Annotated in this window: 46 protein-coding genes, 2 tRNA genes, 3 rRNA genes and 1 riboswitch (2 of these 52 running past the window's edge); of the genes, 49 read left to right on the top strand and 2 right to left on the bottom strand. The window is 45.2% G+C overall.

Going from position 1 to position 57,671, the window contains the following annotated elements; translation table 11 throughout:
* From ACAW68_06565 to ACAW68_06500, 14 genes are all read left to right on the top strand, one after another.
* On the top strand, positions 1-2,657 hold the 3' portion of the coding sequence (locus tag ACAW68_06565; GenBank protein XGA15142.1) for a MucBP domain-containing protein. It extends 406 nt beyond the left edge of the window; only the last 2,657 of its 3,063 coding nucleotides appear in the window; its start codon lies off the left edge, out of view; its stop codon occupies positions 2,655-2,657.
* Positions 2,658-3,027: 370 nt separating this feature from the next.
* On the top strand, positions 3,028-4,815 hold the full coding sequence (locus ACAW68_06560; GenBank protein ID XGA15141.1) for a KxYKxGKxW signal peptide domain-containing protein: 1,788 nt from the start codon (positions 3,028-3,030) through the stop codon (positions 4,813-4,815).
* A gap of 260 nt (positions 4,816-5,075) precedes the next feature.
* Positions 5,076-6,620, top strand: coding sequence for a helix-turn-helix domain-containing protein (locus ACAW68_06555; GenBank protein XGA15140.1), 1,545 nt, complete (start codon positions 5,076-5,078; stop codon positions 6,618-6,620).
* Positions 6,621-6,773: 153 nt separating this feature from the next.
* Complete coding sequence (locus ACAW68_06550) at positions 6,774-6,932, top strand: hypothetical protein (GenBank protein XGA15139.1); 159 nt, start codon at positions 6,774-6,776, stop codon at positions 6,930-6,932.
* A gap of 20 nt (positions 6,933-6,952) precedes the next feature.
* Positions 6,953-8,260, top strand: coding sequence for a helix-turn-helix domain-containing protein (locus tag ACAW68_06545; GenBank protein XGA15138.1), 1,308 nt, complete (start codon positions 6,953-6,955; stop codon positions 8,258-8,260).
* Between the two features lie 391 nt (positions 8,261-8,651).
* Entirely contained in the window at positions 8,652-9,611 is a 960-nt protein-coding gene (locus ACAW68_06540; protein XGA15137.1) for a TerC family protein, read from the top strand.
* 98 nt (positions 9,612-9,709) lie between these two features.
* Positions 9,710-10,096, top strand: a complete 387-nt coding sequence (locus ACAW68_06535; protein ID XGA15136.1) for a RidA family protein — start codon at positions 9,710-9,712, stop codon at positions 10,094-10,096.
* Positions 10,097-10,193: 97 nt separating this feature from the next.
* Positions 10,194-11,219, top strand: coding sequence for a lactonase family protein (locus ACAW68_06530; protein XGA15135.1), 1,026 nt, complete (start codon positions 10,194-10,196; stop codon positions 11,217-11,219).
* Between the two features lie 64 nt (positions 11,220-11,283).
* On the top strand, positions 11,284-12,429 hold the full coding sequence (locus ACAW68_06525; protein ID XGA15134.1) for an AI-2E family transporter: 1,146 nt from the start codon (positions 11,284-11,286) through the stop codon (positions 12,427-12,429).
* Between the two features lie 118 nt (positions 12,430-12,547).
* Positions 12,548-13,063: a tRNA (cytidine(34)-2'-O)-methyltransferase gene (locus ACAW68_06520; GenBank protein XGA15133.1), complete on the top strand. Its 516-nt coding sequence runs from the start codon at positions 12,548-12,550 to the stop codon at positions 13,061-13,063.
* Between the two features lie 40 nt (positions 13,064-13,103).
* Entirely contained in the window at positions 13,104-15,878 is a 2,775-nt protein-coding gene (locus ACAW68_06515) for a DNA translocase FtsK (GenBank protein XGA15132.1), read from the top strand.
* A gap of 32 nt (positions 15,879-15,910) precedes the next feature.
* A complete protein-coding gene (locus tag ACAW68_06510; GenBank protein ID XGA15131.1) occupies positions 15,911-16,195 on the top strand; it encodes a hypothetical protein in 285 nt (94 codons plus the stop codon).
* 158 nt (positions 16,196-16,353) lie between these two features.
* Positions 16,354-17,256, top strand: coding sequence for an ABC transporter ATP-binding protein (locus tag ACAW68_06505; GenBank protein XGA15130.1), 903 nt, complete (start codon positions 16,354-16,356; stop codon positions 17,254-17,256).
* Entirely contained in the window at positions 17,249-18,493 is a 1,245-nt protein-coding gene (locus ACAW68_06500; GenBank protein ID XGA15129.1) for an ABC transporter permease, read from the top strand. Before ACAW68_06505 ends, ACAW68_06500 begins: the two co-directional genes overlap by 8 nt.
* A gap of 46 nt (positions 18,494-18,539) precedes the next feature.
* Here the strand turns inward: ACAW68_06500 and ACAW68_06495 are convergent, their stop codons facing one another.
* On the bottom strand, positions 18,540-18,671 hold the full coding sequence (locus ACAW68_06495) for a hypothetical protein (protein ID XGA15128.1): 132 nt from the start codon (positions 18,669-18,671) through the stop codon (positions 18,540-18,542).
* 150 nt (positions 18,672-18,821) lie between these two features.
* Here ACAW68_06495 and ACAW68_06490 point away from each other — a divergent pair, with 150 nt between their 5' ends.
* The 6 genes from ACAW68_06490 to ACAW68_06465 all read left to right on the top strand — a co-directional run bounded on the left by ACAW68_06490 (position 18,822) and on the right by ACAW68_06465 (position 25,802).
* Positions 18,822-20,747, top strand: coding sequence for a right-handed parallel beta-helix repeat-containing protein (locus ACAW68_06490; GenBank protein XGA15127.1), 1,926 nt, complete (start codon positions 18,822-18,824; stop codon positions 20,745-20,747).
* 93 nt (positions 20,748-20,840) lie between these two features.
* The gene (locus tag ACAW68_06485; GenBank protein ID XGA15126.1) at positions 20,841-21,032 is read left to right on the top strand and encodes a hypothetical protein; all 192 of its coding nucleotides are present in this window, start codon (positions 20,841-20,843) and stop codon (positions 21,030-21,032) included.
* 132 nt (positions 21,033-21,164) lie between these two features.
* Positions 21,165-22,958, top strand: coding sequence for an excinuclease ABC subunit UvrC (uvrC, locus tag ACAW68_06480; GenBank protein XGA15125.1), 1,794 nt, complete (start codon positions 21,165-21,167; stop codon positions 22,956-22,958).
* Between the two features lie 94 nt (positions 22,959-23,052).
* A complete protein-coding gene (obgE, locus tag ACAW68_06475; GenBank protein ID XGA15124.1) occupies positions 23,053-24,363 on the top strand; it encodes a GTPase ObgE in 1,311 nt (436 codons plus the stop codon).
* A 52-nt stretch (positions 24,364-24,415) separates the two neighbouring features.
* Entirely contained in the window at positions 24,416-25,117 is a 702-nt protein-coding gene (locus tag ACAW68_06470) for a YigZ family protein (protein ID XGA15123.1), read from the top strand.
* Positions 25,118-25,238: 121 nt separating this feature from the next.
* The gene (locus ACAW68_06465; protein ID XGA15122.1) at positions 25,239-25,802 is read left to right on the top strand and encodes a DUF1361 domain-containing protein; all 564 of its coding nucleotides are present in this window, start codon (positions 25,239-25,241) and stop codon (positions 25,800-25,802) included.
* Positions 25,803-25,853: 51 nt separating this feature from the next.
* Here ACAW68_06465 and ACAW68_06460 read toward each other — a convergent pair whose 3' ends face one another.
* Positions 25,854-27,083 carry a multidrug efflux MFS transporter gene (locus ACAW68_06460; protein XGA15121.1) on the bottom strand — a complete coding sequence of 410 codons (1,230 nt, stop codon included), beginning with the start codon at positions 27,081-27,083 and terminating at the stop codon, positions 25,854-25,856.
* Positions 27,084-27,274: 191 nt separating this feature from the next.
* A riboswitch (purine riboswitch) is annotated at positions 27,275-27,373 on the top strand.
* A gap of 77 nt (positions 27,374-27,450) precedes the next feature.
* Here ACAW68_06460 and ACAW68_06455 point away from each other — a divergent pair.
* The 29 genes from ACAW68_06455 to ACAW68_06315 all read left to right on the top strand — a co-directional run.
* Positions 27,451-28,596: an IMP dehydrogenase gene (locus ACAW68_06455; GenBank protein XGA15120.1), complete on the top strand. Its 1,146-nt coding sequence runs from the start codon at positions 27,451-27,453 to the stop codon at positions 28,594-28,596.
* 15 nt (positions 28,597-28,611) lie between these two features.
* Positions 28,612-29,478, top strand: coding sequence for an IMP dehydrogenase (locus ACAW68_06450; protein XGA15119.1), 867 nt, complete (start codon positions 28,612-28,614; stop codon positions 29,476-29,478).
* Between the two features lie 59 nt (positions 29,479-29,537).
* Positions 29,538-31,202, top strand: coding sequence for an adenine deaminase (gene ade / locus ACAW68_06445; protein XGA15118.1), 1,665 nt, complete (start codon positions 29,538-29,540; stop codon positions 31,200-31,202).
* Between the two features lie 378 nt (positions 31,203-31,580).
* Positions 31,581-32,183, top strand: coding sequence for a Holliday junction branch migration protein RuvA (gene ruvA, locus ACAW68_06440; GenBank protein XGA15117.1), 603 nt, complete (start codon positions 31,581-31,583; stop codon positions 32,181-32,183).
* Between the two features lie 22 nt (positions 32,184-32,205).
* Complete coding sequence (ruvB, locus tag ACAW68_06435; GenBank protein ID XGA15116.1) at positions 32,206-33,216, top strand: Holliday junction branch migration DNA helicase RuvB; 1,011 nt, start codon at positions 32,206-32,208, stop codon at positions 33,214-33,216.
* A 5-nt stretch (positions 33,217-33,221) separates the two neighbouring features.
* Positions 33,222-34,268, top strand: coding sequence for a tRNA preQ1(34) S-adenosylmethionine ribosyltransferase-isomerase QueA (queA, locus tag ACAW68_06430; GenBank protein ID XGA15115.1), 1,047 nt, complete (start codon positions 33,222-33,224; stop codon positions 34,266-34,268).
* Between the two features lie 108 nt (positions 34,269-34,376).
* Positions 34,377-34,448: transfer RNA gene (locus ACAW68_06425), tRNA-Gly, on the top strand.
* 153 nt (positions 34,449-34,601) lie between these two features.
* A 16S ribosomal RNA gene (locus tag ACAW68_06420) occupies positions 34,602-36,178 on the top strand.
* 246 nt (positions 36,179-36,424) lie between these two features.
* Positions 36,425-39,339 (top strand): 23S ribosomal RNA (locus tag ACAW68_06415).
* Between the two features lie 91 nt (positions 39,340-39,430).
* Positions 39,431-39,547 (top strand): 5S ribosomal RNA (gene rrf, locus ACAW68_06410).
* Together the 16S, 23S and 5S rRNA genes with 2 tRNA genes alongside form the textbook arrangement of a ribosomal RNA operon.
* Before the next feature lie 4 nt (positions 39,548-39,551).
* Positions 39,552-39,624 (top strand) — tRNA-Val (locus ACAW68_06405).
* 207 nt (positions 39,625-39,831) lie between these two features.
* Positions 39,832-40,977 carry a tRNA guanosine(34) transglycosylase Tgt gene (gene tgt, locus ACAW68_06400; protein XGA15114.1) on the top strand — a complete coding sequence of 382 codons (1,146 nt, stop codon included), beginning with the start codon at positions 39,832-39,834 and terminating at the stop codon, positions 40,975-40,977.
* Positions 40,978-41,011: 34 nt separating this feature from the next.
* Positions 41,012-41,350 carry a preprotein translocase subunit YajC gene (gene yajC, locus ACAW68_06395; GenBank protein XGA15113.1) on the top strand — a complete coding sequence of 113 codons (339 nt, stop codon included), beginning with the start codon at positions 41,012-41,014 and terminating at the stop codon, positions 41,348-41,350.
* Between the two features lie 69 nt (positions 41,351-41,419).
* Positions 41,420-42,538, top strand: a complete 1,119-nt coding sequence (dinB, locus tag ACAW68_06390) for a DNA polymerase IV (protein ID XGA15112.1) — start codon at positions 41,420-41,422, stop codon at positions 42,536-42,538.
* Positions 42,539-42,618: 80 nt separating this feature from the next.
* Positions 42,619-43,569, top strand: a complete 951-nt coding sequence (locus ACAW68_06385) for a bifunctional oligoribonuclease/PAP phosphatase NrnA (GenBank protein XGA15111.1) — start codon at positions 42,619-42,621, stop codon at positions 43,567-43,569.
* The gene (locus ACAW68_06380; GenBank protein ID XGA15110.1) at positions 43,569-44,927 is read left to right on the top strand and encodes a DEAD/DEAH box helicase; all 1,359 of its coding nucleotides are present in this window, start codon (positions 43,569-43,571) and stop codon (positions 44,925-44,927) included. Before ACAW68_06385 ends, ACAW68_06380 begins: the two co-directional genes overlap by 1 nt.
* Positions 44,928-45,092: 165 nt before the next feature.
* A complete protein-coding gene (locus tag ACAW68_06375) occupies positions 45,093-46,229 on the top strand; it encodes a glycerate kinase (GenBank protein XGA15109.1) in 1,137 nt (378 codons plus the stop codon).
* A gap of 317 nt (positions 46,230-46,546) precedes the next feature.
* Positions 46,547-49,195, top strand: a complete 2,649-nt coding sequence (gene alaS, locus ACAW68_06370; GenBank protein XGA15108.1) for an alanine--tRNA ligase — start codon at positions 46,547-46,549, stop codon at positions 49,193-49,195.
* Positions 49,196-49,234: 39 nt separating this feature from the next.
* Positions 49,235-49,486, top strand: a complete 252-nt coding sequence (locus ACAW68_06365) for an IreB family regulatory phosphoprotein (protein ID XGA15107.1) — start codon at positions 49,235-49,237, stop codon at positions 49,484-49,486.
* A gap of 30 nt (positions 49,487-49,516) precedes the next feature.
* On the top strand, positions 49,517-49,951 hold the full coding sequence (ruvX, locus tag ACAW68_06360; protein ID XGA15106.1) for a Holliday junction resolvase RuvX: 435 nt from the start codon (positions 49,517-49,519) through the stop codon (positions 49,949-49,951).
* 13 nt (positions 49,952-49,964) lie between these two features.
* Positions 49,965-50,249: a DUF1292 domain-containing protein gene (locus ACAW68_06355; protein XGA15105.1), complete on the top strand. Its 285-nt coding sequence runs from the start codon at positions 49,965-49,967 to the stop codon at positions 50,247-50,249.
* Positions 50,250-50,314: 65 nt separating this feature from the next.
* On the top strand, positions 50,315-50,599 hold the full coding sequence (locus ACAW68_06350; GenBank protein ID XGA15104.1) for a DUF1292 domain-containing protein: 285 nt from the start codon (positions 50,315-50,317) through the stop codon (positions 50,597-50,599).
* 88 nt (positions 50,600-50,687) lie between these two features.
* Positions 50,688-51,317 carry a ComEA family DNA-binding protein gene (locus ACAW68_06345; GenBank protein ID XGA15103.1) on the top strand — a complete coding sequence of 210 codons (630 nt, stop codon included), beginning with the start codon at positions 50,688-50,690 and terminating at the stop codon, positions 51,315-51,317.
* A 19-nt stretch (positions 51,318-51,336) separates the two neighbouring features.
* Positions 51,337-53,571, top strand: coding sequence for a ComEC/Rec2 family competence protein (locus tag ACAW68_06340; protein XGA15102.1), 2,235 nt, complete (start codon positions 51,337-51,339; stop codon positions 53,569-53,571).
* Positions 53,572-53,634: 63 nt separating this feature from the next.
* Positions 53,635-54,657: a DNA polymerase III subunit delta gene (holA, locus tag ACAW68_06335; GenBank protein XGA15101.1), complete on the top strand. Its 1,023-nt coding sequence runs from the start codon at positions 53,635-53,637 to the stop codon at positions 54,655-54,657.
* 140 nt (positions 54,658-54,797) lie between these two features.
* Positions 54,798-55,067: a 30S ribosomal protein S15 gene (rpsO, locus tag ACAW68_06330; GenBank protein ID XGA15100.1), complete on the top strand. Its 270-nt coding sequence runs from the start codon at positions 54,798-54,800 to the stop codon at positions 55,065-55,067.
* Positions 55,068-55,121: 54 nt separating this feature from the next.
* Positions 55,122-55,376: a 30S ribosomal protein S20 gene (gene rpsT / locus ACAW68_06325; GenBank protein XGA15099.1), complete on the top strand. Its 255-nt coding sequence runs from the start codon at positions 55,122-55,124 to the stop codon at positions 55,374-55,376.
* A gap of 123 nt (positions 55,377-55,499) precedes the next feature.
* Complete coding sequence (locus tag ACAW68_06320; protein XGA15098.1) at positions 55,500-55,856, top strand: hypothetical protein; 357 nt, start codon at positions 55,500-55,502, stop codon at positions 55,854-55,856.
* A gap of 105 nt (positions 55,857-55,961) precedes the next feature.
* On the top strand, positions 55,962-57,671 hold the 5' portion of the coding sequence (locus ACAW68_06315) for a ribonuclease J (protein ID XGA15097.1). 234 nt of this gene lie beyond the right edge of the window; the window shows 1,710 of its 1,944 coding nt (coding positions 1-1,710); it begins with the start codon at positions 55,962-55,964; its stop codon lies beyond the right edge, outside the window.

The raw sequence follows: 57,671 nt of genomic DNA, 5'->3' as shown, positions 1-57,671 counted from the left end.
CAACACCTAATGCAACACAGGAAAGTGCACAACCAGTTGCGAACAACACGACTGTCGCCCACACTTGGGATTACGCAACTGATACTAATGTTCAAGCAACCGTTGGTACTACGATTAACGGAGTTGAAAATAGTAAAGGTGATGTCGTTGCTAACGGGGGCGATTTCACACAATCAAATTCTGCACGTGTTATGAATGGTTATTCTGTCACTGTGTCTATTGATAATACTAAGGAAATGTATCACAACGGAGATACCATTCAAATTCCAATTTATGGAAAAATGGTATCAGCAAATACATCAGTTGATACACAAAACTTTGATGTTGTGTCAGCAAAGGGAATGTTGATGAACAGTGGTAAGACAATCGGTACATACGTTGTTGCTGATGGGCATTTGGCAATTACGTTGACGGATGAATTGCTAGGTGTATCCGAGAGCACGCTGAACATCACAGGTACAGATGCTTCACCGGTTGCAAGCACAGCTATTTGGTTCAATGAAAAAGCAAACGCAACGGTTTACTTTGGAAATTCACAAGTTAGTGGATCATTGGCGTTTGTTGCTGGTAACACAAAGGGATACGACAAAGCTAATACGACTCAATGGGGTTACTCAAAGAGTGATAATATCGGTGTCGAAAGTTTCTTCCAGGACAACGATTATCTAAATGCAATCTACAACGGCGATGCCAAGACGGCTGCTTCAGAAGAAAATGGTAAGTACGGTACGGATGACCTTGTTCAGATTCAACGAATTACCGTTAATTCAGGTACTGTAAAGGCGGTAACGTCAAATCGAACGTATGCAAATTACTGGGTTCCAAGAGTATCTGGTGATTCATTTATTGCGACATCAGTGACGGCGGCAGCTATTAAGTTAAGTACAATTGAGCAAGAAGTAAAGTCTAACTTTAAAACTGATGGCATGGATATTGCTACTTTGGAAGGCGAAGTTGCAAAGTCATTAAAGTCAGCTGGAATTGGCGCTTATACCATCATCAAGATTGATGATAACAATTACTTGGTTGCCTATAACATTGGTAACCCATACACAGATTATTCAACTGAGGGGTTGTCAAAAGACCCAGCCAATGATTTTACTAATTTCTTGGTAAATGGTAAGAATCAAGGTAATTTGACGGCTTCACAACTAGCAAAATTGCAAGACAATATCGATCATGCAACTGCTGGTAAAAAGTCGGTCGGTGCGGGATCTGTTGTTCATATTTTTGACGTGGCGTTTGCGGACAATGGTACAAAGAATTCTGTTACTTCAACGCTTGATACTTACAATGTGAACGGTGAGAAGTTAGGGTCTACTGGAAAGCAGACCATCACGACCACGCCGGATTCACAAAACTTTAACGGGCAAGCGCAACTTAAGGTTTTGTATGTTGATGGTCAAGGAAACACGTTGGCACCTGCAGTTACGAAGCTTGCTAAGCCAGGAACTACGTATAACGAATCAGCGCCAGAAATTCCAGGCTTTACGTTTAGCCACACAAATGGAAATGCACAAGGTAAATTTGGAGCCGCTAATACATCAAATTCAGTCGTGTTTGTGTATGACGCCGACGAACAAACGGCGATGGTACCGAACGACCCAATCGTAGCTGAGATGGTACCGAATGACCCAATCGTAACTGAGATGGTGCCAAACGATCCAATCGTGACTGAGATGGTACCAAATGATCCAATCGTTACAGGCATGGTACCGAACGACCCAATCGTAACGGGGATGGTGCCAAACGATCCGATTGTGACTGAGATGGTACCGAACGACCCAATTGTGACGGGCATGGTACCGAACGACCCAATCGTAACTGAGATGGTACCGAATGACCCAATCGTAACTGAGATGGTACCGAACGACCCAATCGTAACGGGGATGGTGCCAAACGATCCGATCGTAACTGAGATGGTGCCAAATGATCCAATCGTTACAGGTATGGTACCGAACGACCCAATCGTAACGGGAATGGTACCGAACGATCCGATTGTGACGGGGATGGTACCAAACGACCCAATCGTAACTGAGATGGTACCAAATGATCCAATCGTTACAGGCATGGTACCAAATGATCCGATTGTAACTGAGATGGTACCGAACGACCCAATCGTAACAGGCATGGTGCCAAATGATCCGATTATAACTGGCATGGTACCAAACGACCCAATCGTGACTGAGATGGTACCGAACGACCCAATCGTAACAGGCATGGTGCCAAATGATCCGATTATAACTGGCATGGTACCAAACGACCCAATCGTGACTGAGATGGTACCAAATGATCCGATTGTAACTGAGATGGTACCGAACGACCCAATCGTAACGGGAATGGTGCCAAACGATCCAATCGTGACTGAGATGGTACCAAATAATCCGATTGTGACGGCGATGGTACCGAATGCCCCAATTATGAGTTTGGGAAACAATGATACAAATCATTCGCAAAATGGTGCGAATGGTGAAGAAGGTACACACCAAAACGTTGACAACGCTAACGCTGTGAATCGAGCCAAAGTGGCTAATTCAACTGTTGTGTCGCTTCCAGAGACAGATGCTAAGAGTAATCAAGATAAGAATTCTCTGCTGGTAGTTCTTGCAGTTTTGACGAATTTGGTAATTTTTGCGACCGTGCTAAAGCGTAAGTAATACAGAGAATTTCGACTCAATAAATTATTAATAAGCCAAAAACCGACCATAAACACGATATGGTCGGTTTTTTGTATGTAATGAAATTGGATACGTTGGATTATGTTGAGCAATTTCGTACTGATTTAGCGGACTAGGCACCTAAATCTGTTTTGTATAACTGTCATAAATATTGGAAACCTTGATACACCGGCATTTGCGACGTTTTATTTTACATTAGACATAAAAAACAAATTCTTTCATATGCTTAAAACATTATGAGTGAAACTTAATAATCAAAAATACAATGACTTTACACGTTGATTAATCAGGCTACCTGTTAGGGGTGATCTCGATTAAAAGTTTCTAAGAGTGGAAGGGTTATTGAGTTATGATGAAGAAGAATGTCCAAAGCAAGGGTCATTTTAAGATGTATAAGGCTGGTAAGAAGTGGGTTAGTTACGGATTGTCAGTAATGGGTGTTGCATTGGTTGTTGGAACGCCAGTTATGTCAGCAGCAATCCAATTGACAACGCCAGAAACTGTATCTGCAGCTTCTGTTCAAAACACTGATTTTAGCAAGGTGCCAGACAGTGTTTTGACGGCAGCAAGCACAGAAGCTGACGTTGATCTGTCAAACAACGGTGAGTTTTCAGCTTGGTTAGCAGATGTCGTTAAGAACTGGGACAACTGGTCAGATCAAACAGCAGCCCGTAACGCACTGGCTGAGTTGGGCCGTGCTTTTGCGCAAAACAAGAATTTGAAGTCAGTTAATTTGAGTGGAACGTTTGCTGCTGCCAATGCGGCTGATAAGCACAACGGTCACGACGCAGCGCAGTTGTTCTGGGAAATGCAACTTTCTGACGTCAAGACGGCATCTTTTGAAACGCTTGACTTGTCAAACAACAACTTCACGCCTGAGCTAACAAACACGGTGTATGCAGCAAATGGTATTAACACGACAGTAAAGCACTTGTTGTTTGGAAACAGCAGTGCTGAATTGATTGCAACCATTCATGCAAATGGAAACAATAACTATGCAGCCGATGGTCACCACGGATTCGGTGGTAAGTTTATTCAAGCTGATGTGTCAGATACAGAGATGGTTCCAAATGAGCCACAATACATGACATCAGAAGCAGTAGTGCCAAATGAGCCACAATACTTGACGTCATCAGCGGTAGTGCCAAACGACCCACAATACTTGACGTCATCAGCAGTGGTGCCAAACGACCCACAATATTTGACGTCATCAGCAGTGGTACCAAATGATCCACAATACTTGACGTCATCAGCGGTAGTGCCAAATGATCCACAATATTTGACGTCATCAGCAGTGGTGCCAAATGACCCACAATACTTGACGTCAGAGGCAGTAGTGCCAAATGACCCACAATATTTGACGTCATCAGCAGTGGTACCAAATGACCCACAATATTTGACGTCATCAGCAGTGGTGCCAAATGACCCACAATACTTGACGTCATCAGCAGTAGTGCCAAATGACCCAATTTTGACGTCATCAGCAGTAGTGCCAAACGACCCAATCTTGACGTCATCAGCGGTAGTGCCAAACGACCCAATCTTGACGTCATCAGCGGTAGTGCCAAATGATCCAATTTACAGTTCATCAGCGGTAGTACCAAACGATCCAATCTTGACGTCATCAGCAGTGGTACCAAATGATCCAATTTACAGTTCATCAGCGGTAGTACCAAACAATCCAATCTTGACGTCATCAGCGGTAGTGCCAAACGACACAATCTTGACGTCATCAGCGGTAGTGCCAAACGACCCAATCTTGACGTCATCAGCGGTAGTGCCAAATGATCCAATCTTGACGTCATCAGCAGTGGTACCAAACGACCCAATTGAAGCACCAGCCAATGGTGTTACGGATGATGATAAGAATCAAGCTAAGGATGCTATGACAGATGAAGCTGCTAAGCAAAATGTTGCCGAGGATGCCACGGTTGTTTCAAGCATTGATGATATTGCACACGCAGAGACGCCAGCAGCTTTGCAACAAGCTGTTGATCGCGCTGCGGTAGCTATTTCAAATGCGGTGTCATTGCCAGAAACGGCTGCTAAGGGTGCCCAAGACAAGAGTGCCTTATTGGTAGCTATGACGGTTATGGCTAGCCTTGTAACTTTTGCATTTGTACAAAAGCGCAAGTAATCTGTTAGTTTTCAAAGTTTAGTTTTCGAGAATAATGAACAGATTACCCAAGTTTGTCCATTGAATGAATACGAAAATAAGACGAATAAAATAATATAGACATAAAAACCGTAATTGTTCAGTATGATTATTCGAATTGTGGTGTACAATGTTAAAAGAGGACTTATTTATATAGGTCCTCTTTGTTTTTTGTGGGATGCAACACAGGCCTCCGATATGTGGGATTGAAGAGGTTGCTTGTTAGGGTGAGAGAAATGTTAATGGGTTACGAAGTCGATTGGTTACTCGACAAAGCAGACAATGATGAAATTGCGTTAGCATCATTTATTGTCAAAAATAATAGTGACAAAATATTTGTGACAGAGTTAGAAACTGAATTCGATTGGTCAGGATATAAAGTTCGCCGAACTGTCGAGTTGTTGGCACAACACTTGCTTAAGTTGTACGGTGTTGATGAAGCGGGCGAGAATGCAATTCAACTGACAGATCATAATCGCGTGGTGGTTATCTCTAAGTATCGACATATCAATTTAGATGACTTGAAGTACGAGTTGCTATCACAGTCATTAAAATGGCAGATGCTGGTGGATATGTTTAATGAGCGAATGATTAACTATGAACGTTACGCAGCAGAAAAGTCTGTCTCTGTGGGGACGGTAGGTAATCATAAGAAAGAGTTGGAGCATCTACTCTTGAAATATGGTGTGTACATCACGCCGCAAAACACCCTTGAAGGGGATACCGAATTGTCAGTTCGGCTGATATTCATTCAAATTTATGCCCATTTCTATGGTGGACGTAAAATGCGATTCAATCATGCGTTGAGTATTACAGTTCAGGATTGCTACGCGCTATTGAATAAGTTGATTCTTGAAGATGATGGAAAGCTTTCTTCATCAGAGTGGCACTTTTTGAAAGTTTATTTGTTGGTATCGCTTACCAGAGAACGTCACGGACACCGTGGTGGTGAAACCTTAACCAACTATATTTTGCGACCTTGGCAAGAACTTTCACAACGTACGCAACTAATCTTGACGCAGTTAGTCCAGAAGTTCAAAGAAATTAATCTTTTGGACGAAGAAGCGGATGTCTGGGCACAGGTTCAAGGGTTCTATCTCGCGATGTACGTGGTCGGCCTAGGCGGACGGCTAGATTGGCAAACCGATTTAGCAGAACCAATCGTCCAAAATGTTAAGGATTTGTGGCAGGTGATGGTGCGGGTGTTTGATTCGCATATACAATCAACTATGCCGGAAGGGACAAAAGAGGCGCTGCCCCGAGATGTTTTGGCACCGTTGATTCTTGTCGAAGTATACAAGGAACACAACGAGTTATTGCTCGGTAATCCGGTAAGAATTGATAATGCAATTTTAATGGCGCCAACGACGGCACAAATTACGGACGAAATCATTTCTGAATGGCAACAATCGATGGCAATTGATTTAGAAATGATGAAAAATCTTTTCTATGGGCCAATCTTCATGTTGTTATTTTCAAATGTTAGTTTGACGTTATTTTGGCCGCCGGTTAATGTCTTAATTGATATTCGTACGCGACCTAATCTTGAATTGATGTTGCGACGTCTAATTTCAGGATTCTTAAAGATTAACGTGCAATTTGTAGATGATTTAAAGATCGCCGACATTGTCATTTCGGATGTCATTGGGCCAACTGCTAATATGAACAATCGATTCAATTGGCAAGATTTGCCAAGCACAAAACAAATTACACAGTTACAACGAAGTCTGATTGAGGTGCAAAGATCAAAAATGGTGGATAAAACCGAAAAAACAGACTTATTCTAAGATGATGTATGCAATAGTGGTACGGCCTATGTGGTTGTACCACTATTTTGGTTTCGTGACAAAAATAACGGCAAAATTATTTTGTTTTTGAAAAAACCTTAAATTCTAAATAATAAATTTTCAATTACTATTATCCAGTGGAGGATAAGGGGTATGGTTGTTGATTTATGGATGTTAGATAAAAAAGAGCAAGAGAAGGTGACGCTGTTAACCGAACTTGCGAATTCTGATGAACTGATTTTGCCGGTTTCAGAATTGATGGAGCCTTGGACTGGTCAAAGTACAAGGCGCTCGAAAATGCACGATCATTGAATTCGGACATTCAAGTCGTGATGTCAACGACAGATGACACGTTGCTTGTTTCAGATGATTCAAAAACAATTTATTTGGATGATCGTTATTTGGGTAATGTAGATGGCATTATTAGCTACTACATTAAAAATTCAGTGTATTGGCAATTTACACTTGATGTCTTAAACGAAACGATGAAGTCATACGAGCACTTTGCGTTGCAACACGCGATTTCTGCCGGGACGGTAAGTAATATCAAGCAAACTTTGAATGAACGTTTAGCCAAGTATAATTTGACGATTACGCCAAATTATCATTTCGAAGGGAACGAAATGTATTTGCGCTCAATGTTGTTCCATATCATGATGCGTTGGGATGTGGTGGCCCAAACGGACAAGGTTCGTGACATCGTGACACGTGAACCTATTTTTAAAGATTTGCGTATTAACTCAGCTGCGTTAACAAATGCTCGTTCATTGGTCATTCAGCAATTTTTGGCGATTTCATTAGTTCGTGCCCGACTCGGTCACTTTATTAACAGTGCGCCAGTGCGCGAAACGCTCGTTAATTATGATGAACTTGATGATCGTGCACAGTGGCTGATTACGGAATGGCAAGCAATGCTTGAACGCCAAGGCATTAGCGTGACGAACGCTAAGGAAGAAAGTGTTCAGTTGCTCTATATTTTGTATTTGAACAACATTCGCATCGACACGGATTGGATGATGAATGTCACGAAGCGTGTGAAGAAGCGTTTGAATGACTTTATTTTCAAAGTGGAGAGCTTGTATTTTGAGTGCTTCAATACCGAACTAGAGGAAGAAGAATTAGCAAATTTACGTCGTCATTTATTTGCGACGATTATTCGTTCATTTGGTGACAGTGACGATTTGTTTATTCCGGAACGCTTTAGTTCGATTGATGTCGCAACGTTGTATCCGGTTGTACATGAATTTACAAACGCGGCTATGAAGATTTTCCGCGAAGATATGGGTGTAAAAACTCTTTCAGATAATTTCTTGTATGACAAATTGGTTGTGACGTTCTTGAACGATTTGGCGTTTGATAAGATGTTCAAGCCGATCGTGGTGAACGTTAACATGCAACAATATCCTAGCGCTAACCGCGTGTTACAGGAAATGATTAAGTCAGTTTCGCGTTATGAAATTGTCTTTACGGAAAATACGACTAAAAATGCTGACTTGGTTATTTCAAACTTCCAAGCCAACGTGGAACCGCAAAATAAGTTCGAGTGGACGGCGCTACCAACGAGTCGCCAATGGCACCAGTACGAACAACGCCTAGGTGAAATTAGTGTATCAAAACTAAATAAGACGTCGATTTTGTAAGTTTCAAAAAGTTTTACGATTTTGAAAAAAGAGTGTGCTAGTGATTGCTATCGCTATGACATAATAATTATGCAACGCAATGTTGTGATGCTTTAGCAGCGTCGGGCTAGATTCTCAACTGCTAGCAATGAGAACATGAACACTAGCCAAAACACAAACTAAAGTTATCTACTTCTCTCTTTATAAAAAAGTCTGAAAGACCCACTTTCTTTCTTTTATAAAACATCCGCCTTTACCCTAGGGCGGATGTTTTTGTTTACCGGCGTGAAATGAACCTAATAAAAGTTAGTAATAGTATTACGATTAATATTCGGTTAGAATAGGGTTATAGTCATCGCGGACCAAATTGGTGGCCCGAGACGTATCTATTTATAAGAAAGTTGAGAAATACATGGAAGTTGGTATAGGTTATTGGATTGGTTTCTTCGCCTTTGTTTTGGTGATGTTGGCACTTGATTTGGGTGTCTTCCACAAAAACAATGAGGCACCAACCATGAAAGAATCATTGTTATGGAGTGGCTTTTGGATTGGGCTTGCCTTCATTTTTGCGGGTGGCCTTTGGTTCTTCACTGGCGGTGATCATGCGCTTGATTTCGTGACGGCATATTTGCTTGAAAAGTCATTGAGTATTGATAACTTGTTTATCTTCATTTTGGTATTTGGTTTCTTCGGTATTGAATTGAAGTATCAACACCGTTTGCTGTTCTGGGGTGTCTTTGGTGCTCTAGTCATGCGTGTGATTTTCATTTTTGGTGGCGCAGCCTTGCTACACCATTTTGCGTGGTTGATGTACATCTTCGGCACATTCTTGATTGTCACTGGTGTGAAGATGCTCTTCGAAAAGGAAGAAGCACAAGATTTGAATGATAGTTTCATCATCAAGAGTTTGCGTAAGATTTTGCCATTGAAGGAAGATGTGGCAGAACCCCATTTCCTGGTTAAGGAAAATGGTAAGCGTTACGCAACGCAATTCTTGTTGGCATTGTTGTTCATTGAAGCATCAGATTTGCTATTTGCCGTTGACTCAATTCCAGCTGTTTTGGCCGTTACGCAAGATACATTTATCGTCGTGACGTCAAACATCTTTGCGATTATGGGATTGCGTTCATTGTACTTTGCTTTGTCTGGTATTTTGCCAATGTTCCGCTACATCAAGTACGCATTGGCGGTCATCTTGGCCTTTATTGGGGTGAAGATGGTCTTGAATGAATCAGCGAAGGCGTTCGATTGGCACTTCCACATCTCAAATGTGGTGTCATTGACCGTTATCGTTGGATTGTTAACACTATCAATTATTGCCTCAGTTATCGTCTCTCGTGTACAAGAGCGTCGTAAGTTTAAGGCTGAATAACAGTTGGAGGATCTACCTTTTCGGGTAGGTCCTTTTTTAATTCCACTGTCGATTTTTGCGCGTATACTGACGATATTAAATTTGTAGGGGATAGAAAAATGACAAAGCAAATTATCGCAACAACTGATGCACCAGGTGCTATCGGACCATACTCACAAGCTGTTTTGACGAATGGGACGTTGTACGCTTCAGGACAAATTGGTTTGATTCCTAGCACAGGGGAATTTGCAGGGGAGACGACCTTGGAACAAGCAACGCAAGTCTTTAAGAACATTGATGGCTTGCTTGCTGCAGCTGACATGACGCGAGCAGATATTGTTAAAGTGAGTGTTTACCTTGCTGATATGGCTGATTTTGCACCTGTAAATGAGTTGTATGCCGATTACTTTAGTGAGGTTGACGCATTCCCAGCTCGTTCAGCTGTAGCGGTGGCAACGTTGCCAAAGAACGCCCGCATTGAAATTGAAGTAATTGCGAATAAATAGGTAACGAAAGCGTATGTGTCTGTTGATGCATACGCTTTTATGTTATAATGTAAGCGTTTACTGAAAAGATATTTAATGAATGAAAGCGAGATCAACCATGGCATTGGAAAAGATTTTATTTGGTACTTATACGCGACGTGTTTCAAAGGGAATTTACGAAGCAGCATTGAACACGGAGACTGGTGAGTTGCAAGATGCCAAGTTGGTTGCTGAAGTTGGTTCACCAACATACCTTGCTTTGAGCAAGGCTAACAAGTTGTACGCGGTTGACAAGAACGGCGACCAAGGTGGTGTTGGTGTGTTCGACTTTGCCAATGACGAAGCAACGTTGACACAAGAAGTTTTGGCAGAAGGTGCTTCACCAGCGTACGTGTCTGTTGATGAAGCCCGTCAATTGTTGTACTCAGGTAACTACCACAAGGGTACGTTGGAAGTCTTCGCGATTGCAGCTGATGGTTCATTGACGCTGACTGATTCATTCCAATCAGAAGGATCAGGGCCACGTCCAGAACAAGGCTCATCACACGTTCACTGGAACAACTTGACGCCAGACAACCGTGTGGCAGTCGTTGATTTGGGTGCCGACAAGGTGTTGACGTTTGATGTGTCTGACGAAGGTAAGTTGACGTTGGTTGCAACGTTTGAAACAGAAGCTGGCTTCGGTCCACGTCACTTGCGCTTTAGCCCAGACGGTCAATACGCATACTTGTTGGGTGAATTGTCATCAAAGTTGTCAGTTTTGAAGTACAACGCTGACGGATCATTCACGTTGTTGCAAACTGTTTCAATGATTCCTGCAGATTGGACTGAGCACAACGGTGGTGCAGCTATCTACTTGTCAAACGACGGTAAGTTTGTGTACACGTCAAACCGTGGTCACAACTCAATCGCGGTCTTTGCGGTTAAGGACGGCGGTGCATCAGTTGAACACATCCAATGGATTTCAACTGAGGGTGACTTCCCACGTGATTTCGCTTTGAACCCAAGCAACGAGTTCTTGGTTGCGGCTAACCAAAACACAGATAACGTGACGGTTTACCGTCGCGATGCTGAGACTGGTGAATTGACGTTGTCACAAAAGGACTACGAAATTCCTGAATCAGTGCGTGTATTGTTCATCTAAGCTTGATACAATAAAGTCAGTTGCCAGCTGGTAACTGGCTTTTTATTTTTGGGGGATAGACTATATGAGCAACAACCAAAAACACCGGTCGATTTTGTATCGCTGGCTGTTAGATAATAAAATCATTTCAACGATGCTGGTTATTTTGCTGACGTTGGCCATTATTTATATGCTAAAGAAGGTTGATTTCATCTTTGCGCCAGTCGCTGGCTTGTTCGGCGCAGTGGGGGCACCGATTATTATCGCGGGTGTCTTTTACTACTTGCTAAATCCGATGGTTGATTGGGCCGAGCGCCGTTTTAAGTTGCATCGCGCCGTAACGATTACGATTCAATTCGTTGTCTTGGCGCTGTTAATTATTTGGGGATTGGCTGTATTCATTCCGTGGATTACGGATCAGGTTGCTGGATTGATTAAGCACTGGCCAGAATACTGGCGTAGCATTGTTAAGACTGTTGATAATTTGACGTCAGACAAGCGATTCATGTCGGTCAATAAGTGGTTCAACGAGACGAATAATGACTTGACGACCTGGTTCAAAAACTACTCAGCTGAGTATGCAAGCAAGGGTATCAAAGGAGTTTCTTCAGTTGTCGGGACGGTAACGACGGTTGTCATAACCTTGTTGACGTTCCCGTTCATGTTGTTCTACTTGTTGAAGGATGGGCACCAAATGCCAGGCTACATGGCGAAATTTTTGCCACCGCAGGCACGACCATCATTCCTTGAAACAATTGGTGAAATTAACAACCAAATTTCAAACTACATTCGTGGTCAATTGTCAGTTGCTTTTGCCGTTATGGTGATGTTCGCGATTGGTTATACCATTATCGGTTTGCCATATGGTTGGTTGATTGCAATTGTTGCTGGTGTGCTAAATTTGATTCCGTTCTTAGGATCGTTTTTGGCAATGGTGCCAGCGGTGGTCGTTGGACTATTCGTCTCGCCAATGATGCTAGTTTCAGTACTAGTGGTCTTTATGATCGAACAGACGTTGGAAGGCCGACTCATTACGCCGAAGCTGCTCGGTAATTCGTTGCATATTCACCCAGTAACCGTTTTGGTTATCTTGTTGTCAGCCGGAAATATTTTCGGTTTGGTGGGCGTTATTTTCGGAATTCCAGGGTATGCCATCTTGAAGGTATTGTTGTACCGTTTGTATAAGTGGTGGCAAGAAAACTCAGGTCTATTTACGGAAGAAAACGAGTAAAGCATTTAATAAGGTTTGCTAAGTATAGCGTGGTCAGTTATCAGACCATGCTATACTTATTTTTGTATGCAATTAAACGCGTTGGGGGAGGGGAGCCTCCCCGGAATAGGAGATAATCATGAGCACGAATCACATCGTATTATTTGAGCCATTGATGCCAGCAAATACTGGAAACATTGCCCGTACTGCAACGGGAACAAACACGAAGCTTCACTTGATTGAACCTTTGGGATTCAAGTTGGACGACAAGCACGTTAAGCGCGCTGGATTGGACTACTGGGATACAGTTGATATTACAATTCACGAAAACTTGCCAGCCTTTATGGCCAGCTTGAAGGAGACGGACGAATTGTTCTTGATTTCAAAGTTCGCACCACGTGCCTATCACGAGGCTGATTACACAAACCCTGATCACGATTACTACTTCTTGTTTGGTAAGGAAACGACTGGTTTGCCAGAGCCGTTCATGAAGCAACACCCTGAAAAGGCATTGCGTATCCCACAAAACGATGACCACATTCGTTCATTGAACTTGTCAAACACAGCCGCTATCGTTATCTACGAAACGTTGCGCCAACAAGGGTTCCCAAACCTAGATTTGACTCACGAATACGACTACGACAAGTTGAAGTAAAAATAAATGAGCGTTTATTCACTTAAGAAAGGAGATTAATATGGCGGCGACAGCAAAAAAGCGTCCGACTACCAAGCGTAAAACAACGCCGAAAAAGTCGACGTCTGCCAAAAAGAAAAAAGCAGCCCAACAGAATTGGTGGCTGGAACGTGGGCCACAACTTATTGGCCTATTTGCGACCATTATGACAGTAATTGCCATTGCCAAGGTTGGATTAGTTGGTAAGTTTTTGGCCAATATTATTCGCCTAGTAGTAGGTGGATCTTATCAATTCTTGTTACTGGTACTCTTAATTCCGCTACTCGTGGTAGTTGCTTACGGCCAATGGCCAAAGCGCTTTAAGTGGCAACAATATGTTGGCTTTGCCCTCTTTTATGTGGGCATCATGTTGGTTGGTTCAATCTTACTTTTCGATAAGATGAATGTGCATGAAGCGTATGCACAAACCATCCAAACGTTAATCAATCAAGATATGAATAACAAGGCAGTCACAACCCCAGTTGGTGGTGGCTTAATTGGTGCCATGCTTTATAGTGGCACATACATGGCAATGGCTGATTTTGGTTCATGGCTAGTGGCGGTTATTCTATTGATTGCCGGACCAGTGATGTTCTTCAATTTGCCAATTCGCGATGTCTTTGACAACTTCTTTAACTTGGCTGAAGGTGCGGGTGATTTGGTTCAAACGCAAGCTTCAACAGCCCATGAAAAAGTGACTGAATCGATCGAAAGCTTCCGTGTCCGTCAAAAGTCGGCGATGCAAGATTTCTTCAATGAAGATCCGTTTGCCTCAGAAGCGGAACGTGCCGCAAATATGATTGATGGCTTACCTGATGCTTCTGCGTCAAACGATGCGCCAATCAAATCAAAGAAGGCTAAGGCACCTACGGCAGTTGTGGATGCTGAACCTGAAGTAGACGCAACGGCCACTGAATTCGTGATGCCAGAAATTGTGGCACCGGCACCATTCAAGCCGGAAGCACCAGTTGATGGGTCGACATTTGCGGCTGCAGAACCAGTGACGAATGAGTTCACGCCGCTACCAAGCGAAGATGAAGCACCAGTTGAAATGGCGTATGATCCAAGCTTTAATCCAGATGAGGTTATTCAAGCGCAAGATGCTGCGATTGAGCCGGTAGTTTATGGCGAGGACTTGCCGGATGACGAACTGTTACCTGGTCAAGATGTGCCGTTGACGCACGCTGATATTCTTGGTCACAATGACGCGCAAACGTCACCAAAGACAACGGCGCATCAATCAAACGTAGGCCACGTTGAACCGTCAACCATTTCAGAACCAACTGCTGACGTGGATGCGTCTGGCTTGGGTACTGTGATTGATGATAAGGATTACGTTTTGCCAACGACTGATTTGTTACAACACATCGGTTCAACTGACCAGTCAGCTGAGCGCGATGCGTTGAACGATAAGGCCCGTATCTTGCACGAAACATTGAAGAGCTTTAACATCAACGCGACGGTTGAAAAGGTGGTCCTTGGACCAACCGTTACTCAATACGAAATTAAGCCAGCAGTTGGTGTGAAGGTATCAAAGATTCAAAACCTTGCTGATGATTTGGCGTTGGCGTTGGCTGCTAAGTCATTGCGTATCGAAGCACCAATTCCTGGTAAAAACGTCGTCGGAATCGAAGTTGCTAATGATCAACAAGCGACAGTTGGTTTCCGAGACATGGTTGAAGAGGCCGGTATTGATACGACGAAGCCATTGGTTGTTCCAATTGGTCGTGGTGTCACAAGTGGCGTTGTGAAGCTTGATTTGACGAAGATGCCACACTTGTTGATTGCTGGTTCAACTGGTTCAGGTAAGTCAGTCGCCATCAACGGCATTTTGGCATCAATTCTGTTACAGGCCAAGCCATCACAAGTTCGCTTGATGTTGGTTGACCCTAAGAAGGTGGAATTGTCAGTTTATAACGATATTCCACACTTGATTACACCAGTTATCTCAGACCCTAAGAAGGCATCACTCGGCTTGAAGAAGGTTGTCGCTGAAATGGATCGTCGTTTTAAGTTGCTGGCTGATGAAGGGGTGCGTAACATCGATGGTTACAACCGCTTAGTCGAAAAGCGTAATGCAGCTGATCCAAGCACTGTGCTTCAAAAGATGCCATACTTGGTTGTCATTATTGACGAGTTGGCTGACTTGATGATGACGTCAGCCGTTTCTGGTGACGTTGAAAATTCAATTGTGCGTATTGCACAATTGGGTCGTGCCGCTGGTATCCACATGATTGTTGCTACACAGCGTCCATCTGTTGATATTATCACCGGTTTGATTAAGGCGAACGTGCCATCACGAATGGCGTTTGCCGTTTCATCTGGTGTTGATTCACGTACGATTTTGGATAGTAACGGTGCCGAGAAGCTCTTGGGTCGTGGTGATATGCTGTTCGCCCCAATTGGTTCAAACGGGCCACAACGTGTTCAAGGTGCTTTCTTGACTGACGAAGACGTTGAGTCATTGACGGACTTCATCAAGAATCAAGGTGAAGCCCAATATGATAAGAGCATGGAAGTATCTGACGAAGAAGTGAACGCGATTGATAATCCTGGTTCAGAAGGTGATGAGCTAGATGAACGTTGGGATGATGTGCTTGAATTTATTTTGCGCGCTGGTGGTGCTTCAACATCATCAATTCAACGCCACTTTGGTATGGGTTATAACCGTGCCGGTCGTATCATGGATGCGCTAACGGATCGCGGCTTGATAGGTGAACAAAATGGATCTAAGCCACGTGAGTTGAAGTTTACACCCGAAATGCTTGACCGTTTCCGCCGTGAAGCACTAAAATAACGCATACGATTAAATGAGATGGAGGCCGTCAGATGATTCGTTATGATTTAACAAATCCAGCAACGGACGTCGAATTGGTAGCAATGTATCGCGCCGATTTTGATGTCGATGTTGGTCGTCTATACACGTATGTGCCAGAGCTCAAGGGATTCCAATTGCACTACGACCACGACGTTGTGTTGTCACCAGCAGAGATGCGTGATGACGACGACGTTCGTTTCTACTTGCAAGTCCATGGTCAAAACCCAACTGGACGCGCACGTATGGCAAATATTGATTTCCAACTTGTGCAACGAGATGAAATTAACTGGGCATAATGCCTAATGAAGGACGCATTCCTTTTCGGGGGATGCGTCCTTTTTTGTTATGCGGGCTGTGACAGGTTTTTTCTAACAAATGAATAAAGTTTATACAATTATTCATATGGCTTGGGTACAATGGTATTAACATGTCAGACAAATAGGGAGTAGCTTACATGATTGAATTAAAAAACCTGAACAAGCAGTTTGGTGACAAACTAGCAGTTCGGGATATGAATATGGTTATCAACCCGGGCGAGGTTATGGGGTTGATTGGGCAAAACGGTGCGGGTAAAACGACGACGTTTCGCATGATTCTAGATTTTATCGAACCAACGAGTGGTGAAATTGCTTGGGATGGGCATAAGATTACGTCAGCTGATAAGCAACACATTGGCTTCTTGCCTGAGGAGCGTGGGCTGTACCAAAAGCTAACCATTGAAGAACAAGTGATGTACTTTGCTGAGTTGCACGGCATGAAGCGTGCTGATGCGAAGGCCTCTTTGCAAGATTGGATGAAGCGTCTGGATGTCGTTGGTAAGACGACTGACAAAGTCCAAAAGCTCTCTAAGGGTAACGCACAAAAGGTCCAACTGATTTCGACAGTTATTTTCCACCCAGAATTCTTGATTTTGGACGAGCCTTTTACCGGGCTAGATCCGGTGAATACGGAATTGATGATGAATGAAATTAAGCGTTTGAAGCAAGATGGCGCGATGATTATTTTCAGTTCTCACAATATGTCGGGGGTTGAAAAGTTGTCGGACCACCTCACGATGTTGCGTCATGGTGAAACGGTTTTGAGTGGTGCGACAACTGAAATTCGTGAATCATTCGGGCGTACGGAGATTTACATTGAGTCACCAGTGGCAGATGCTGATTTGTTGGCCATTGATGGCGTGGTGTCAGTTGAACCACAAGGGATTGGACGCCAAGTGCGTTTGACCAACGCTGAGGTTGGACGCCAAGTCTTTAGCACTGTTGCGCAAGATGGTTATGTGCCAGTGTTTGCCCAAACAGCGCCAACGCTGGATGAAATTTTCCGTCGTGAAGTGCAAGGAGGTGGCGTAAATGACTAGTCGACAATTATTCTTAGTGGCTCGCCAAACCTACCTAACGCGTATTAAGTCATTTGGTTATTGGGCATTGGTCTTGGCGCCAGTATTGATTGTGGGTGTTATCGCAGGTATCACCTTTATCATCACGGCCACGCAAAGTCATAAGACACCGGTTGTCGGAGTGGTTAACCAACCAGCGCTAACGACGTACTTGAAAAAGACTGATGGTTTCGATGCTAAGGTGAAGGCAGTTACGTCTGAAAAGCAAGCTAAGACCGATTTGCGCAAAGGTAAGTTGGATGCCTATTTGAAGGAAACTGGCGAGTCCAAGTTCCAATTGGTTGCGTCAGCGGACGGTGAATCAGTTTCAGAAACGAAGCTGAAAGCCACCTTGACGAGTTTTTCAATGTTGAATACGGCAGCTGAAATTAACTTATCAGGTGCGGACTTGCAAAAGTTGATGACGCCACCGGTTTTGAAGACCACGACACAAAGTGACAAGGGTCAATCAGCAGGTGGTGCGGTAGCCAATTCGGCTAACACAGCTTTGGCATCGGCCATTGGTATCTTGATTTTCGTGTTCTTGACGTCATACATCAGTATGATTGCGCAAGAGATTGCCAATGAGAAGTCATCACGTATCATGGAAATCTTGTTGGCTGCGACATCGCCAGCTGTGCAATTCTTTGGTAAGTTGAGCGGTATTGCTGGCTTGGCGTTGACGCACGGTTTGCTATACGTGATTGCTGGTTTGTTGGTTAACATCTTTGCACCGCACTACAAGTACTTGAAGATGATCAAGGAATTGTTGGCCGGTGTTGATGCTGGCTTTGCCATTATGACCTTGCTAATCGCACTGGTTGCCATCTTCATGTACATGGTGCTAACTGCGATTGTTGCCGCGATGGTCAATGACTTGAGTCAGGTGCAACAAGCAGTAGCGCCAATCACATACTTGGCGATGATTGGTTATGTGCTAACGTTTACGTTGTCAGGTCAACCAAACAATACGTTCTTGAACATCTTGTCATACGTGCCGTTCATCTCACAAACACTAATGCCGGCTCGTCTTGGGTTGCAATATGCGACGATGGGGGATGCTGCGATTGCGTTGGTGCTTGAAGTGATTGTGTTGGTATTCATCAGCATGTTTGGCTTGCGTGTTTACAAGCGCAACGTGTTGACGTACAACGACGGTAATATCACGAAGGCTGCTTTGGCTAGTCTGAAGGGCTTGTTCGTTAAAACAAAAGACTAAACAAAAAACGTCGACCGATTATGGTCGACGTTTTTTCGTGAGCAGATTATTGCTTCAATTGCTCTTCTTCCTTCTTGCCCAAGAAACGATCCTTTTGATCATCCTTAACTTCGGGCATAACGAACAAGTCATCAAATTGCTTGCTCAATTCATCCGTACGCTTAGTTTGCAATGGCATTTGGCTTTCCCCCATCAAATATTCTTGCCAATAGTATACCACGTTTACCTAGGGTGCTGTCGTCAAAATAAATTCATTCTTTTGCCGTTAGATAGGCGTCACTTTTGTTTATGATGAAGGGGCAAAAGTGATTTCATGGGGGTAGGAAAAATGCAGATTCACGTTGCAAAAACAGGAAATGATCATCACGACGGGACAGCAGATCATCCGTTGTTGACGATTAATCACGCTGCGCAAATTGCGCAACCGGGCGACACGGTCATCGTTCACGAGGGGGAATACCGTGAATGGGTGAATCCAAAGAATGCCGGGTTAAGCGACCGACGCCGCATTGTTTATCAAGCAGCGCCACGCGAAAAGGTGGTTATCAAGGGCTCAGAAGTGGTTACTGAGTGGGAAGAGATTGCTGGTTCGGTCTATAAGGCGATCGTGGATAACAAGGTGTTTGGTGAGTTTAATCCGTTTGATGATGAGCTAAATGGGGATTGGCTCATTTCAAATTTGAACCGTAAGACGCACACGGCGGACATTTATATTGATGGGGTTTCAATGTACGAAGCACAATCATTGGCCGAGGTTGATGCTGGTGAAGAGCGTAATCACGTGCATGACTTTATGACCGATGAGGAAATTGCGGAACCGTACCCAGCCCGTACCAAGTACAAGTGGTTCGCTGAGGTGACGGATGACGTGACGACAATCTATGCTAATTTTCATGACATTAAGCCGTCAGAGCATTTGATTGAAATGAACGTGCGTCCATATGTGTTCTATCCAAGCCAAATTGGCCGTAATTACATCACGGTGCGTGGTTTCGAAATGGCCCAAGCGGCAACGCCCTGGACGCCACCAACTGCAGAGCAACCTGGCTTGATTGGTGCGCACTGGAGCAAGGGGTGGATTATTGAGAACAATCGCATCCACGATGCGAAGACCAGTGGTATTTCACTTGGTAAGGAACGTGCATCAGGCGATAACTACTACACGCATCGTCGTGATAAGCCAGGCTACCAATATCAATTGGAAACGGTGTTTGAAGCAATTAACAATCATGGTTGGCGCAAGGAAACAATTGGGTCACACATTGTCCGCGACAATGAGATTTATGACTGTGGTCAAAATGGTATCGTGGGTCACTTAGGTTGTGTCTTCTCAACGATTGCGGATAATCATATCTACAACATTGGCTTGAAGCGTGAATATCACGGCTGGGAAGTTGCTGGTATTAAGTTGCACGCTGCAATTGATGTGCAACTGACGCATAACCACATTCACAATACAGTTTTGGGAACGTGGTTGGATTGGCAGACGCAAGGTACGCGCATTAACCGTAACGTTTATCACCACAATAATCGTGACTTCTTCGTTGAAGTGAGCCACGGACCATTCATGGTTGATCACAATGTCTTCGGTTCTGAAAATGCGGTTGATGAATTTGCCCAAGGTGGCGCGTTCGTCAATAACCTGATTGCTGGTGCGATGAAGCGTCAAAAGGTCCTTAACCGTACGACGCCATATCACACACCACATTCAACTCAGATTGCTGGCTACGCTTGTGTTTATGGTGGGGATGACCGTTTTTACAATAACGTATTTATCGGAACGCCCAACAAGGCATGGGAAGTGCAAGGCACGGCGCAATTCGCGGAAGCACCAACAACGCTTGAAGCGTACATTGATGCGGTGCACATGACGCGCCCAACCGATATTGAGCAATTCGAAACCGTTGAGCAACCGATGTACGTTTCACATAATGTTTATTTGAACGGTGCCCGTGCAACGACTGCTGAAAAGACAAACGTCATTGACGAAATGAATCCACACTTTGATGTGGTGAAGCAGGGTGAAGCGTATTACCTAGAATTGTCTGTACCAGAAACGGTGACAAATTTTGTTGCCCCAACCCAGACATCAGAAACGTTGGGCAAGGTGCGCTTGGTAGATGCTGAGTTTGAGCAACCGGATGGATCAGACTATGTGTTGAATGAAGACTTAGTTGGCGACAAGATTGAACGTGAGTTAGCCGGGCCAGTTGGCAGCTTGGTCGTCGGTGAAAACCGCATTCGCATTTGGTAATAATGAGAACGTTTTCAACTTCATAAATAATTCAAAAACGAACCGTAATATACAACTTCGGAAGCAATTATTTATTTAAAGGGGAAAGAACAGATGAAGTTCGCACAACAAGCATCACTTGCGATTGCAGGTACGGTATCAGGATTGTGGTTGATGGCCGAAGAGGGATTGGCCGCAACGACAGCAACAGCAATGGCACCATCTTCAACCGAGACAGTCGAAGTGATTGCTGGATTGTTGATGACGTCACTAGCCGTAATGATTTACGTCTACAAGACAAAGTAAACCCTTAAGCCACTAGGAAGTGAGAGATTTCCTAGTGGCTTTTTTTGCGCAGTTTTTCAACCAATCTCCGGGGTTAAATTAAACCGAATTTCGGCGTATAATGAAGTAAATACTATTTGAAAGGAAAAGCGGATGGCGTCAGAACATATTGAACAAAAACTTGCGCTGCTACCAGATTTGCCCGGCTCATACCAAATGAAGGATGTGAACGGGAAAATCATTTATGTTGGTAAGGCCAAGAACCTAAAAAACCGTGTGCGTTCTTACTTTAAAAGTGAACACACCGGTAAGACAGCCCAGCTGGTTGAGAATATTGCGGACTTTGATTTCATTGTCACGAGTTCTGAAAAGGAATCCTTGTTGCTTGAAATCACGTTGATTCAAAAGTACCAGCCGTACTATAACATTCGCTTGAAGCGTGGAACGGGGTACCCTTACATTAAGATTACCCACGAATCGGATCCAAAGCTTGAATTGGCCAACGACGTCAAAGAAGACGGCGCCCAATACTTTGGTCCTTATCCTAACGTTTACGCTGCGCAGGAAACCTTGCATTTCTTGCAAAAGGTTTATCCATTACGTCGTTGTAACGGTTACCAAGGACGTCCATGTTTGTATGCCAACATGGGACAATGCTTGGGCCCTTGCTATCGTAAGGTGCCATTCACGGAGTACTTGGATCAAATCAAGAAGATTCAACGTTTCTTGGATGGGGATACAAAGGAAGTGACGAAGGTCTTGCAAGGCAAGATGGCTGACGCGGCTGAAAAGCTTGAGTTTGAGCGTGCTGCCGATTTGCGTGACCAATTGAAGTTCATTGAGACAACCGTTGAAAAGCAAAAGATTATCTCAAAGGACGGTACGCCACGTGACTTGTTCAACTTTTATATGGACAAGGGCTGGCTGTCTGTTCAAGTCTTCTTCATTCGCCAAGCGCGTTTGATGAAACGTGAGAAGCGCACCTTTGCCATTGTTGATTCACCTGAAGAAGAATTGACGAGCTTTATTTTGCAGTTCTACAACCGTAAGAATGCTGTGTTGCCAAAGGAGATTTTGGTGCCGGCAGGGGTTGATAAGCAAATTATCTCAGAAGTGTTGAATGTGCCCGTGCGTACACCGCAACGTGGGGAAAAGCGTGACTTGCTCGACTTGGCGGAAAAGAATGCCAAAATCGTGTTAGATGAAAAGTTCCGCTTGATGGAAATGAATGAGTCGAAGACGAACGGGGCGATGCAAGAAATTGCGGACGCACTCGGTCTTGACCACATCCACCGCATTGAGGCCTTTGACCACTCACACACCCAGGGTGAAGAAATGGTTTCAGCCATGGTTGTCTTTGAAGATGGTGTGCCGAACAAGAATAAGTACCGCAAGTATAAGACCAAGACGGTTGACCATGCGGATGAACGTGCTGAAACGATGGAAGTTATTCGTCGTCGCTACACGCGTTTGCTCAAGGAGCATGCTGAAATGCCGGATTTGATTTTGATGGACGGTGGCGTGATTCAGTTGAATGCGGCCCGTGAAGTCATTGAAGATGAACTTGGTTTGGCAATTCCAGTCGCAGCGATGGTTAAGAATGACCAACACAAGACGGCTGACTTGTTGCGTGAAGAAGGTGAGCCACACGTTAACTTGGATCCGAAGTCGCAAGGATTCTTTCTATTGCAACGTATTCAAGATGAAGTGCACCGTTTTGCCATCACGTTCCACCGTCAACTTCGCTCAAAGAGTTCTTTAGGCTCAAAGTTGGATGAAATTGCCGGGGTTGGTCCAAAGACGCGTCAGAAGTTGTTGACGAAGTTTGGGTCGCTCAAGAAGATTGCCAATGCGTCAATTGAAGAACTGCGCGAAGTTGGTGTTTCTGAGAAGGTAGCCAATGCCATTAAGATTTCACTACAAGCAATTCAACACAGTGATGATTAAAGGTGGTCAAACGAGGCTAAGTACTGTAAAATGATAAGCGTCAAATTGCGCTTATATTTTAAGAGCTTTAATAAAGAAAGTGAGGTCATAAACGATGGCGTTTGTCGACCAAGTTAAAATTTTTGTAAAGGCCGGTAAGGGTGGCGATGGTGCCGTTTCTTTCCGACACGAAAAGTACATCAACATGGGTGGTCCTTTTGGAGGTGACGGTGGTCACGGTGGATCTGTTGTGATGGAAGTGGATGAAGGGCTACGTACCTTGATGGATTTCCGTTACAAGCGCCACTTTAAGGCTACCCCAGGTGGTAATGGTGCCACTAAGGGAATGACTGGAAAGTCAGCTGAAGATTTGATCATCAAGGTCCCACAAGGTACAACGATTACTGATGCTGAGACAGGTCGCGTGATTGGTGACTTGACTGAGCAAGGTCAACGATTGGTTGTTGCCCAAGGTGGACGTGGTGGACGCGGTAACATGCGTTTCGCTTCTTCAACGAACCCAGCCCCTGAAATTGCCGAAAACGGTGAGCCAGGAGAAGAATTGGACATTGCCCTTGAATTGAAGGTTTTGGCCGATGTTGGGTTGGTTGGTTTCCCATCTGTTGGAAAGTCAACATTGTTGTCAGTTGTAACGGCTGCCAAGCCAAAGGTTGCGGCATACCACTTTACAACGTTGGTTCCTAACTTGGGAATGGTACGATTGGAAGATGGTCGTGACTTTGTTATGGCTGACTTGCCTGGATTGATTGAAGGTGCCTCACAAGGTGTCGGTTTGGGAATTCAATTCCTACGTCACGTTGAGCGTACGCGTGTTATCTTGCACATGATTGATATGTCAGGTATTGATCCAGAAGAAGATCCATACGAAAACTACGTTAAGATTAATACTGAGTTGGCTGAGTACGACCCAGCATTGTTGGAGCGTCCACAAATTATCGTACCAACGAAGATGGATATGCCAGACGCTGAAGAGACGTTGGCAGAATTCAAGAAGAAGTTGGCTGCTGATCCAGATGTCCCAGAAGACGTTGAGATTATGCCAATTTCATCATTGACGCGTCAAGGCTTGGAGCCATTGATGCAACGTACAGCTGACTTGTTGGATGAGACACCTGCCTTTATTCCTAAGGGTATGGAACCTGATGAAAACGAGACTGCTTTGTACGAATTCACTGAAGACCGTACGCCATTTGAAATCGATCGTGATGAAGATGGTACTTGGATTCTTTATGGTGATGAAATCGAACGTTTGTTCAAGCGTACGAACACGAACTACACGGAATCAATGATGCGTTTTGCACGTCAATTGCGCTTCATGGGTGTCGACGAAGCCTTGCGTGATGCAGGTGCTCGTGGTGGTGACACGGTTCAAATTTTGGACTTTGCTTTCGAATTCGAAGAGTAAAATCAAAAGTCAGATGCTTGCATCTGGCTTTTTGTGTGAAAAGGAGAAAATGATGGCCGGAAATCAAACTGAACACGTCAGCAATCCAGATCAATACGTTACGATTGCGGCGGATGAATATACTTGGGAACAAGTCATTAAAAAGTCTCGTTTTATCGTTAATATGGCGCGTGTAACTTCTGAAGAAGAAGCCCGTGAATTTATTGACCGCATTAACAAAGAGCACAACAAAGCCACTCACAATGTGTGGTCATACATGTTGGGTGACCGTGACCAAGTGCAACGCTATTCTGATGATGGCGAACCGGCTGGAACAGCGGGCGTGCCAATGCTAGAAGTGTTGAAGAACAATGAAGTACATGATGTTGCTGCTGTCGTGACGCGTTACTTCGGTGGTATTAAGTTGGGTGCCGGTGGTTTGGTGCGCGCATACGCTGGTACAGTTGCTGGTGGTATTGCAGAACTTGGCTTGGTGCAACGTATTCAACGTCACAAAATGTCATTGCGCATTGATTATAAGAATTATGAGCCTCTAAAATATTGGCTCGAGCAACATGAATATGTTATTTTGGATACACAATATGATACTGGCGTGACGTTGGTTGTGCCGGTATCTGATGAAGATATGACGAGTTTTGAGACTGATGTGACCGATTTGCTATCTGGTCAAGTCACGGTTGAAGTTGGGGATGTCGATTTGTTTGAAGTGCCGTACGAAAAGCGCGTCACTGCACAAACGTCATTACTGAAGTAAACGTTAAAGTTTGGGTAGCTTTAATGTTGACGTCGTATACTCAAGAATATGATGTTTTAAAGGGTTGGTGAGGAATGTGAAGCGGGGCATAGTTGAAATTCATATATTGGTGGCACTGTTCATGCTGACAGTGTGGCTATTTCCGACGAATTTCATGTTTTTAATATGGAATGTCTTTTTAGCGTTAATCCCGTTTGATTTATCGCTATTAATTAAAAATCGCCAACTAAAGCGTTGGATGATGGTTGTGCTAACGTTGCTTTGGTTGATTTTCTTTCCAAATACCATGTATATGCTGACGGACTTCAGTCACTTGTCATCAATCGGTACAGGATTGATGACTGAGACACAGTTCTTTAATTATGCGCTTTTGGCTAGTGGTGTGATGATTGGTACGTTGTTGGGTGTGTCATCGGCACATATCATTGCGGTTCGTTTTCTTGGTGAAGATGCCAGAATCGAAGCGGTGGCATTTTATGCTGTTTTGTCGTTGTTATCGGCCTTTGGAATTTATCTCGGCCGTTTCCTACGCCTGAACTCATGGGATCTGTTGACTAATGGTCACTCAGTTCTGCAACAAGTTCTGCAAGCTTTTACCATGCACAGTTTTGTGTTTGTGATGTCATTTGGGGCTTTGCAGCTGGCGTTGTTGTTGATGTACCATATTCTTAGAAAAATGAAGTAAAAAAAATAAGGTCGATGCTACTCGAATTTGAGTAACATCGACCTTTATTTTTTAGTCGTTTACGTCATCATTGTGACGCAAGAAACGCGTATTTGTACCGAAGATAATGGCGTTAACCACAATCAAAGCGGCACTGACCATGAAAATACCGTTGTAATCAAAGTATGTTGCAACCAGGGTACCAAGCATTGGTCCGGCAACCGCACCAAGTGATTGGAATGACTGATTGTAGGCGAAGATACGTGAGGTAATTTCGCGTGGTGTTGATTTCGACAACATTGTTTGCACGGCCGGCAACATCGTGGCATCTGAAATACCAATCATGAAACGTAGAATAACCAATTGCCAAACAGCGGTTACAAATCCAGTTGGTAGCATAAAGACGAAGGCCAATGCAAAACCAATCATAATCATGCGGTTCGTCCCGATACGATCACCAATGCGACCGAAGCGTGGGGCGGCAATCATTGTCGCGATTCCAGGCATGGCTGCAACCAAACCGGCTAAGAAGGTCGTGCTTGGTGCACCGTGATTAAGTTCACGGACAAATAGCGCCACAATCGGACTGATTGATTGGTTAACCATCTGAATAATCAACGTGGTGGTGAATAGGACAATGGTGAGCTTTGGAAACTTCAACATTTGGAAGACCTCCTTACGAGATGGCGAAGCACCACGCTCGATTGGTGTGAATTCTTCCTTGACCATTGTCAGCGTTAAGGTGAAAACAAGTAGGAAAATAATACCAGTAATAACAAATGAAATACGGTAGCTAACCAATGAAGCTAGCACACCGCCAAGGAACGGTCCTAACAAGTTTCCACCGGTCACACCAGTAACCAGCAGACCCAAAGCGTAGCCGGAGCGTTCCTTTGGTGTTTGCGTTGCAATCATGGCGTTTGCATTTGAAATGAAACCACCAAACAATCCTTGCAAGGCACGCAAGAAAATCAATTGCCAAATATTCTGTGCTGCTCCCATGAGCAAGAACACAATCGCCATTCCTAATGAAGCACGGAGCAACATTAGCTTACGGCCTTTACTGTCAGCGAGCTTACCCCAAAATGGTGAGACGATGGCCGTCATCAAAAAGGTAATCGCAAAAGCGGCACCACTGTAGAACGTCAGTTGGTTCTTAGTGAAGTGTCCCAAGGTATCGACGTAAAGGGAGAGAAATGGCATGACTTCACTGAAGCCAATTCCAGTCATGAAGACCCCGAACCAGAGAACGTACAAATTACGTTGCCAGGTAGGGAGACCGGAAAGTCGTCGCTGAATCATGATGACCTCCTCAATCGCTATTTATTTTTTACAAGTAACTATTGTACGCCTATTTTCAGGAAGAATCACGCAGTTTGACGGCTATTAAACTGTTAACCGAACGTAAAATCATATTAAAACTATTTTATTCGTATCTAGGGCTTGCAATCTGTCATAAGTCGTGTAGTATATTCAACAATAACTTTTTCAAAAAAGACATTTTTGTCCTTGCAGATTTAATTGCTGGAAAATGGCCAGCGAGTTTCTACCGCCTACCTAAAGTGGCGACAATCCGCAAATGACTCACAAGAGAAAACCCTCTTTGTAAGCATTTGTGGATCACTGTATCCAGAAATGCTTTTTTGTTACACAAAATTTGGAGGTTCTCATGTCACACTTTTCAGCCACAAATAAGTTCGTTCCGATGGGATTGACGTTTGATGACGTTCAATTGGTAAACAACACCACTAACGGATTATCACAAAGCGATATTTCTTTGGCAACGACACTAACACCAACTTTGCACCTCAACATTCCAATGTTGTCAGCTGCAATGGATACGGTAACCGAAGCCCGTTTGGCAACGCAATTGGCTTTGCTTGGTGGTATGGGTGTGGTTCACAAGAACATGTTGATCGCCGACCAAGCAGCAGAAGTTGCTAAGGTTAAGGCCGCAACGATTGATGCAGCCCGCTACCCACAAGCAGCAGTTGATTATAACGGTCGCTTGTTGGTCGCTGGTGCGGTCGGTGTGACATCAGATACAGTAACGCGTGTTGGTGCTTTGGTTGATGCCGGGGTTGATGCTATCGTGCTTGATTCGGCTCACGGTCACTCAGAAGGCGTATTGCGTAAGGTTAGTGAAGTACGTGCTGCCTTCCCAGAGTTGAACATCATTGCTGGAAATATTGCGACGAAGGCTGGCGCTGCTGCTTTGTACGATGCGGGTGCCGACGTGGTTAAGGTTGGTATCGGACCTGGTTCAATTTGCACGACGCGTGTTGTGGCTGGTGTGGGTGTTCCACAAATTTCAGCCATTGCCGATGCAGCTGAAGTTGCTAAGCAATATGGCAAGGCAATTATTGCTGACGGTGGTATCAAGGATGCTGGTGATGTCGTTAAGGCTTTGGCGTCTGGTGGTAACGCGGTAATGCTTGGTTCAATGCTTGCCGGTACATTGGAAGCGCCTGGGGAAGTCTTTACTGATGAACAAACGGGTCACCAATACAAGTCATACCGAGGCATGGGTTCAATTGCTGCGATGGAAAACGGTTCAAAGGATCGTTACTTCCAATGTGAAGTTAATGAAGCCAACAAGATGGTGCCAGAGGGAATCGAAGCACGTACAGCGTACAAGGGTGCGTTGACGGATGTCTTGAACAACGTGTTGGTTGGCGTTCGACGTGGCATGGTAAATGCTGGTGCAACAACGATTGATGAAATGGTCAACCAAGGACACTTGGCTAATATGAAGGAAGCGGTTGATTACACGCGCTTGCCACAAGTACCACGCATCGTTGTCGCACAAGCCTAGGGGGAGAGTTTAAACATGATGGAAACAGAAGTAGCTGGATTGAGTTTGGATCAAGTGTTGTTGGTACCAAGCGAATCAAATGTTTTGCCAAACGCCGTGTCATTAGCGACGAATTTGTCAGGTGATGTGCAAGAGGCTTTGCCGGTGATTGGGGCGCCAGCAATGACTGATTTGGGGATGGCACAAGCATTCGCTGCAAACGGTGCACTGGCAGTCTTGCCAGCTGGGGGAACGCAATTACAAGATGTACAAGCGATGGTCGCTGATGATGAAGCGGCACTTGTTGGGGTCGAAGTTTTAAATGAAGTTGATGCGTTTGAGACGGCCGTTATGCTCCACGCAGCGGGCGCAAAGCTAATTGATATCGTATTGGATGACAATCTTGACCAAGCAATCGACACATTGCGTTTGTTGGCGCAAGAAGTACCGCCATTGACAATTATGGCTGGACCAGTTGCTGATGCCGAGACAGCGCGTCGTTTGTTCGAAACGGGCATTGATTTGGTTAAGGTAGCCCCTTTGCCAGGCCAACCGGTTTATACGGTAACAACAACGATGGCGGTTGCTGAAGTTGCGAGCGAATTTGATGCCGGCGTTGTTTTGGGCGCTGGTATTCGCTACTCAGGTGACATCGTCAAGGCTTTGGCTGCTGGTGCAGTGGCCGTCATGGTCGATACTGATATTATCGGTGACACACCAGCAGATGATTTGTTCCAGATTGCTGGCGGTCTCCGTTCAGGCATGGGTTACACTGGTTCAGCAACGATTGATGATTTGCGTCTTAACGCGCAATTTGTCCAAATTACAGCGGCTGGTTTGGCTGAAAGTCACCCACATGATGTGGAATTGACAAAGTCAGCACCAAATTACGCTAAGCAATAAAACAGTTAAACCGAAAGTGCGGCTTGCCGCACTTTTCTTGTATACATAGGGGTAATGAAATGACAGTAACAGCAGATTGGCATATCACGAATGCTAAAGTACTTGATGTTTTTAATCAAAAATTCGTTGAGACGGATCTTTGGGTGACAGGTGACAAAATTGTTTTCTTGGGTACACCAGCGACTGGTGTTGCCACGCAAACGTATGATGCACAAGGTCAATACGTGATTCCAGGTTTGATTGACGCACACATGCACGTTGAAAGCACGACTTTGGCGCCGACAACCTTGGCGAGCGTCTTTATGGACCATGGGATTACCCGTGCTTTCATTGATCCACATGAAATTGCGAGTGTGGCCGGTGCGCCAGCTATCCAATATATGTTGGATGAGGCCGGGCGTACGCCATTCCACTATCATGTGATGTTGCCATCATCAGTGCCGGCTACTAACTTTGAGCGTACTGGTGCAGCGCTGCATGCGGCTGACTTAAAGCCGTTCTACGATCATCCAGATGTCGGTGGATTGGCTGAAGTAATGGATTACCCAGCGGTCGCTAATGCGGATCCAGATATGATGCAGAAAATCGCCGATGCGTTGGCTGCACATAAAACGGTTGATGGACACGGTGCTGGGCTAACACCTGAACAAATTGCGGATTACCGTAATGTGGGCATTGATACTGATCACGAAGCGGTGAATGCACAAGAAGCTGCTGAACGAGCAGCCCTAGGCATGCACATTTTGATTCGCGAAGGAACGGTTGAACAAGATGAATTGGCAATCTTGCCAGCTATCAATGCGCAAAATCAGCGTCAGTTCTCATTTGCAACTGACGATAAGACGGCAGTGGATATTGCAGAAAATGGTGGGGTTGATCACAGTGTACGGGTTGCGATGAACGCGGGGATGGCACCTGAACTGGCGTTGACAATGGCAACGTTGAACGCGGCCGAAGCACATCACCTTACTAATGTTGGTGCATTGACGGCTGGATATGTGGCCGACTTGGTTGTGGTTGAGGATCTAAAGACGTTGGAGCCAACGCGTACAATGGTCAGCGGTGAATGGATTGATGAGCACGAGCCGGTGCAACCACGACCATTTGCCACGAACTTGATGAATGTGTCTTTGACTGAAGCCGATTTGGCATTGCCACTTAAGACGGGCCGTGCACACGTTATTGACGTGAAGCCTTTCCACATCGATACAGAACATAGCGTGGTTGATGTGCCAATGAATGGTGACCATGAATTTTTGCCGAATGCTGAATTTGCAAAAATTACGGTGGCAGAACGTTACCATGATTTGGGTAATGGGGTTGGCATTATCCGTGGTTTGGGTATTCGCGAAGGTGCCGTTGGGACAACATTCTCAAATGATTCACACAACGTGGTAATTGCTGGGGCCAGTGATGAAGCGATAGTGCAGGCAGCTGATGCCTTGCGTGAAATTGGTGGAGGTATGGTCGTTGTTAACGGTCAAGGTGATGTAACGGCGTTGCCACTTGAGATTGGTGGTTTGATGACCACAGCATCGGTTGAAACAACAGTTGCTAAGACCCGTGAACTACATGCTAAGATTTCACAACTATGCAACGTCGACTTTGACGTTTTCCAAACGTTGTCGTTCATGGCATTGCCAGTTATTCCAAGTTTGAAGATTACGGATCAAGGATTGTTTGATTTTGACACATGGTCATTCATCGGTATTGATGCTGAATAAGAAAAGTTATGAATAAACAAAAATGGACCGAGTCGCGAAGACTTGGTCCATTTTTGCTGTAGGTTTATAAGAGATATGTTAATTGAGTAGATTCGCTTGGGAAAGCAAAATCAATCGCCATGTGGGTGACGAATCAACTTGCAGAATTACATGGGTTTGTAATTCGGTTAACATCAAGTCGATATACTTATAATAGCTATCAGTTGTGAACGAATTGTGAAAGAAAACTAGAAATTATCAGTTTAACTAACTAAAAGTGTTTTTGGTGTATCGTATGTGATACAAAAGCAGTCGGCTTTTTGAATTCACATGTCACTGTTCGAGAAAACCTAATTTCTGGTACAATATGAATTAAGTAAATGAACAGGGAGAAGATAGATGTACGAGTATTTGAATGGTGTTATTACTGATATTGCACCAAATTACATCGTTGTGGAAGTTGGTGGCGTTGGCTATCGCGTCTTAGTTGCCAATCCATACGCTTTTCCATTGAATGAATTAGAACGCGTTTATGTTGAACAAATTATTCGTGAGAACGAGCAATCCTTGTATGGCTTTATTACAGCTGATGAAAAATTGCTGTTCCAAAAGCTACTAAACGTGTCTGGTATCGGACCAAAGTCAGCTTTGGCCATTTTGGCGAATGCTGATCACAGTGGGCTGGTGAGTGCAATTGCCAATAACGATGTGAACTTCTTGATTAAGTTCCCAGGTATTGGTAAGAAGACGGCCCAACAAATTATTCTGGATTTGCAAAACAAGCTTGGTGATTTGCCATTTAATAATGACGCTGATCTTGGTTTGATTTTGCCAACGCAACCAGCTAATGATGACAACCCAGAGTTGACGGATGCTTTGTTGGCACTTGAAGCACTTGGTTATGCGAAGAAAGATGTTAATAAGGTTGAAAAGGCACTGGCTAAGGAAGCGCCAATGGATACGGCTGCGTATGTCAGTGCTGGTTTGAAGTTACTACAATAATAGGCCGAAAGGAGGCTGTTAGATGGCTGACGATATTTTACGTGACACGGCGGCTGATTTCGGTGAGGAATTGATTGAAAAGTCGCTTCGCCCATCAACGTTAAGTCAATATATTGGTCAAGAACCATTGAAAGCCCGTTTGCAAGTTTATATTCAAGCGGCGCGCCAACGTGAAGAGCCACTTGACCACGTTTTGCTATATGGGCCACCCGGACTAGGTAAGACGACGTTGGCGATGGTAATTGCGAATGAAATGGGCGTGGGTTTGCGTACCACGTCAGGACCGGCGATTGAAAAGTCGGGTGATTTGTTGGCCTTGCTAAACGAATTACAACCGGGCGATGTGTTGTTTATTGATGAAATTCACCGTATGCCTAAGACGGTTGAGGAAATGCTTTATTCAGCGATGGAAGATTTCTACGTCGACATTATTGCTGGTGAAGGACCAACTGCCCGACCAATTCACTTCCCATTGCCACCATTCACATTGATTGGTGCAACAACGCGTGCCGGTATGTTGTCACAACCGTTGCGTGATCGCTTTGGTATTGTGGAACACATGGCGTATTACACAACAAGTGAGTTAGCAGAGATTATTCAACGATCAGCTGATATCTTTAATACGACGATTAAAGAGTCAGGTGCGATTGAATTAGCACGTCGATCACGTGGTACGCCACGTGTCGCAAATCGTTTGCTGCGTCGTGTGCGTGACTTCGCAATGGTGAAGCAACGTGATGACATCGATGACGCAACGGTTAACTTCTCGTTGGATTTGTTGAAGGTTGATAGTGCCGGACTAGATGAAGTTGACCACAAGATTTTGCGCACAATGATTGAGTACTACCAAGGTGGCCCGGTGGGTGTGAATACCATTGCAGCTAATATTGGTGAAGAAGTTGATACGATTGAATCAATGTATGAGCCATACTTGCTACAAATTGGTTTCTTGCAACGTACACCGCGCGGACGTGTGGTGACGCAAGCAGCGTATGAACACTTAGGACTACCGTTTGTTGAGAAGAAGGGTTAATTGAGATGACAGAACAACACTATACACTTGAAGATTTTGATTATGATTTGCCACATGAGTTGATTGCACAAACGCCATTGAAGCAACGCGACGGGTCACGTTTGTTGGAATTGAATGCAGAAACGGGTGAAGTCCACGATCGTCACTTCTATGATATTTTGGATTACCTAAATCCTGGGGATGCGTTGGTTATGAATAACTCACGTGTTTTGCCAGCACGTCTTTATGGTGAGCGCCCAGGAACTGGTGGTCACGTAGAAGTCTTGTTGTTGCGCCAAGATCATGGTGATGTCTGGGAGACGTTGGTCAAGCCAGCTAAGAAGTACCCAGTCGGTCAGGAAATTGTCTTTGGTGACGGTGCGTTGAAGGCAGTGGTCACTGAAGAACTTGAACACGGTGGCCGTATGATTGAGTTCAAGTACGATGGTATCTTCTTGGAGATTTTGGAATCACTTGGTGAAATGCCATTGCCACCATATATTAAAGAGAAGCTAGATGATAAGGAACGTTATCAAACGGTCTACTCAAAGGTTAATGGATCAGCTGCAGCACCAACGGCTGGTTTGCACTGGACACCAGAGCTATTGCAAAAGGCTGCTGATAAGGGTGTTAAGTTAGTTGAATTGACGTTGCACGTTGGTTTGGGAACGTTCCGTCCAGTTGAAGAAGAGAACATCGAGGATCACAAGATGCACTCAGAGTTCTACCAATTGTCAGCTGAGGCAGCCCAAACGCTGAACGACGTGAAGGCCAATGGTGGGCGTATTGTGGCAACCGGTACGACATCTATCCGTACTCTTGAGACGATCGGTTCAAAGTTTAATGGTGAACTACGCGAAGACTCAGGTTGGACGGATATCTTTATCAAGCCTGGTTATAAGTGGACGGTTGTTGATGCGTTCATTACAAACTTCCACTTGCCAAAGTCAACTTTGGTGATGTTGGTTGCTGCGTTTACGGGTCGTGAGAACATCTTGAACGCCTACCAACACGCTATTTCTGAAGGTTATCGCTTCTTTAGTTTTGGGGATGCGATGTACGTTCACAAGTAGAAAATAAAACGAATTCAAACTTCTTTTAAAAAAGGGGTTGACGATTCATGAATGGATGTGTAATATATATTATGTTGTTGAGGCAACGAGTTATATAAAAGCATTCATGCGGATGTAGTACAATGGCTAGTGCTCCAGCCTTCCAAGCTGGGAATGCGGGTTCGATTCCCGTCGTCCGCTTAGTAGATCATTGAAAACTGAATATCGTTTCGATGAAACAAATGTGTAGGGTCATCAAGCTAGTTCTTGATGCAAAAACATTTGCGAAGTCAATTCGCTAGTAAATTCGTTTAACTTCTGTTAAACAACAAAAATTGAGTTATACTCAAACTTCAAATTGAGAGTTTGATCCTGGCTCAGGATGAACGCTGGCGGCGTGCCTAATACATGCAAGTCGAACGCTTTGTGGTTCAACTGATTTGAAGAGCTTGCTCAGATATGACGATGGACATTGCAAAGAGTGGCGAACGGGTGAGTAACACGTGGGAAACCTACCTCTTAGCAGGGGATAACATTTGGAAACAGATGCTAATACCGTATAACAATGACAACCGCATGGTTGTTATTTAAAAGATGGTTCTGCTATCACTAAGAGATGGTCCCGCGGTGCATTAGCTAGTTGGTAAGGTAATGGCTTACCAAGGCGATGATGCATAGCCGAGTTGAGAGACTGATCGGCCACAATGGGACTGAGACACGGCCCATACTCCTACGGGAGGCAGCAGTAGGGAATCTTCCACAATGGGCGAAAGCCTGATGGAGCAACGCCGCGTGTGTGATGAAGGGTTTCGGCTCGTAAAACACTGTTGTAAGAGAAGAATGACATTGAGAGTAACTGTTCAATGTGTGACGGTATCTTACCAGAAAGGAACGGCTAAATACGTGCCAGCAGCCGCGGTAATACGTATGTTCCAAGCGTTATCCGGATTTATTGGGCGTAAAGCGAGCGCAGACGGTTATTTAAGTCTGAAGTGAAAGCCCTCAGCTCAACTGAGGAATTGCTTTGGAAACTGGATGACTTGAGTGCAGTAGAGGAAAGTGGAACTCCATGTGTAGCGGTGAAATGCGTAGATATATGGAAGAACACCAGTGGCGAAGGCGGCTTTCTGGACTGTAACTGACGTTGAGGCTCGAAAGTGTGGGTAGCAAACAGGATTAGATACCCTGGTAGTCCACACCGTAAACGATGAGTGCTAGGTGTTTGAGGGTTTCCGCCCTTAAGTGCCGCAGCTAACGCATTAAGCACTCCGCCTGGGGAGTACGACCGCAAGGTTGAAACTCAAAGGAATTGACGGGGACCCGCACAAGCGGTGGAGCATGTGGTTTAATTCGAAGCAACGCGAAGAACCTTACCAGGTCTTGACATCCCTTGACAACTCCAGAGATGGAGCGTTCCCTTCGGGGACAAGGTGACAGGTGGTGCATGGTTGTCGTCAGCTCGTGTCGTGAGATGTTGGGTTAAGTCCCGCAACGAGCGCAACCCTTATTACTAGTTGCCAGCATTCAGTTGGGCACTCTAGTGAGACTGCCGGTGACAAACCGGAGGAAGGTGGGGATGACGTCAAATCATCATGCCCCTTATGACCTGGGCTACACACGTGCTACAATGGCGTATACAACGAGTTGCCAACCCGCGAGGGTGAGCTAATCTCTTAAAGTACGTCTCAGTTCGGATTGTAGGCTGCAACTCGCCTACATGAAGTCGGAATCGCTAGTAATCGCGGATCAGCACGCCGCGGTGAATACGTTCCCGGGTCTTGTACACACCGCCCGTCACACCATGAGAGTTTGTAACACCCAAAGCCGGTGGGGTAACCTTCGGGAGCCAGCCGTCTAAGGTGGGACAGATGATTAGGGTGAAGTCGTAACAAGGTAGCCGTAGGAGAACCTGCGGCTGGATCACCTCCTTTCTAAGGAAAATCGGAAACCTACACATTCACGAAACGATATTCAGTTTTGAGTGATTTACACTCAAACTTAGTTCTTTGAAAACTGAATCATAATTGTAAATTTTTAAATTCATTTAATATTGTTAATCAATATAAATTGAGCCGAAAAAATACACCGCGTAATTTTTTGAGTTTTTTAAATTAGTTTAAAATCGCTTGTGGCCTTGAGCCACATACTCAAACTTATATCATCAACGTTAGTTGATAGGTTAAGTTATTAAGGGCGCATGGTGGATGCCTTGGCACTAGGAGCCGATGAAGGACGGGACTAACACCGATATGCTTCGGGGAGCTGTAAGTAAGCTTTGATCCGGAGATTTCCGAATGGGGGAACCCAACTTGTTATGCAAGTTATCACCTAATGAATATATAGTTAGGTTGAAGGTAGACGTTGTGAACTGAAACATCTCATTAGCAACAGGAATAGAAAGAAAAATCGATACCGTCAGTAGCGGCGAGCGAAATCGGTAGAGCCCAAACCAAAGTGCTTGCACTTTGGGGTTGTAGGACTGACATTGTGGAGTTACAAAGTTAACATTTAGCAGAATCAGCTGGGAAGCTGAGCGAGACAGGGTGATAGCCCCGTATGCGAAAAGTGTTGACCTCCCGTCAGGATCCTGAGTACGGCCGGACACGTGAAATCCGGTCGGAATCCGCGAGGACCATCTCGCAAGGCTAAATACTCCCTAGTGACCGATAGTGAACCAGTACCGTGAGGGAAAGGTGAAAAGCACCCCGGAAGGGGAGTGAAAAAGTTCCTGAAACCATGTGCCTACAAGAAGTTAGAGCCCGTTAATGGGTGATAGCGTGCCTTTTGTAGAATGAACCGGCGAGTTACGATACCATGCAAGGTTAAGGTGGAAAGACCGGAGCCGTAGCGAAAGCGAGTCTGAAATGGGCGAATTAGTATGTTGTTGTAGACCCGAAACCAGGTGACCTACCCATGTCCAGGGTGAAGGTGCGGTAAAACGCACTGGAGGCCCGAACCCGTGCATGTTGAAAAATGCTGGGATGAGGTGTGGGTAGCGGTGAAATTCCAATCGAACTTGGAGATAGCTGGTTCTCTCCGAAATAGCTTTAGGGCTAGCCTCGGAATGTAGCGTGTTGGAGGTAGAGCACTGTTTTGGTGCGGGGCCCATCTCGGGTTACCAAATTAAGATAAACTCCGAATGCCAATCACGTATGTCCGGGAGTCAGACAGTGAGTGATAAGATCCATTGTCGAAAGGGGAACAGCCCAGATCGTCAGTTAAGGTCCCTAAGTGTGTGTTAAGTGGAAAAGGATGTGGAGTTGCATAGACAACTAGGATGTTGGCTTAGAAGCAGCCACCATTTAAAGAGTGCGTAATAGCTCACTAGTCGAGTGATTCTGCGCCGAAAATGTACCGGGGCTAAACACACCACCGAAACTACGGGTGCCACGTAAGTGGCGCGATAGGAGAGCGTTCTAAGGGCGATGAAGTCAGACCGTGAGGACTGGTGGAGCGCTTAGAAGTGAGAATGCCGGTATGAGTAGCGAAAGACAGGTGAGAATCCTGTCCACCGTATGACTAAGGTTTCCTGGGGAAGGCTCGTCCTCCCAGGGTTAGTCGGGACCTAAGGCGAGGCCGAGAGGCGTAGTCGATGGATAACAGGTTGAGATTCCTGTACCAGGTGAACATGTTTGAACGATGGAGGGACGCAGAAGGCTAACGGATCCCAGCTGCTGGATATGCTGGGTTAAATAATAAGTCTTAGATCGAGTTAAATGCTTTATCTTTTAAGGACAAGTTATGATGAGGACCGAAATAAAGTAGGGAAGTCCGTGATGTCACGCTGCCGAGAAAAGCTTCTAGTTAGTGTTTACCTGCCCGTACCGCAAACCGACACAGGTAGTCGAGGAGAGCATCCTAAGGTGAGCGAGTGAACTCTCGTTAAGGAACTCGGCAAAATGACCCCGTAACTTCGGGAGAAGGGGTGCTCAGCGAAAGCTGAGCCGCAGTGAATAGGCCCAGGCGACTGTTTATCAAAAACACAGGTTTCTGCAAAATCGTAAGATGACGTATAGGGGCTGACGCCTGCCCGGTGCTGGAAGGTTAAAAGGAGTGCTTAGCTTCGGCGAAGGTACGAATTGAAGCCCCAGTAAACGGCGGCCGTAACTATAACGGTCCTAAGGTAGCGAAATTCCTTGTCGGGTAAGTTCCGACCCGCACGAAAGGCGTAACGATCTGGGCACTGTCTCAACGAGAGACTCGGTGAAATTTAAATACCCGTGAAGATGCGGGTTACCCGCGACAGGACGGAAAGACCCCATGGAGCTTTACTGTAGCTTGATATTGAGTGTTTGTGCAGCTTGTACAGCATAGGTAGGAGCCGTAGATACCGGGACGCTAGTTTCGGTGGAGGCGTCATTGGGATACTACCCTCGTTGTATGACCACTCTAACTCGCACCACTAAGCGTGGTGGAAGACAGTGTCTGGCAGGCAGTTTGACTGGGGCGGTCGCCTCCTAAAAGGTAACGGAGGCGCCCAAAGGTTCCCTCAGAATGGTTGGAAATCATTCGCAGAGTGTAAAGGCACAAGGGAGCTTGACTGTGAGACTTACCAGTCGAGCAGGTACGAAAGTAGGGCTTAGTGATCCGGTGGTTCCGCATGGAAGGGCCATCGCTCAACGGACAAAAGCTACCCTGGGGATAACAGGCTTATCTCCCCCAAGAGTCCACATCGACGGGGAGGTTTGGCACCTCGATGTCGGCTCATCGCATCCTGGGGCTGTAGTCGGTCCCAAGGGTTGGGCTGTTCGCCCATTAAAGCGGTACGCGAGCTGGGTTCAGAACGTCGTGAGACAGTTCGGTCCCTATCCGTCGCGGGCGTAGGAAATTTGAGAGGAGCTGCCCTTAGTACGAGAGGACCGGGGTGGACGTACCTCTGGTGTATCAGTTGTTCCGCCAGGAGCATCGCTGAGTAGCTATGTACGGATGAGATAAACGCTGAAAGCATCTAAGTGTGAAACTCGCCTCGAGATGAGATTTCCCATTCTTTATGAAGTAAGACCCCTCAGAGATGATGAGGTAGATAGGCTAGAAGTGGAAGTGCGGCGACGCATGGAGCGGACTAGTACTAATGGTTCGAGGACTTAACCAAGTTGAAAATGTGGTGTAAGGCTCAAACGAAGTTTGATTTACAAATTATGATTCAGTTTTGAGAGAGCTAATATTTTCTCAATTAAATACCGTGTCGTGACGATGGCATTGAGGCCACACCTGTTCCCATACCGAACACAGAAGTTAAGCTCAATAGCGCCGAAATTAGTTGGAGGATCGCTTCCTGCGAGGATAGGACGTCGCGATGCACATGGACGTTTAGCTCAGCTGGGAGAGCACCTGCCTTACAAGCAGGGGGTCACAGGTTCGATCCCTGTAACGTCCATCTTAACCACCAGTTAGCTGGTGGTTTTTTTGTACCATCAAACATCACAATTTACACATAAAGTTCATTTATTCTGGAAATTGCGCCTAAGACGGGCGTTCTTTCTGATATAATAATTCTTAGTTAGTTTTTATTTACCTCTTTAGTTAGAGGGTGAAAATAGTATGCTAGCACATTTAACAGATGTGTCAGGAAGGAAGTCGAAACATGTCAGATTATGCTGTGAAGTACGAATTGCTTCACGTTGAAAAGCATACTGGTGCACGTTTGGGTAAGATTACAACACCACACGGTGAAGTAATGACCCCAATGTTCATGCCAGTTGGTACACAAGCAACCGTTAAAAATGTCTCACCTCGCGAATTGAAGGAGATTAAGTCTCAATTCATTTTGTCTAACACATACCACTTGTGGGTACGTCCTGGTGATGAATTGATTGCTGAAGCTGGTGGCTTGCACAAGTTTATGAATTGGGATGGTCCAATTTTGACTGATTCTGGTGGTTTCCAAGTTTGGTCATTGTCAGAGCGTAATAACATTAAGGAAGAGGGAGTCACTTTCCGTAACCACGTCAATGGTGAAGAAATGTTCCTTTCTCCAGAAGTTGCGATGCGAATCCAAAACAATTTGGGTTCTGACGTGATGATGCAATTGGATGAAGCGATTCCATACTTCGAAACGTATGACTACGTGAAGAACTCAGTTGAGCGTACTTCACGCTGGGCTGAGCGTGCGATGGCAGCGCACCGTCGTCCTGAGGATCAAGCATTGTTTGGTATTGTGCAAGGTGCTGGTTTCCGTGAGCTACGTAAGCAATCAGCCCGTGATTTGGTATCACTTGATTTGCCTGGTTATGCGGTGGGTGGTTTGTCAGTTGGTGAAACGAAGGAAGAAATGAACCGTGTGCTAGACTTCACGGTGCCATTCTTGCCTGAGAACAAGCCACGTTACTTGATGGGTGTGGCAGCACCAGACTCATTGATTGACGGTGCTATCCGTGGAATCGACATGTTTGATTCAGTTTTGCCAACGCGTATCGCTCGTAAGGGAACGTTGATGACATCTAAGGGTCGTATCGTGATTACGAACTCAAAGTACAAGAATGACTTCTCTTTGATTGACCCTGAGACGGAAGACTACGGTTCACAAAACTTTACCAAGGCTTACTTGCACCACTTGTTTAAGGCTGATGAGTTGTATGCACAAAACATCGCCTCAGTGCACAATTTGCGTTACTTGTTGAAGCTCATGGAAGACATGCGCCAAGCAATTGCGGAAGATCGACTACTTGAGTTCCGTGAAGAGGTTATGGCTAACTACGGTTATAACAACGCAAATGCCCGTCTGTTCTAATTACTGTTATTAAAATTTTAGGAGATTTACTACTATGTCAATGAACATTTTGATTTTGATTGTCTTCGTGGCAGCCATGTACTTTATCATGATTCGCCCACAACAAAAGGCCCAAAAGACGCGCCAAGAGATGATCAACAACGTACAACCAGGTGCCGAAGTGGTTACTATCGGTGGTTTGCACGGTAAGGTTGCTGCTGTTAACAAGGAAGCTAAGACTTTCGATTTGGATGCTGAAGGTGTTATCTTGGTATTCGAGTTGTCAGCTATACGCCAAGTTGTTAAGGCTGCTGAAGCTAAGACTGAAGCTGTTGAAGCACCAGTTGCTGAAGAAGTAAAGGCCGACGAGCCAGCTTCAGAAGACGAAAAGTAATTTTTGAGAATTCGAGTTGCAATGCGCAACTTGAATTCTTTTTATTAGTTGGCAAGAAAGGAGATTATCATGGCGGATTTGCTAGAGATACCAGTGCATTTAAAAACAGATCGACAAATTATTCACGTGGATATGGATGCGTTTTATGCCCAAGTGGAAATCCGTGATAATCCCGCTCTTGCAAATGTGCCATTAATTTTGGCGCATGACCCACGTAAGAATGGTGGCCGTGGTGTGGTGGCGACAGCTAACTATGTTGCACGAAAGTTAGGTGTCCATTCAGCGATGAGTGCAGCTGAAGCATTACGATTGGCGCCGAATGCAACATTCTTAGATCCTAACTTTGACAAGTACCGCGCGGTGTCACAACAGGTTCATGATATTTTTCATCGTTATACAGATAAGGTTGAACCGATTGCGTTTGATGAGGCTTATCTCGATGTCACAGAGAATAAAACCGGGCATACCGATGCGGTCGCACTTGCTCATGAATTACAGCAAACCATTTTTGCAGAATTATCGTTGACGAGTTCGGTTGGTATTTCATTCAATAAATTCTTAGCGAAGTTATCATCCGAGCATAACAAGCCAGTCGGACTGACAGTTGTCCGTGAGGCAGATATTCGTGCGTTTTTGGATGCGTTACCAATTGAAGATGTGCGTGGTGTCGGCCAGAAAACAGCCATAAAAATGCATGAACTTGGCGTAGATACGGGGCGTGACCTATATGAGATGGATCAAACAACGCTGACCCAGCACTTCGGGCGCATGGGCTACGATTTTTATCGTCGGATTCGTGGTGTTGATGACCGTCCGGTTGAGTGGCAGCGTGAACGTAAGTCAATTGGGAAAGAGCATACCTATGGGCCGTTTTTGGACACTGAGGAGCAGATTGAGGCAGAGTTTAAACGATTGGCTGAGCGACTAGAACAGTCGCTTAAACGACGTGGTATGCATGGCAAAACGCTGGTCTTGAAAGTACGTGATGAAGATTTTGACACAGAGACACGTCGCTTCACCCAGACGGACTTCTTACCAAATGACGCCACTGAATTTGTGCGATTAGCACAGGACATTTGGGAAGAATTAGGTGGGTATCAAAAGCCAATTCGGTTGCTTGGCTTAACAATGACAAATCTAGCACCGTTGACGTTTGAAAATATTCCACTGAATCTGTATGATAACTAACCACAACGCGTTTTTACGGCCATTTTCTGCTATACTAATAAAAGCAACGTAAGTAAACTAGATAGAATAGAGAAAGCAACATGACAGCGCAAACAGCAATTTTAGCGCAAATTAAGGCGGCGGATACGATTATTATTCACCGTCATCAACGTCCAGACCCTGACGCATTTGGTTCACAACTTGGTCTTGCTGAATTGATTAAGACATCATTCCCGAATAAGCATGTCCACGTTGTGGGGAAGCAAGTGCCTAGCTCGGCTTGGATGGGTGACATGGAAGATATTCCAGATTCACTTTACGATAACGCCTTAGTTATTGTTACCGATACGGCTAATGAACCACGTATTGATGACCGCCGTTTTGATTACGGTAAGACGTTAGTTAAGATTGACCACCACCCTAATGAAGACCCATATGCAGATTTTAATTGGGTTGAAGAGGGTGCGTCATCAACATCAGCTTTGATTTACGTCTTCTACAAGGAATTTGAAGACGAATTGAAGTTGTCTGATGCGGGTGCGTCATATTTGTATGCTGGAATTGTCGGCGATACAGGCCGCTTTTTGTATGCAACGAAGTCTGAAACGATGCAGGTTGTGGCAGATTTGATGAAATACGATTTTGATTGGTTCGAGATTAACCAACGAATGGATACGATTTCACTTGAAGCTGCCCGTGCATCAGCTTACGTTTATAGCAATATGGTCATGACTGAAAATGGCTTTAACTATATTATTTTGACGAATGAAGTCGTAGAGAGTTTCGATCTTGGCGAATTTGGTACCGCATTTATCGTGCCATTGCTAGGAAAGATTAACACGGCGAAGGCCTGGGCTGTTTTTGAGCAGCAAGATGAAGGGTACTTCCGCGTACGACTTCGTTCACGTAACACGGTGATTAACGAAATTGCTAAGCGTCACGGCGGTGGTGGACACAAGTTCGCCTCTGGTGCCTTAGCAAAGGATATGGATGAAATTAACGATATCATTCGTGAAGCCGATCAAACATTGAAGGAGCAAACAGAAGCATAATGGCGAAGTTTACTGACTACAACCTACGATCAGAAATTTACAAAGCGTTGGAAGAAATTCGTTTCACAACGCCTACAAAGGTGCAAGAACGCTTGATTCCAGTTGTCATGCAAGGACGTTCAGTCGTTGGACAATCACAAACGGGATCTGGTAAGACACACACATTTTTGATTCCTATTTTCCAAAAGTACGACCCATCAGTTCAAAAGGTGCAAGCCGTTATTACAACGCCTTCACGTGAATTGGCGCAACAAATCTATGCAGCGGCAAAGCAATTGGGAACTGGTTTCCCAGTTGACCAACAACCACGCATCGGTTTGTACGTTGGTGGTACTGACAAGGCGCGTCAATTGCACCAATTGGAAAGCTCACAACCACAAATCGTTATCGGAACACCTGGTCGTATCAAGGACTTGTACACGGCTGGTGCATTGGATATCCACACGGCTGACACATTGGTTGTCGACGAAGCGGATATGACAATGGACTTGGGATTCTTGCCTGAAGTTGACGCGATTGCTGGTGCGATGCCAGAAGACTTGCAAATGTTGGTCTTCTCAGCAACGATTCCACAAAAGTTGCAACCATTCTTGAAGAAGTACCTAACGAACCCAGTTATCGAAGAAATCCCAACGGAAACGGTTATCGCCCCAACTATCACAAACTTGTTGGTTGGTACGAAGGGAATGAAGAAGGACGACTTGGTTTACGAGGTGTTGACGATGGGTAACCCATACATGGCTTTGGTCTTCACGAACACGAAGGAACGTGCCCGTGAGTTGACGAAGGCTTTGCGTAACCGCGGTTTGAAGGTTGCTGAAATTCACGGTGGTATTCAACCACGTGAACGTAAGCGTACCATGCAACAAATCCAACACTTGGATTACCAATACGTGGTTGCCACTGACTTGGCTGCGCGTGGTATCGATATCCCTGGTGTATCATTGATCATCAATGATGGTATTCCAACTGAATTGGAATTCTTCGTGCACCGTGTTGGTCGTACTGGCCGTAACGGTATGGAAGGAACTGCGATTACGATTTACAACCCTGATGAGGAAGATCGCGTGCAAGCAGTTGAAGCCATGGGTGTTGAATTCGAGCCAATGACGTACTCACACGGTGAGTTGAAGCCTGGTTACGACCGTCGCCGTCGTAAGCAACGTTCAAAGTCAACGGTTAAGCTTGACCCAACGATGATCGGAATGGTCAAGAAGAAGAAGAAGAACGTTAAGCCTGGTTACAAGCGTCAAATTAAGGCAGCTATTGCCCGTGATGCAAAGTACAAGAAGCGTGTCGAAGAGCGTCAATCACTCCGCGCCGCTAAGAAGGCCAAGAAGAAGGCGAACGATAAGTAAGCCTTTTTCGCAGGCCCGCCACAACCGAAGCGAGTCTCGACTCGCGTAGGAAGTCAGTCGGCATCCATTGAATGGATAAGAGCCGAGTGAAGAAGGCGAACGATAAGTAAGCTTTATAAGCGCATGGAATATTTGATTCCGTGCGCTTTTTCTAGAGGGAACGATATGAAATTTGTAATTGCACCAGATTCATTTAAAGAAAGTATGACAGCACAAGAGGCCGCTGTGGCCATCCAAGCTGGTTTGCAAAAGATTTATCCTGATGCAGAGTATGAGCTAGTGCCGATGGCTGATGGTGGTGAAGGAACTGTCCAGTCACTTGTTGATGCCACGGATGGCGAAATCATTACGGCCGAGGTACAAAATCCGTTGGACGAAACAGTGAAGGCATTTTATGGTGTGTTGGGTGACCAACAAACGGCTGTAATCGAAATGTCAGCCGCATCAGGTATTCAATTCGTGACAACAGAAACGAAGAACCCATCGATTACGACAACTTACGGTACGGGGCAATTGATTAAAGATGCGTTGGACCGTGGCATGCGTCGCTTCATTATTGGTCTAGGTGGATCTGCTACTAACGACGGTGGTGCCGGTATGGCTGAAGCACTGGGCGTTCGATTCCTTGATGAAAATGGCCAACAAATTGCTCGCGGTGGTGCGGCACTAGCAACGTTGCATGAGATTGATATGAGCAATCTTGATCCCCGTGTTGCCGAATCTGAATTTTTGATCGCGTCAGACGTTACGAATCCTTTGGTTGGTGAAACGGGTGCGTCAGCAGTATTCGGACCACAAAAGGGGGCCACACCAGCGATGGTAGCCGAACTGGATGCGGCTTTGACGAATTATGCCACAGTTATTAAATGCCAACTTGGTATCGACTTGGCTAACACACCAGGTGCTGGGGCTGCTGGTGGCTTAGGTGCCGGTATGTTGGCATTCACACAGGCTAAGATTCAGTCAGGCATTAGCTTGGTTGTTGAGGCAACTGACTTGGCCGCTAAAGCTGCGAACGCGGACGTTGCATTTGTTGGTGAAGGCGCAATTGATTTCCAAACGCAATACGGTAAGACCCCAATGGGAGCAGCCCAAGCAATTAAGCAAGCGTCACCAAATGCTAAGGTGATTGGGTTGGCTGGCTACGTTGGGGATGGCATTGAGGCGTTGTATGATTTGGGTATCGATGCGGTGTTCAGTATTGTGCCAGGTGCAGTGGATTTGCCAACGGCGATGAAGACGGGTGAGGCAAATCTAACACGAACGGCTGAGAACATCGCGCGATTGCTAAATACCAAATAACTTTTACAAAAACATTTCAAGCAAACAAAAACGGCTATTAGAAGTTCTTAATATGTTACAATAATGAACAAGGACATATCATTTAAGGTTTGAGAGCCAACAGAAACGTTGTGGATGATGCAAACAACGCTCAGCCTTTTCTGGTGCTACCTTCATAGCTGCTTGTGAAAACAAGCCGTGCGCCCGCGTTAACGGCATCCTAAGAGGTAATGATGCAGACCATCATTGCAAGCAGAGTGGTACCGCGTGTTAGCGTCTCTGTTATGCAATGGCGGTCTGTTTTTATTTAGATATTTATTTAAGTGAGGATTGGAAAGATGAAGCCATTATCATCAGCTGAGATTCGCGATATGTTTCTACGTTTCTTTGAGAGTAAGGGACACAGCATTGAGCCATCTCAATCATTGATTCCAAAGGATGATCCAACATTGTTGTGGATCAACTCAGGTGTCGCAACTTTGAAGAAGTACTTTGACGGTACGGTTGTGCCTGAAAACCGTCGTATTACGAATGCACAAAAGTCAATTCGTACGAACGACATTGAAAACGTTGGTCACACTGCTCGTCACCACACGTTGTTCGAAATGATGGGGAACTTCTCAATCGGTGACTACTTCAAGCCTGAAGTTATTCCTTGGGCCTGGGAGTTGTTGACGAGCCCAGAGTGGTACGGCATGGAACCTGAAAAGTTGTATGTCACGGTTTACCCTAACGACGAAGAGGCAAAGGATATTTGGTTGAACGTGGTTGGTTTGCCAAAGGATCACTTGTACGAAGAGCCAGATAACTTCTGGGATATCGGTGAAGGACCATCAGGACCTGACACTGAAATCTTCTACGACCGCGGTGAAGAATTTAACTCAGACGATCCAAAGGAAAACTACCCTGGTGGTGAAAACGAGCGTTACTTGGAAATCTGGAACATCGTGTTCTCACAATTCAACCACTTGCCTGGTTTGACTGACAATAAGGACTATCCTGAGTTGCCACACAAGAACATTGATACGGGTATGGGACTAGAACGTGTTGTCTCAGTGTTCCAAAACGCTAAGACGAACTTTGAAACGGACTTGTTCTTGCCAATCATCCGTAAGACGGAAGAGATGTCAGGTCAATTCAAGTACGGTGAGGATCCTGAAAAGGATATCTCATTCAAGGTTATCGCTGACCACGCACGTGCCGTAACGTTCGCTATCGGTGATGGTGCTTTGCCATCAAACGAAGGTCGCGGTTACATCATCCGTCGTTTGCTACGTCGTGCTGTTTTGCACGGACGCAAGCTCGGTATCAGCAAGGTCTTCTTGAAGGACTTGGTACCAGTTGTCGGTGAGATCATGAAGTCATACTACCCAGAAGTTTTGGAGAATGCAGACTACATCGCTTCAGTTGTTGAAGCTGAAGAAGTTCGTTTCAACAAGACGTTGGCTGATGGTTTGTCATTGTTGGATGGTGTCATCGAAGAAGCTAAGGCTAACGGTGGTGTTATCGACGGTGCCGTTGCCTTCAAGATGTATGATACGTACGGATTCCCATACGAGTTGACGGAAGAATCAGCAGCTGATGCTGGTTTGACGGTTGATCGTGCTGGCTTCGATGCTGAGATGAAGGCGCAACAAGAACGTGCCCGTGCTGCTCGTGGTAACACAGCTTCAATGGGTGTTCAAAACGCTTTGTTGACGGACTTGAAGACGGAATCAAAGTATGTTGGTTGGTCAGAATTGACGGTTGATGCCGCTAAGTTGACGGACTTGATTGTTGATAACGAATTGGTTGATTCTGCTAAGGATGGCCAAGCTGAAGTTATCTTCGATGTAACGCCATTCTATGCTGAAATGGGTGGTCAAGTTGCTGACCGCGGTGTTGTCATCAACGCTGCTGGTGAAGTGGTTGCCGAAGTGGTTGACGTGCAAAACGCACCAAACGGACAACACTTGCACACGTTGAACGTTAACGCTGAAATCAAGGCTGGCGAGACTTACAAGCTTGAAGTGAACCGTGCTTACCACGCTGCTGTGTCAAAGAACCACACGGCTACGCACATGCTTGACCAAGCTTTGCGTAACATCTTGGGTGAACACACGACACAAGCTGGGTCATTGGTTACTGAAGACGGATTGCGTTATGATTTTACTTACAACGGAGCTGTTTCAGCTGAAAAGTTGCAAGAAATCGAAGACTTGATCAACGAAAAGATTATTGAAAACTTGCCAATTTCATGGGTTGAGACGGATATCGAATCAGCTAAGAAGTTGGGCGCTGTTGCCGTCTTTACTGAAAAGTATGGCGAGACAGTACGTGTCGTTTCAATCGGTGATTTCAACGTCGAATTCGACGGTGGAACTCACGCAAACTCAACGGCTGAGTTGGGAATGTTTAAGATTGTGAGCGAGCAAGGTACTGGTGCCGGTGTTCGTCGTATCGAAGCCGTTACTGGTAAGGGTGCAATGGACTTGTTCAAGCAACACGATGCTTGGTTGAACGAAGCTATGGCACAAGTTAAGGCACCACAATTGTCAGAAGTAAACGACAAGATTGCTGCTTTGCAAGCGCAATTGAAGGATGCTGAGCGTCAAGTTGCATCATTGGAGCAAAAGTTGGCTAACCAAGCTGCTGATGCTGCCTTTAACGATGTTCAAACGGCCGGTAACTTCACGTTGATTGCAACGGAAATGGCCGTTGAATCAATGGATGCCTTGCGTGCAACAGCAGATAACTGGAAGCAAACAACACCATCAGATGTGCTTGTTTTGGCTGCTAACTTGGGTGAAAAGGTTAACCTATTGGTTGCTGCTTCACCTGACGCGATCGCCAAGGGTGTTAAGGCCGGTGATTTGATCAAGGCCATTGCACCTGCTGTTGGGGGTGGCGGTGGTGGGCGCCCAGACATGGCACAAGCTGGTGGTAAGAACCCCGCTGGTATTAAGGATGCCTTTGCGCAAGCAACTGAATGGTTGGCTGCAAAGTAGCATTTGATTAGAGGATAATTCCTCAGAAGGAGGCTGCATATGAGTTCATTGGATAATACAGCTGTTTTTGATTTTGGTAACAACCAAGATCACGACGTGCGTAAGACGCTTGAAATTGTATACGCCGCATTGGAAGAAAAGGGTTACAACCCAATCAACCAAATCGTTGGTTATTTGATTTCAAACGACCCAGCGTACATTCCACGTGTTAATGATGCACGTAACTTGATTCGCAAGTTCGAACGTGATGAAATCATTGAAGCACTTGTGAAGGATTACTTGGCTAAGTAATCTGATTCAGAAAGGAATGGTCGATTAATAATGGGACGAATTATGGGACTTGATGTCGGGTCACGCACAGTTGGTGTGGCGGTTTCTGACCTGCTTGGTTGGACGGCACAAGGTGTTGAAATCATTCGCATTAATGAGGATGAAAAAGAGTTCGGTATCGACCGTATGAAGGAACTAGTAGCCCAATTTGAGCCAACTGGCTTTGTACTTGGTCTACCAAAGAACATGAATAATACATCTGGTCCGCGTGTTGAAGCAGCGCAAGCCTATGGTGAATTGCTAACGGAAACTTTCGGGTTGCCAATCGATTTCCAGGACGAACGCTTGACGACGGTTGAGGCAGAACGTATGCTTGTTGAAGAAGCCGACGCGTCTCGTAAGAAGCGCAAGCAGGTAATTGATAAGTTGGCAGCTGCCTTGATTCTCCAAAACTATTTGGATCGCAAAGGCCCACTTGTAAAGTAAGAGGTAAATTGAGATGGATGAAGAGCAAGACATTATCACGTTGATCGATGACAATGGCGACGAGCAACTTTTCGAAGTATTGTTCACGTTTAAGTCAGAAGATTACGGTAAGTCATACATCGTCTTGTACCCAGCCGGTGCAGGCGAAGATGAAGAAGTAGAGATGTTGGCATACATCTTTGACCCAGACGAGACTGCAGAGTCTACTGAGGGTGGTTTGACGCCAATCGAAGACGACGATGAGTGGTCAATGGTTGAAGAGCGTTTGAACCAATTCTTGGACGAACAAGAAGACTAATTTTAGTACAATTGATGGCCGGTGATGAATCGGCCATTTTTTGTTAAAAGCGAAAGGAAGCCGACATGAACGAAGCTGAATTGTTTATTTTGACTGACGAAGAAGGCAACGAGCACGAATTTATCGAGTTGTTCTCTTTTGATTCAGAAGACTTTGGTAAGTCATACATCATCCTTGGCCCTGCTGATGCAGCCATGGAAGGTAATGACGAAGAAGAAGTTGGTATCATGCCATTCATCTATAACAAAGATGACGAAGAAGGTATGTTGCAACCAATCGAGACAGAAGAAGAATTTGATATGGTTGAAGAAGTGATGAACACCATCTTCAACGATCCAAACTTGCAATAGAAATGATTTGCGACGAATTTTGCGATTCGTCGCATTTTTTTTGGACTTTTTGTCGGTTTTCGCCTCTTTATTACTGGAGGGGAAATAAATGACGACTTTAAAAGCACTCTATTATCGGTTCCAACACGTGATTTTCTTCTTTAGCGGGCTGGTGGCAGTGGGCATCGGCTTGATTATTTGGTGGCAGTGTTCACAGACAAAACCGGTCTTGCCTCGTGATGTCTCGCCGAGCATCGCGGCAGATCAATCTTCGCAAATAACAAGTAGCGTTAGTAGGTCAGTAAGTACAACAACCGCCAAAGTAGTGATTGATGGCAAAGGAGCGGTGTATCGACCAGGGGTTTATAAATTCAATAATGGTCCGATTATGGCTGAGGTTCTAGAAAAAGCAGGTGGTACATTGCCGACGGTTGACCGAACGCGGTTGAATTTAGCGGCACCGTTAGTTAATGGCCAGGTGTTATATGTGCCGAACGGAACGGAAGACGTCCCTGAGCAGTACCCGTTGCCTGGGCGAGCGACGGCAACGAGTGGCGATGCAAGCAACGAGACGATCAATCTAAACACGGCGACGTTGGCAGAACTACAACAACTACCTGGGGTTGGCGCTAAGCGGGCACAAGACATTATTGACCAACGAGAAACGATGGGTGGTTTTAAAACGGTGCTGATTTACAAGAAGTGTCCGGGATTGGTGAAAAAACGTTTGCGAAATTAGAGCCATTGGTCACGGTGTAATGAACGGCTATTGGTTAGTAATTGGTTTGTTAGTTGGCGCACTAAACGTTGTGATTTGTCATCAATTTTGGTGGGCCGTGCCGATGTTGGTCTGGGGACTTATTTTATTGGTGAGTCGTTTTACAAAACGATTGTGTCTAACCGTTTTGATTGTGGTGAGCTATGGGGCTTTTTTCAGTGCCCATCAGATGAAATTGGATCGACTTAACGAACAACCGATTGGCGATGTTCAGACTACCGTGATGGTTTATCCAGACGAATTGCATTTCACTGGTACGACGATTACTGGGTTTGCGACGTTGCCAAATAAAGAACGTGTGCGCCTAACCTGGTTCTGCAAGGAAGAAAAGCCGTTTCGGGACTTGCAACAACGCCATGATGCGGTCGTTATTGCTGGGACTGGTCGATACGAAAAGATTGCACCACGGCGTAACGCGTTCACCTTTGATCCAATGGGCTATTGGCGAAGTCGTGGCATTATGCACCAACTTGTTTTGACACAGGGTGAGATAAGGCAAACTTACGTACCCGCGAACGCAGGTGAATTCTTTGTAGGCCAAATTCGAACTTGGCATAGTCGACTGGTGACGTGGTTTGAACAGCTGCCACCTGGTTTACGTGATTACGGCGAGACATTGTTTCTGGGGTATACCCGCCGGGATTTTTATGATGATAACCTGGGTATTCAAAAAATGGGATTAGTCCATTTGTTTAGTATTTCTGGATTTCAAGTGGCAGGCTTGTATGTGATTTGGCGTCGCATAGGCCGGTGGCTAGGTGTGACGCGTGAACGGTCATTATTGATCGTGCAAGTGCTGTTACTTGGCCTGCTGTTATTTGCGGGTGGCGTACAATCGTTGGTCAGAGCTGTTTTGTTGGCCCTGATCCAAGCGTGGCGAGAATTGGGATGGTTACGGTTGTCAGCAGTCGATGCCTGGGGAATTGCGCTACTGGGCGGCCTTATCTTAGAACCGGGTGTTTTGCATAACCTAGGTGGCCAACTGTCCTACTTGTTGACGTTTGGCTTGTTGTGGCTTGAAGGTAAACCGGGATGGTGGCAGTGTGTCTTCTTGTCGTCGTTAATTTTGCCGTTATTGCTGTGGCACACATATGCTTGGCATCCAATTGGTATCGTAGCGAACTTGATTGCCATGCCACTATTCACGTGGCTTGTGATTCCTGTTTTAACCGTGGGCATACTTGCAGCGTGGTTAAACATTGTGGTTCTAACTAACTGGTGTAATACATTTATTGAAGGGATACGTTGGACGATTGCACAAACGGAAGGCTTGCCAGGTGAATTAACGTTTGGACAGCCGCCGGTGTTGTTATGTGCAATCGTTTTAATCGGTACGCTAGTTTGGTTAGCAGTTCGACAACGTTGGTTAGTGGGCATTTTAGGAACTATCTACGGCGTTATGCTGTTATTGCCTAACGTTCTGCCTGGCGGGTTTGCGACCTTTGTGGATGTCGGTCAGGGAGACGCAACCATCATTAAGCATCGTGCTAATCAAGTGATGATGGTTGACGTTGGTGGCAAACTGCAATTACCACAGCCTGATTGGGCCGTACCACGCAAGACTGATTTTCAAGCGCAACAGTTGGCACAGTATCTAAAAGGTAACGGTATTACTAAAATTCAACACTTAGTGCTCACTCACAAAGATGTCGATCACATCGGTAATCTGCCACATTTTTTGAAACTGGTGCAGGTTGAGACAATTTATGTGCCGCTGGGGATGAAACAGACTGAAGCGTACAAACGATTAATTACACCTTATCTAGGGACAACTGAAGTGCAAGAGGTTCGCGCTGGCATGCGTTTAAATGATTGGACAACGGTTCATCATCCATTTGAAGCGGGAACTGGTGAAAATGAAGATTCGGTTACGTTGCTCGTGAACGTTGGGCCTAAACACTTAATGATGACAGGTGATTTGGACCAGGCTGGTGAGGAGCGAATGATTCAGAACGACCGATTAGGAAAAGTAGACCTTCTGAAGTTGGGACACCACGGTTCGAAAACGAGTACTGCGCCAGCATTTGTGCAGGCATTAAAACCAAAAATTGGTGTTGTTTCTGCTGGTGTGAATAATCGATTCGGTCACCCGAACAAAGAAACGTTGATCACGACCAAGCGACAGGGGATGACGGTGTTTAATACAGCTAAAAGTGGTATGTTGCAGTACCGTTGGTGTGGCAATCGCGATTGGTGGCAAGCTGAAATCAAGTAGCTATTCACGTTCGAGGGGCAACATGATACAGTAGAGATACGATTAAAACGAGGAGGCGTGGGCATGGCTTATACGCTGAAAGATGTGCAACAAGACGTTGCAAAGCAAACATTGCAGCCGATTTACCTCATTCAAGGTACGGACCAATATTTGCTTGATCAAGTTCGTGCGGCGTTTGTGAGTCTGATTCCAGACGAAGACCGCACGTTGAATTTAGCGCAATTTGATATGCGTGAAACGGCGTTGGGCATCGCAGTTGATGATGCGCGGTCAGTGCCGTTCTTCGGTGACCGACGTGTCGTCATTATCGATGATGCCTACTTCTTGACTGGGGAGAATCCACGAACGAAGGTCGAACACCACGTTGAAGACTTGTTGGCTTACGTTGAGCATCCCGAACCACAAACGGTCTTGGTGATTTTTGCACCATATGAGAAGCTTGATAGTCGTAAGAAGATTGTTAAGTTGCTTAAAGAGAAAGCTGCGTATCTAGCGTTCGGTGACTTAACTGAAAAAGATGTGCGCAGCATGATTAGCGACAAGTTGCGTCAAGGTGGTTTTGAAATGTCAGGACCAGCGATGCAATTATTGATTCGTTTGACGAACATGTCGTTAACACAGATTATGTCTGAGCTCGATAAGTTGATGCTATATGCCTATGATACGAAGCAAATTGACGAACAAGCCGTTGATGCCTTGGTAACGCGTACGCTGAGTGAAAATATCTTCGACTTAATTAATGCGCTGTTGAACCGTAAGCTAACGCGCGCTGTGGAGTTGTACCATGAATTGGTCGAGAGTGGCGAGGCACCCTTGCGATTGCACGCAGCGTTGCTAGGACAATTCCGCTTGTTGTTGCAGGTGAAGTCATCAACTCAAAGTGAATCAGGTACGGCATCAATGTTGAAGGTAAATCCATACCGTGTAAAGCTTGGCCGTCAGACGGTCCGTCGCTTCAGTTATACCGCACTGGCTAAGGCTTATCTGGGGCTAGTTGATATGGAAGAACAGCTGAAATCAACGGCACGCGACCCTGAATTACTCTTTGAATTATTCGTGTTGCGTTACCAAGCTGATATTGCCTAGGATTTCTACTTGCATCAAGTTAGAAAGTTTAGTATTATATTTGAAGTGCAAAAGCACACGACCTTTTACGATGTTTGACGGTTCACCGTCGTCCTACGTTGTTTTAGGCGACTATATATTAAGAAAGGTGGATATCCAACATGGCTATTTCTGCACAACGCAAGAATGAAATCATCAAGGAATTCGCACGTCACGAAGGTGATACTGGTTCAGTTGAAGTTCAAGTTGCAGTTTTGACTGCTGACATCAACGAATTGAACGCACACATGTCAGAGCACAAGCACGACTTCCACTCACAACGTGGGTTGATGAAGAAGATCGGTCACCGTCGTAACTTGTTGCGTTACTTGCGTGACAACGACGTTCAACGTTACCGTGAGTTGATCCAAAAGCTTGGATTGCGTCGTTAATTTTTACATTAACAACGTACGTTATTTTGACATTTATCATCGGAGGGAAAAGCGATGCCAATTATTGAGTCATCAATCCAACGTGCCCGCTTGAACAAGGTGCAACGCGAGCGTAACATCTCACAATTGAGTGCATACCGTACTGAAGTGAAGAAGTTCCGTAAGGCTGCTGAAGCTGGTGCAGACAACTTGCAAGAGTTGTTTGTTAACGCTACGTCAGCTATCGATCGTGCCGCATCAAAGGGCTTGATTGCTAAGAACAAGGCTTCACGTGACAAGTCACGTTTGGCAGCTTTGTTGAACAAGTAATTTATTACTTGCGATAGCAAACTGAAAAAAGACCAACATCTTCGGGTGTTGGTCTTTTTTGTTGTGTTCATAAAATAACAAAAACTCAATGCTAAACTGAATCACCTATAAGGGGATCAGAAAATGAAATTCAAATTTGCCTTAGGTATCGTTATAACAATGATATTTTCAGTGATCATTACCATTGACGTACTTTATATGCCAATAAAACTAGCGTTAGAAAGTTCTGGAAATTTTTTGGAACCGTCAACACCACCGACGCAAGCTGAAAACTTCAATTTTTTCGCGAAGCTATTGTTAATTGAGATTGTGCCACCAATCATACTGACGGTGATTAATATCATCATCACAAAATCAATCGGCAAAGAGAGTACCGAAATGCAAACTAGATTTGTTATTAGCAGTTTTGTTGCTTTCTGGGCGACGCCACTTTTGTTTGTGGTTCTGGGGCAAAAGGTGTCAGAAATATTGCAGATATAATTTTCTTGTTGTTGGTGGGGTAGGCATTGTGTGGTAAACTGTTAATAAATCATACAAACGTTTGGGTTGTGCTGACCCGTGAAATATAACGAGAATAGGAACATTATGGCTACGACATTAAGTATTATGCCGTTCGGTGGTGTACGTGAAAATGGAAAGAACATGTACGCAGTTACCGTCGGTGAAGACATTTTTATTTTGGATGCAGGGTTGAAGTACCCAGAAAGCGATTTGCTAGGAGTTGACGTTGTCATTCCTGACTTTGCCTACTTGGTAGAGAACGCAGATAAGATTGCCGGTGTCTTTTTGACACACGGACACGCAGATGCAATTGGTGCATTGCCTTACTTGTTGAGCGAGGTTAAGGTACCGGTCTTCGGATCAGAACTAACGATTGAATTGGCTAAGTTGGCTGTGGAAGCAGAGCCTGAAGCAAAGGGGTTTGATGATTACCACGTGGTTCGTGGTAACTCAGAAGTATCATTTGGGGATGTGACCGTTTCATTCTTTGAGACGACACACACGATTCCAGAATCACTTGGAATTGTTATTGAGACGCCAGAAGGACAAGTTGTCTACACTGGTGATTTTAAGATTGATACAACGGCGTTGCCATATTACCGTACTGATTTGGCACGTTTGGCACAAATTGGTGCTAAGGGTGTTATCGCTTTGCTTGCTGATGCAGCAGGTACAGCCAGCTACGGTTTGGCAGCCCACGAATCTGAATTGGGTAGCTACGTTTTGGATACGTTCCGCGGTCACACTGAGGGTCGTATCATCATTGCTGCAGTTGCTTCAAACATCCAACGTATCCAACAAGTTATCGACGCAGCCTTTAAGGTTGGTCGTAAGATTGTGATTTCTGGAAACGACTTGGAAAAGGTTGTTCGTACAGCTTTGCGTTTGAAGAAGTTGCACTTGCCAATGCCTGAAAATGAACTGTTTGTTTCTTTGAAGAACTTGAGCAAGTTGGAGCCTAACGAGACGGTTATCCTTGAAACGGGTAAGATGGGTGAGCCAATTCGTCACTTGCAACGTATGGCGCAAGGTGATGATCGTAACATCCAAATCCAAGAAGGTGACTTGGTCTTTATTACGACGACACCTTCAACGGCTATGGAAGGTTACGTGGCACGTACGCGTGACATGTTGTTCCGTGCCGGTGCAACGGTTAAGCAAATTTCAACGGATAAGAAGTCTTCAGGTCACGCATCTAAGGAAGATTTCCAACTTTTGTTGAACTTGTTGAAGCCTAAGAACGTTATCCCTGTGCAAGGTGAATACCGTGTCTTGAATGCAGCTTACAAGGCTGCTGAACAAGTTGGTTACGATGATAACCACGTCTTCTTGCTTGCCAAGGGTGATAACCTTCGCTGGGATGGCGAAGAGATGTACTTGGGTGGTTCAATCCAAGTTGGCTCAACGATGATCGACGGTTCTGGTGTCGGTGATATCGGTTCTATCGTTTTGAACGACCGCCGCATCTTGTCAGAAGACGGTGTATTCATTGCCGTTGTGACGATTGATCGTAAGAAAAAGAAGATTATCTCAAAGCCAAAGATTGATTCACGTGGATTCGTTTATGTGAAGACGTCACGTGATTTGATTCGCGAGGCTGGTGACTTGGTTGAAACGACCGTTGCTGAAGGTATCAAGAACGCCAAGGAATTCGACTGGGGTAACCTTAAGAACTCTGTTCGCGATGCATTGGGTAAATTCTTGTACGAGCAAACACGTCGTAAGCCAGTGATTTTGCCAGTTATCATGGAAGCTAACCAAAATGGTCGTCGTCGCAAGCGTTCAGCAAGCAAG

The organism is Weissella confusa, from assembly GCA_041871065.1.
Taxonomy (GTDB): Bacteria; Bacillota; Bacilli; order Lactobacillales; family Lactobacillaceae; genus Weissella; species Weissella confusa_A.
The sequence above is the reverse complement of the archived record's forward strand: the minus strand, read 5'-3'. Positions and strand labels throughout refer to the sequence as shown.

Excerpts from the sequence above, each read along its gene's own strand:
- queA (XGA15115.1), top strand. The coding sequence starts at position 33,222 with ATGACAGAACAACACTATACACTTGAAGATTTTGATTATGATTTGCCA.
- ade (XGA15118.1), top strand. The coding sequence starts at position 29,538 with ATGACAGTAACAGCAGATTGGCATATCACGAATGCTAAAGTACTTGAT.
- ACAW68_06460 (XGA15121.1), bottom strand. The coding sequence starts at position 27,083 with ATGATTCAGCGACGACTTTCCGGTCTCCCTACCTGGCAACGTAATTTG.
- ACAW68_06455 (XGA15120.1), top strand. The coding sequence starts at position 27,451 with ATGTCACACTTTTCAGCCACAAATAAGTTCGTTCCGATGGGATTGACG.
- alaS (XGA15108.1), top strand. The coding sequence starts at position 46,547 with ATGAAGCCATTATCATCAGCTGAGATTCGCGATATGTTTCTACGTTTC.
- ACAW68_06485 (XGA15126.1), top strand. The coding sequence starts at position 20,841 with ATGAAGTTCGCACAACAAGCATCACTTGCGATTGCAGGTACGGTATCA.
- ACAW68_06525 (XGA15134.1), top strand. The coding sequence starts at position 11,284 with ATGAGCAACAACCAAAAACACCGGTCGATTTTGTATCGCTGGCTGTTA.
- ACAW68_06550 (XGA15139.1), top strand. The coding sequence starts at position 6,774 with ATGGTTGTTGATTTATGGATGTTAGATAAAAAAGAGCAAGAGAAGGTG.
- ACAW68_06495 (XGA15128.1), bottom strand. The coding sequence starts at position 18,671 with ATGCCATTGCAAACTAAGCGTACGGATGAATTGAGCAAGCAATTTGAT.
- holA (XGA15101.1), top strand. The coding sequence starts at position 53,635 with ATGGCTTATACGCTGAAAGATGTGCAACAAGACGTTGCAAAGCAAACA.
- obgE (XGA15124.1), top strand. The coding sequence starts at position 23,053 with ATGGCGTTTGTCGACCAAGTTAAAATTTTTGTAAAGGCCGGTAAGGGT.
- ACAW68_06385 (XGA15111.1), top strand. The coding sequence starts at position 42,619 with ATGACAGCGCAAACAGCAATTTTAGCGCAAATTAAGGCGGCGGATACG.
- ACAW68_06450 (XGA15119.1), top strand. The coding sequence starts at position 28,612 with ATGATGGAAACAGAAGTAGCTGGATTGAGTTTGGATCAAGTGTTGTTG.
- ruvX (XGA15106.1), top strand. The coding sequence starts at position 49,517 with ATGGGACGAATTATGGGACTTGATGTCGGGTCACGCACAGTTGGTGTG.
- ACAW68_06535 (XGA15136.1), top strand. The coding sequence starts at position 9,710 with ATGACAAAGCAAATTATCGCAACAACTGATGCACCAGGTGCTATCGGA.
- ACAW68_06340 (XGA15102.1), top strand. The coding sequence starts at position 51,337 with ATGAACGGCTATTGGTTAGTAATTGGTTTGTTAGTTGGCGCACTAAAC.
- ACAW68_06490 (XGA15127.1), top strand. The coding sequence starts at position 18,822 with ATGCAGATTCACGTTGCAAAAACAGGAAATGATCATCACGACGGGACA.
- ACAW68_06560 (XGA15141.1), top strand. The coding sequence starts at position 3,028 with ATGATGAAGAAGAATGTCCAAAGCAAGGGTCATTTTAAGATGTATAAG.
- tgt (XGA15114.1), top strand. The coding sequence starts at position 39,832 with ATGTCAGATTATGCTGTGAAGTACGAATTGCTTCACGTTGAAAAGCAT.
- rpsT (XGA15099.1), top strand. The coding sequence starts at position 55,122 with ATGCCAATTATTGAGTCATCAATCCAACGTGCCCGCTTGAACAAGGTG.
- ACAW68_06540 (XGA15137.1), top strand. The coding sequence starts at position 8,652 with ATGGAAGTTGGTATAGGTTATTGGATTGGTTTCTTCGCCTTTGTTTTG.
- ACAW68_06530 (XGA15135.1), top strand. The coding sequence starts at position 10,194 with ATGGCATTGGAAAAGATTTTATTTGGTACTTATACGCGACGTGTTTCA.
- ACAW68_06510 (XGA15131.1), top strand. The coding sequence starts at position 15,911 with ATGATTCGTTATGATTTAACAAATCCAGCAACGGACGTCGAATTGGTA.
- dinB (XGA15112.1), top strand. The coding sequence starts at position 41,420 with ATGGCGGATTTGCTAGAGATACCAGTGCATTTAAAAACAGATCGACAA.
- ACAW68_06465 (XGA15122.1), top strand. The coding sequence starts at position 25,239 with ATGCTGACAGTGTGGCTATTTCCGACGAATTTCATGTTTTTAATATGG.
- ACAW68_06355 (XGA15105.1), top strand. The coding sequence starts at position 49,965 with ATGGATGAAGAGCAAGACATTATCACGTTGATCGATGACAATGGCGAC.
- ruvB (XGA15116.1), top strand. The coding sequence starts at position 32,206 with ATGGCTGACGATATTTTACGTGACACGGCGGCTGATTTCGGTGAGGAA.
- ruvA (XGA15117.1), top strand. The coding sequence starts at position 31,581 with ATGTACGAGTATTTGAATGGTGTTATTACTGATATTGCACCAAATTAC.
- ACAW68_06375 (XGA15109.1), top strand. The coding sequence starts at position 45,093 with ATGAAATTTGTAATTGCACCAGATTCATTTAAAGAAAGTATGACAGCA.
- ACAW68_06320 (XGA15098.1), top strand. The coding sequence starts at position 55,500 with ATGAAATTCAAATTTGCCTTAGGTATCGTTATAACAATGATATTTTCA.
- ACAW68_06555 (XGA15140.1), top strand. The coding sequence starts at position 5,076 with ATGGGTTACGAAGTCGATTGGTTACTCGACAAAGCAGACAATGATGAA.
- ACAW68_06515 (XGA15132.1), top strand. The coding sequence starts at position 13,104 with ATGGCGGCGACAGCAAAAAAGCGTCCGACTACCAAGCGTAAAACAACG.
- ACAW68_06545 (XGA15138.1), top strand. The coding sequence starts at position 6,953 with ATGTCAACGACAGATGACACGTTGCTTGTTTCAGATGATTCAAAAACA.
- uvrC (XGA15125.1), top strand. The coding sequence starts at position 21,165 with ATGGCGTCAGAACATATTGAACAAAAACTTGCGCTGCTACCAGATTTG.
- yajC (XGA15113.1), top strand. The coding sequence starts at position 41,012 with ATGTCAATGAACATTTTGATTTTGATTGTCTTCGTGGCAGCCATGTAC.
- ACAW68_06520 (XGA15133.1), top strand. The coding sequence starts at position 12,548 with ATGAGCACGAATCACATCGTATTATTTGAGCCATTGATGCCAGCAAAT.
- ACAW68_06345 (XGA15103.1), top strand. The coding sequence starts at position 50,688 with ATGACGACTTTAAAAGCACTCTATTATCGGTTCCAACACGTGATTTTC.
- ACAW68_06350 (XGA15104.1), top strand. The coding sequence starts at position 50,315 with ATGAACGAAGCTGAATTGTTTATTTTGACTGACGAAGAAGGCAACGAG.
- ACAW68_06470 (XGA15123.1), top strand. The coding sequence starts at position 24,416 with ATGGCCGGAAATCAAACTGAACACGTCAGCAATCCAGATCAATACGTT.
- ACAW68_06500 (XGA15129.1), top strand. The coding sequence starts at position 17,249 with ATGACTAGTCGACAATTATTCTTAGTGGCTCGCCAAACCTACCTAACG.
- ACAW68_06505 (XGA15130.1), top strand. The coding sequence starts at position 16,354 with ATGATTGAATTAAAAAACCTGAACAAGCAGTTTGGTGACAAACTAGCA.
- ACAW68_06365 (XGA15107.1), top strand. The coding sequence starts at position 49,235 with ATGAGTTCATTGGATAATACAGCTGTTTTTGATTTTGGTAACAACCAA.
- rpsO (XGA15100.1), top strand. The coding sequence starts at position 54,798 with ATGGCTATTTCTGCACAACGCAAGAATGAAATCATCAAGGAATTCGCA.
- ACAW68_06380 (XGA15110.1), top strand. The coding sequence starts at position 43,569 with ATGGCGAAGTTTACTGACTACAACCTACGATCAGAAATTTACAAAGCG.